At 67.9% G+C, this 56674-nt stretch carries 57 protein-coding genes (1 of these 57 running past the window's edge); 44 read left to right on the top strand and 13 right to left on the bottom strand.

Annotated features, from left to right (window positions below; genetic code table 11):
• Window positions 1-14: 14 nt before the first annotated feature.
• Both ald and AC5RWX_RS15645 read right to left on the bottom strand, forming a co-directional pair.
• Window positions 15-1100, bottom strand: a complete 1086-nt coding sequence (ald, locus tag AC5RWX_RS15650) for an alanine dehydrogenase (protein WP_493939699.1) — start codon at window positions 1098-1100, stop codon at window positions 15-17.
• A gap of 95 nt (window positions 1101-1195) precedes the next feature.
• A complete protein-coding gene (locus AC5RWX_RS15645) occupies window positions 1196-1672 on the bottom strand; it encodes an Lrp/AsnC family transcriptional regulator (protein WP_493939700.1) in 477 nt (158 codons plus the stop codon).
• Window positions 1673-1854: 182 nt separating this feature from the next.
• Here AC5RWX_RS15645 and pdhA point away from each other — a divergent pair, with 182 nt between their 5' ends.
• The 3 genes from pdhA to AC5RWX_RS15630 are packed head-to-tail and all read left to right on the top strand — an operon-like array spanning window position 1855 to window position 5418.
• Window positions 1855-2988, top strand: coding sequence for a pyruvate dehydrogenase (acetyl-transferring) E1 component subunit alpha (gene pdhA, locus AC5RWX_RS15640; RefSeq protein ID WP_493939701.1), 1134 nt, complete (start codon window positions 1855-1857; stop codon window positions 2986-2988).
• Window positions 2985-3992 carry an alpha-ketoacid dehydrogenase subunit beta gene (locus AC5RWX_RS15635; protein ID WP_493939702.1) on the top strand — a complete coding sequence of 336 codons (1008 nt, stop codon included), beginning with the start codon at window positions 2985-2987 and terminating at the stop codon, window positions 3990-3992. Before pdhA ends, AC5RWX_RS15635 begins: the two co-directional genes overlap by 4 nt.
• Before the next feature lie 4 nt (window positions 3993-3996).
• Window positions 3997-5418 (top strand): dihydrolipoamide acetyltransferase family protein, encoded by a 1422-nt coding sequence (locus tag AC5RWX_RS15630; protein ID WP_494097604.1) that lies wholly within the window; start codon window positions 3997-3999, stop codon window positions 5416-5418.
• A 106-nt stretch (window positions 5419-5524) separates the two neighbouring features.
• Here AC5RWX_RS15630 and AC5RWX_RS15625 read toward each other — a convergent pair whose 3' ends face one another.
• Both AC5RWX_RS15625 and AC5RWX_RS15620 read right to left on the bottom strand, forming a co-directional pair.
• A complete protein-coding gene (locus tag AC5RWX_RS15625; protein WP_493939704.1) occupies window positions 5525-5992 on the bottom strand; it encodes a GNAT family N-acetyltransferase in 468 nt (155 codons plus the stop codon).
• 35 nt (window positions 5993-6027) lie between these two features.
• Window positions 6028-6648 (bottom strand): SACE_7040 family transcriptional regulator, encoded by a 621-nt coding sequence (locus AC5RWX_RS15620; RefSeq protein WP_493939705.1) that lies wholly within the window; start codon window positions 6646-6648, stop codon window positions 6028-6030.
• Window positions 6649-6821: 173 nt separating this feature from the next.
• Between AC5RWX_RS15620 and AC5RWX_RS15615 the strand changes: the two genes are divergently transcribed.
• From AC5RWX_RS15615 to AC5RWX_RS15585, 7 genes are all read left to right on the top strand, one after another.
• Complete coding sequence (locus AC5RWX_RS15615) at window positions 6822-8426, top strand: carboxyl transferase domain-containing protein (RefSeq protein ID WP_493939706.1); 1605 nt, start codon at window positions 6822-6824, stop codon at window positions 8424-8426.
• A complete protein-coding gene (locus AC5RWX_RS15610; protein WP_494097603.1) occupies window positions 8423-10492 on the top strand; it encodes an acetyl/propionyl/methylcrotonyl-CoA carboxylase subunit alpha in 2070 nt (689 codons plus the stop codon). Before AC5RWX_RS15615 ends, AC5RWX_RS15610 begins: the two co-directional genes overlap by 4 nt.
• Window positions 10493-10494: 2 nt before the next feature.
• Complete coding sequence (locus AC5RWX_RS15605) at window positions 10495-11658, top strand: acyl-CoA dehydrogenase family protein (protein ID WP_494097602.1); 1164 nt, start codon at window positions 10495-10497, stop codon at window positions 11656-11658.
• Between the two features lie 158 nt (window positions 11659-11816).
• Entirely contained in the window at window positions 11817-12596 is a 780-nt protein-coding gene (locus tag AC5RWX_RS15600) for a CoA transferase subunit A (RefSeq protein WP_493939709.1), read from the top strand.
• 12 nt (window positions 12597-12608) lie between these two features.
• Complete coding sequence (locus AC5RWX_RS15595; protein ID WP_493939710.1) at window positions 12609-13262, top strand: CoA transferase subunit B; 654 nt, start codon at window positions 12609-12611, stop codon at window positions 13260-13262.
• Window positions 13259-13852 carry a MaoC family dehydratase gene (locus AC5RWX_RS15590; RefSeq protein WP_493939711.1) on the top strand — a complete coding sequence of 198 codons (594 nt, stop codon included), beginning with the start codon at window positions 13259-13261 and terminating at the stop codon, window positions 13850-13852. The genes AC5RWX_RS15595 and AC5RWX_RS15590 overlap by 4 nt, the downstream gene beginning before the upstream one ends.
• Window positions 13853-13863: 11 nt before the next feature.
• On the top strand, window positions 13864-14664 hold the full coding sequence (locus AC5RWX_RS15585; protein WP_493939801.1) for an HpcH/HpaI aldolase/citrate lyase family protein: 801 nt from the start codon (window positions 13864-13866) through the stop codon (window positions 14662-14664).
• Here AC5RWX_RS15585 and AC5RWX_RS15580 read toward each other — a convergent pair.
• The gene (locus AC5RWX_RS15580) at window positions 14661-15506 is read right to left on the bottom strand and encodes a response regulator (protein WP_493939712.1); all 846 of its coding nucleotides are present in this window, start codon (window positions 15504-15506) and stop codon (window positions 14661-14663) included. The genes AC5RWX_RS15585 and AC5RWX_RS15580 overlap by 4 nt on opposite strands.
• Window positions 15503-17098: an ATP-binding protein gene (locus AC5RWX_RS15575; RefSeq protein WP_493939713.1), complete on the bottom strand. Its 1596-nt coding sequence runs from the start codon at window positions 17096-17098 to the stop codon at window positions 15503-15505. The genes AC5RWX_RS15580 and AC5RWX_RS15575 overlap by 4 nt, the downstream gene beginning before the upstream one ends.
• A gap of 168 nt (window positions 17099-17266) precedes the next feature.
• Between AC5RWX_RS15575 and AC5RWX_RS15570 the strand changes: the two genes are divergently transcribed.
• The 9 genes from AC5RWX_RS15570 (at window position 17267) to ispG (ending at window position 26995) form a co-directional block, all read left to right on the top strand.
• Window positions 17267-18289, top strand: a complete 1023-nt coding sequence (locus AC5RWX_RS15570) for a Bug family tripartite tricarboxylate transporter substrate binding protein (protein ID WP_493939714.1) — start codon at window positions 17267-17269, stop codon at window positions 18287-18289.
• A gap of 2 nt (window positions 18290-18291) precedes the next feature.
• Window positions 18292-18834 carry a tripartite tricarboxylate transporter TctB family protein gene (locus AC5RWX_RS15565; RefSeq protein ID WP_493939715.1) on the top strand — a complete coding sequence of 181 codons (543 nt, stop codon included), beginning with the start codon at window positions 18292-18294 and terminating at the stop codon, window positions 18832-18834.
• Window positions 18827-20377, top strand: coding sequence for a tripartite tricarboxylate transporter permease (locus tag AC5RWX_RS15560; RefSeq protein ID WP_493944265.1), 1551 nt, complete (start codon window positions 18827-18829; stop codon window positions 20375-20377). Before AC5RWX_RS15565 ends, AC5RWX_RS15560 begins: the two co-directional genes overlap by 8 nt.
• Window positions 20374-20727 carry a universal stress protein gene (locus tag AC5RWX_RS15555; RefSeq protein WP_494097601.1) on the top strand — a complete coding sequence of 118 codons (354 nt, stop codon included), beginning with the start codon at window positions 20374-20376 and terminating at the stop codon, window positions 20725-20727. The genes AC5RWX_RS15560 and AC5RWX_RS15555 overlap by 4 nt, the downstream gene beginning before the upstream one ends.
• 184 nt (window positions 20728-20911) lie before the next feature.
• Window positions 20912-22126: a 1-deoxy-D-xylulose-5-phosphate reductoisomerase gene (dxr, locus tag AC5RWX_RS15550; protein WP_493939718.1), complete on the top strand. Its 1215-nt coding sequence runs from the start codon at window positions 20912-20914 to the stop codon at window positions 22124-22126.
• Window positions 22123-23475 carry a M50 family metallopeptidase gene (locus AC5RWX_RS15545; RefSeq protein ID WP_494097600.1) on the top strand — a complete coding sequence of 451 codons (1353 nt, stop codon included), beginning with the start codon at window positions 22123-22125 and terminating at the stop codon, window positions 23473-23475. Before dxr ends, AC5RWX_RS15545 begins: the two co-directional genes overlap by 4 nt.
• A gap of 175 nt (window positions 23476-23650) precedes the next feature.
• Window positions 23651-25366 carry a hypothetical protein gene (locus AC5RWX_RS15540; protein ID WP_494097599.1) on the top strand — a complete coding sequence of 572 codons (1716 nt, stop codon included), beginning with the start codon at window positions 23651-23653 and terminating at the stop codon, window positions 25364-25366.
• 78 nt (window positions 25367-25444) lie between these two features.
• Window positions 25445-25735 carry a YciI family protein gene (locus AC5RWX_RS15535; RefSeq protein WP_493939721.1) on the top strand — a complete coding sequence of 97 codons (291 nt, stop codon included), beginning with the start codon at window positions 25445-25447 and terminating at the stop codon, window positions 25733-25735.
• A gap of 93 nt (window positions 25736-25828) precedes the next feature.
• Window positions 25829-26995, top strand: coding sequence for a flavodoxin-dependent (E)-4-hydroxy-3-methylbut-2-enyl-diphosphate synthase (ispG, locus tag AC5RWX_RS15530; protein ID WP_493939802.1), 1167 nt, complete (start codon window positions 25829-25831; stop codon window positions 26993-26995).
• On the opposite strand, the gene AC5RWX_RS15525 is transcribed toward ispG, so the two are convergent.
• Entirely contained in the window at window positions 26988-27134 is a 147-nt protein-coding gene (locus tag AC5RWX_RS15525; RefSeq protein WP_493939722.1) for a hypothetical protein, read from the bottom strand. The two genes, ispG and AC5RWX_RS15525, sit on opposite strands and share 8 nt — an antisense overlap.
• Here AC5RWX_RS15525 and AC5RWX_RS15520 point away from each other — a divergent pair, their 5' ends adjacent.
• The 3 genes from AC5RWX_RS15520 to AC5RWX_RS15510 all read left to right on the top strand — a co-directional run bounded on the left by AC5RWX_RS15520 (window position 27135) and on the right by AC5RWX_RS15510 (window position 30661).
• Window positions 27135-27872 (top strand): GNAT family N-acetyltransferase, encoded by a 738-nt coding sequence (locus AC5RWX_RS15520; RefSeq protein WP_493939723.1) that lies wholly within the window; start codon window positions 27135-27137, stop codon window positions 27870-27872.
• Window positions 27873-28064: 192 nt separating this feature from the next.
• Window positions 28065-29864 (top strand): proline--tRNA ligase, encoded by a 1800-nt coding sequence (locus AC5RWX_RS15515; RefSeq protein WP_493939724.1) that lies wholly within the window; start codon window positions 28065-28067, stop codon window positions 29862-29864.
• On the top strand, window positions 29861-30661 hold the full coding sequence (locus AC5RWX_RS15510) for a sulfite exporter TauE/SafE family protein (protein WP_493939725.1): 801 nt from the start codon (window positions 29861-29863) through the stop codon (window positions 30659-30661). Before AC5RWX_RS15515 ends, AC5RWX_RS15510 begins: the two co-directional genes overlap by 4 nt.
• 59 nt (window positions 30662-30720) lie before the next feature.
• Here AC5RWX_RS15510 and AC5RWX_RS15505 read toward each other — a convergent pair whose 3' ends face one another.
• Together AC5RWX_RS15505 and AC5RWX_RS15500 are read right to left on the bottom strand one after the other, a co-directional pair.
• A complete protein-coding gene (locus tag AC5RWX_RS15505; protein WP_493939726.1) occupies window positions 30721-31698 on the bottom strand; it encodes an aminoglycoside phosphotransferase family protein in 978 nt (325 codons plus the stop codon).
• The gene (locus AC5RWX_RS15500) at window positions 31695-32744 is read right to left on the bottom strand and encodes a DUF4439 domain-containing protein (protein ID WP_493939727.1); all 1050 of its coding nucleotides are present in this window, start codon (window positions 32742-32744) and stop codon (window positions 31695-31697) included. The genes AC5RWX_RS15505 and AC5RWX_RS15500 overlap by 4 nt, the downstream gene beginning before the upstream one ends.
• A 128-nt stretch (window positions 32745-32872) precedes the next feature.
• On the opposite strand from AC5RWX_RS15500, the gene rimP reads away from it, so the two are divergent.
• From rimP to rbfA, 5 genes are all read left to right on the top strand, one after another.
• On the top strand, window positions 32873-33487 hold the full coding sequence (gene rimP / locus AC5RWX_RS15495; protein WP_493939728.1) for a ribosome maturation factor RimP: 615 nt from the start codon (window positions 32873-32875) through the stop codon (window positions 33485-33487).
• 1 nt (window position 33488) lies between these two features.
• Window positions 33489-34472 (top strand): transcription termination factor NusA, encoded by a 984-nt coding sequence (gene nusA / locus AC5RWX_RS15490; RefSeq protein WP_493939729.1) that lies wholly within the window; start codon window positions 33489-33491, stop codon window positions 34470-34472.
• Window positions 34473-34584: 112 nt separating this feature from the next.
• Window positions 34585-34905 carry a YlxR family protein gene (locus AC5RWX_RS15485; RefSeq protein WP_493957306.1) on the top strand — a complete coding sequence of 107 codons (321 nt, stop codon included), beginning with the start codon at window positions 34585-34587 and terminating at the stop codon, window positions 34903-34905.
• A gap of 162 nt (window positions 34906-35067) precedes the next feature.
• Window positions 35068-37932, top strand: a complete 2865-nt coding sequence (infB, locus tag AC5RWX_RS15480) for a translation initiation factor IF-2 (protein ID WP_493939731.1) — start codon at window positions 35068-35070, stop codon at window positions 37930-37932.
• Window positions 37933-38015: 83 nt separating this feature from the next.
• Complete coding sequence (gene rbfA / locus AC5RWX_RS15475) at window positions 38016-38477, top strand: 30S ribosome-binding factor RbfA (protein ID WP_493939732.1); 462 nt, start codon at window positions 38016-38018, stop codon at window positions 38475-38477.
• A gap of 81 nt (window positions 38478-38558) precedes the next feature.
• Here the strand turns inward: rbfA and AC5RWX_RS15470 are convergent, their stop codons facing one another.
• Complete coding sequence (locus tag AC5RWX_RS15470) at window positions 38559-39680, bottom strand: ScyD/ScyE family protein (RefSeq protein WP_494097598.1); 1122 nt, start codon at window positions 39678-39680, stop codon at window positions 38559-38561.
• Window positions 39681-39898: 218 nt separating this feature from the next.
• On the opposite strand from AC5RWX_RS15470, the gene truB reads away from it, so the two are divergent.
• The 7 genes from truB to AC5RWX_RS15435 all read left to right on the top strand — a co-directional run bounded on the left by truB (window position 39899) and on the right by AC5RWX_RS15435 (window position 47038).
• Window positions 39899-40807, top strand: coding sequence for a tRNA pseudouridine(55) synthase TruB (gene truB, locus AC5RWX_RS15465; protein WP_493939734.1), 909 nt, complete (start codon window positions 39899-39901; stop codon window positions 40805-40807).
• On the top strand, window positions 40807-41178 hold the full coding sequence (locus AC5RWX_RS15460; RefSeq protein WP_493939735.1) for a hypothetical protein: 372 nt from the start codon (window positions 40807-40809) through the stop codon (window positions 41176-41178). The genes truB and AC5RWX_RS15460 overlap by 1 nt, the downstream gene beginning before the upstream one ends.
• Window positions 41175-41648, top strand: coding sequence for a hypothetical protein (locus AC5RWX_RS15455; protein ID WP_493939736.1), 474 nt, complete (start codon window positions 41175-41177; stop codon window positions 41646-41648). Before AC5RWX_RS15460 ends, AC5RWX_RS15455 begins: the two co-directional genes overlap by 4 nt.
• Before the next feature lie 29 nt (window positions 41649-41677).
• Window positions 41678-42679: a bifunctional riboflavin kinase/FAD synthetase gene (locus tag AC5RWX_RS15450; RefSeq protein ID WP_493957307.1), complete on the top strand. Its 1002-nt coding sequence runs from the start codon at window positions 41678-41680 to the stop codon at window positions 42677-42679.
• 162 nt (window positions 42680-42841) lie between these two features.
• A complete protein-coding gene (rpsO, locus tag AC5RWX_RS15445; RefSeq protein WP_493939738.1) occupies window positions 42842-43111 on the top strand; it encodes a 30S ribosomal protein S15 in 270 nt (89 codons plus the stop codon).
• Window positions 43112-43421: 310 nt separating this feature from the next.
• A complete protein-coding gene (locus AC5RWX_RS15440; RefSeq protein ID WP_493939803.1) occupies window positions 43422-45662 on the top strand; it encodes a polyribonucleotide nucleotidyltransferase in 2241 nt (746 codons plus the stop codon).
• A gap of 2 nt (window positions 45663-45664) precedes the next feature.
• On the top strand, window positions 45665-47038 hold the full coding sequence (locus tag AC5RWX_RS15435; RefSeq protein WP_493939739.1) for a M16 family metallopeptidase: 1374 nt from the start codon (window positions 45665-45667) through the stop codon (window positions 47036-47038).
• An 81-nt stretch (window positions 47039-47119) separates the two neighbouring features.
• On the opposite strand, the gene AC5RWX_RS15430 is transcribed toward AC5RWX_RS15435, so the two are convergent.
• On the bottom strand, window positions 47120-47482 hold the full coding sequence (locus AC5RWX_RS15430) for a MoaD/ThiS family protein (RefSeq protein WP_493939740.1): 363 nt from the start codon (window positions 47480-47482) through the stop codon (window positions 47120-47122).
• Window positions 47483-48580 carry a GTP 3',8-cyclase MoaA gene (gene moaA, locus AC5RWX_RS15425; RefSeq protein ID WP_493939741.1) on the bottom strand — a complete coding sequence of 366 codons (1098 nt, stop codon included), beginning with the start codon at window positions 48578-48580 and terminating at the stop codon, window positions 47483-47485.
• A 112-nt stretch (window positions 48581-48692) separates the two neighbouring features.
• Here moaA and AC5RWX_RS15420 point away from each other — a divergent pair, with 112 nt between their 5' ends.
• The 10 genes from AC5RWX_RS15420 (at window position 48693) to AC5RWX_RS15375 (ending at window position 55895) form a co-directional block, all read left to right on the top strand.
• The gene (locus tag AC5RWX_RS15420; protein WP_493939742.1) at window positions 48693-49097 is read left to right on the top strand and encodes a TOBE domain-containing protein; all 405 of its coding nucleotides are present in this window, start codon (window positions 48693-48695) and stop codon (window positions 49095-49097) included.
• 1 nt (window position 49098) lies between these two features.
• Window positions 49099-49926: a molybdate ABC transporter substrate-binding protein gene (gene modA / locus AC5RWX_RS15415; protein ID WP_493939743.1), complete on the top strand. Its 828-nt coding sequence runs from the start codon at window positions 49099-49101 to the stop codon at window positions 49924-49926.
• Between the two features lie 65 nt (window positions 49927-49991).
• Window positions 49992-50825, top strand: a complete 834-nt coding sequence (locus AC5RWX_RS15410) for an ABC transporter permease (protein WP_493939804.1) — start codon at window positions 49992-49994, stop codon at window positions 50823-50825.
• On the top strand, window positions 50822-51874 hold the full coding sequence (locus tag AC5RWX_RS15405; protein ID WP_493939744.1) for a sulfate/molybdate ABC transporter ATP-binding protein: 1053 nt from the start codon (window positions 50822-50824) through the stop codon (window positions 51872-51874). Before AC5RWX_RS15410 ends, AC5RWX_RS15405 begins: the two co-directional genes overlap by 4 nt.
• Window positions 51875-51986: 112 nt before the next feature.
• Window positions 51987-53198, top strand: coding sequence for a molybdopterin molybdotransferase MoeA (locus AC5RWX_RS15400; RefSeq protein WP_493939745.1), 1212 nt, complete (start codon window positions 51987-51989; stop codon window positions 53196-53198).
• Entirely contained in the window at window positions 53195-53671 is a 477-nt protein-coding gene (moaC, locus tag AC5RWX_RS15395) for a cyclic pyranopterin monophosphate synthase MoaC (protein WP_493939746.1), read from the top strand. The genes AC5RWX_RS15400 and moaC overlap by 4 nt, the downstream gene beginning before the upstream one ends.
• On the top strand, window positions 53659-54201 hold the full coding sequence (locus tag AC5RWX_RS15390; protein ID WP_493939805.1) for a MogA/MoaB family molybdenum cofactor biosynthesis protein: 543 nt from the start codon (window positions 53659-53661) through the stop codon (window positions 54199-54201). The genes moaC and AC5RWX_RS15390 overlap by 13 nt, the downstream gene beginning before the upstream one ends.
• Window positions 54198-54626, top strand: a complete 429-nt coding sequence (locus AC5RWX_RS15385; RefSeq protein WP_493939747.1) for a molybdenum cofactor biosynthesis protein MoaE — start codon at window positions 54198-54200, stop codon at window positions 54624-54626. The genes AC5RWX_RS15390 and AC5RWX_RS15385 overlap by 4 nt, the downstream gene beginning before the upstream one ends.
• A 16-nt stretch (window positions 54627-54642) precedes the next feature.
• Window positions 54643-55398: a 4-hydroxy-tetrahydrodipicolinate reductase gene (gene dapB, locus AC5RWX_RS15380; RefSeq protein ID WP_493939748.1), complete on the top strand. Its 756-nt coding sequence runs from the start codon at window positions 54643-54645 to the stop codon at window positions 55396-55398.
• Window positions 55395-55895, top strand: coding sequence for a tetratricopeptide repeat protein (locus tag AC5RWX_RS15375; protein WP_493939749.1), 501 nt, complete (start codon window positions 55395-55397; stop codon window positions 55893-55895). The genes dapB and AC5RWX_RS15375 overlap by 4 nt, the downstream gene beginning before the upstream one ends.
• Window positions 55896-55939: 44 nt before the next feature.
• On the opposite strand, the gene AC5RWX_RS15370 is transcribed toward AC5RWX_RS15375, so the two are convergent.
• Window positions 55940-56674, bottom strand: the 3' portion of a protein-coding gene (locus AC5RWX_RS15370) for a heparan-alpha-glucosaminide N-acetyltransferase domain-containing protein (RefSeq protein ID WP_493939750.1). Its footprint extends 450 nt past the window's final position; only the last 735 of its 1185 coding nucleotides appear in the window; its start codon lies off the right edge, out of view; the stop codon is at window positions 55940-55942.

Genomic DNA, 56674 nt, shown 5'->3' with positions numbered 1-56674 from the left:
GGCTTTGTGCGGGATCAGCCCGCGTGCGCCAGCCGCACCGGTTCCGAAACGATTTTGCCTTCGCGGGTGCTGAGGCCGGGGAGCAGCTCCGGCCGGATCCGGGCTGCGGAGTCGAAGCCTTCGTCGGCGATCAGTTTGGCGTAGGGGAGCGTGGCGTTGGTCAAGGCATAGGTGGAGGTGCGCGGCACGGCGCCGGGCATGTTGGCCACGCAGTAGAAGACCGTGTCATGGACCTTAAATGTGGGCTCGGCGTGCGTGGTGGGCCTGGAGTCTTCGAAGCAGCCGCCCTGGTCGATGGCAATGTCCACCAGTACCGCCCCCGGCCGCATCTGGCTGACCATCTCGTTGGTCACCAGCTTCGGTGCTTTGGCGCCGGGGATCAGCACCGCTCCGATTACCAGGTCCGCGGCCAGCACGGCCTCCCGCAGCTCAAAGGCGTTGCTGGCCAGCGTCACTACCCGGCCCTGGTACTGGTCGTCGAGCTGCTGCAGCCGGCGGACATTGGTGTCCAGCACGGTGACGTTGGCCCGCATGCCCACCGCCACGGACACTGCATTGGCTCCAGCCACGCCGGCGCCGATCACCACGACGTCGGCATGCTGGGTGCCGGGGACACCGCCCATCAGCACGCCGCGGCCGCCCAGCGGCTGCATCAGCGAGTACGCGCCTACCTGGGTGGCGAGCCTGCCGGCGACTTCGGACATCGGCGCCAGCAACGGCAGCGATCGGTCGGGCAGCTGGACGGTTTCATAAGCGATCGCGGTGGTACCGCGGGAGCACAGCTCCGCGGTCAGTGCGGCATCGGCAGCCAGATGCAGATAGGTGAACAGCGTCAGGTCGCTGCGGAGCCGGTGGTATTCCTCCGCCACCGGTTCCTTCACCTTCAGCACCAGCTCCGCTTCCTCCCAGACGGCGTCGGCCGAATCGATGATGGTGGCGCCAGCCGAGGCGTAGTCCTCGTCGGTAATGGAGGAGCCTCGGCCCGCCCCTGCCTCCACCAGCACCTGGTGGCCGGCGATGCTCAGCTCCTGGACTCCGGGCGGTGTGATCGCCACCCGGAATTCATTGTTCTTGACCTCGCGTGGCACTCCAATGCGCATGGGCGCCGTCCCTTCTGTTCGGGTCCCCGGCCGGTGCGGTGGGCCTCAAGGACACCGCCGGCGGTAGGGGCTTGCTCGATGGACCGAGCTTACAGCTAGCCGGCCGGCCGGACTCCGCGGGCCAGCAGTGGCTCGATCCGAAACGGGATCAGTTCGTGCATGGCCAGCGATGTGTCGGTGCGCTCAACGCCGTCGATGGCCAGGATGGTGCCGTTGATCCGGAACAGGTCCTCGGCGCCCTCCGAGACCACGCGGGCCAGGATGTCCGCCTGCCCGGTCACGCCGTAGGCCTCCAGTACCTCCGGAATGCGGGCCAGGTCATCGGTGATCTGCTGCAGTTTCGGCTGGTGCACATGGATGTGGATAAAGGCGGCCAACGGGTAGCCCAGCGCGGCCGGATTAATTCGCCGGTCGAAGGAGAGGAACACCTCCTCCTGCTCCAGACGGGACAGGCGTGCCTGCACCGTGTTGCGGGAGAGGCCGAGCTTCTGCGCCAGCGCCACCACGGTCCGCCGGGGATCCTGCGCCAGGGCACCGAGCAGCCGCAGATCGGTGCCATCCAGATTCCGCATAGTGCGCAGGTTAGCACGCCTGATCCGGGGCGGGCAGGGCACAATGCTTAATCCTGCCGATGATCATTGCGCTACTTGGCGGATGTGAGTAGTGTCACAAACACCCGCGGGCAAAGGTGCCGGCGGGGCTGTCCGGTGCCGGGGGATCCACAAGATCGCCAGGCCCTGAAGAGGCAAAGGGAGTGTCGCAAGTGTCCTTACCAGGCACGGACCCGACCGGTCCGCTCAACGATGAAAGCTATATCCAACTGCTCGCGCCGGACGGAACGCGGACAGCCAGCAAGGAGCTCGACCCTTGGCTGGAGGATATCGACGGCGACCGGCTCGCCGGTCTGTACCAGGACATGGTGGTGGTCCGCCGGCTGGACCAGGAAGCCACTGCCCTGCAGCGGCAGGGAGAGCTGGCCTTGTGGCCGCCGCTGCTGGGACAGGAGGCCGCCCAGATCGGTTCCGGCCGAGCCTTGCGCAAGGATGACTTCGTCTTCTCCAGTTACCGGGAGAACGGCGTGGCCTACTGCCGCGGCGTGGACCTGACGGACATGATCCGGGTGTGGCGCGGCAACAGGCCATCCGGCTGGGATCCGTATGAGATCAACATGGCCGCCCCACAGGTCATCATCGGGGCGCAGACACTGCATGCCACCGGCTATGCCATGGCAGCCAAATTCGACGGCGACGACGCCGTGGCCGTCACCTACTTCGGCGACGGCGCCACCAGCCAAGGCGACGTGAACGAGGCCATGGTCTTCGCGGCGAGCTTCCAGGCCCCGGTCATCTTCTTCTGCCAGAACAACCAGTGGGCGATCTCCGAACCGGTCAGTCTGCAGGCTCAGGGCAAACTGTCCGACCGCGCGCCGGGATTCGGCATTCCGAGTTACCGGGTGGACGGCAACGACGTGCTTGCCTGTCTGGCCGTGACCCGCAAGGCGCTCGACCACGCACGCATTGGCGGCGGACCGTCCTTCATCGAGGCGGTCACCTACCGCATGGGGCCGCATACGACGGCGGACGACCCCACGCGCTACCGTGATGCCAACGAGCTCGAGGACTGGAAGAGCCGTGATCCGATCGACCGGCTGGCCGCCCTGCTGAGCGCCGAAGGGCTGCTCGACGAAGGGCTGCGGCAACGGGTCCAGAACGCCGCCGACGAGGCCGCCGCCGAGATGCGCGCCGGCTGCATCAACATGGCCGAACCTGGCGACCTTGAACTTTTCGACAACGTTTATGCCGCGCCGCACCCGGTGCTGGCCCGCCAGCGTCAGCATTATGAGCGCTATCTTGATTCATTCGAAGCTGCCGAAGGGGGCCACCGATGACCACCATGACGTTCGGGCGGGCCATCAACACCGGGCTGCGCAAGGCCATGGAGAACGACCCCAAAGTGGTGATCCTCGGCGAGGACATCGGCGCCCTTGGCGGGGTCTTCCGCATCACGGACGAACTGCAGAAGGACTTCGGGGCGCACCGGGTGATCGACACTCCGCTGGCCGAATCAGCCATCCTGGGCACCGCCGTCGGAATGGCCTACCGCGGCTACCGGCCGGTCTGCGAAATCCAGTTCGACGGGTTCATCTACCCGGCGTTCGACCAGATCGTCAGCCAGGTGGCCAAACTGCACTACCGAACCCGCGGTCGGGTCAAGATGCCGTTGACCATCAGGGTGCCCTTCGGCGGCGGCATCGGCGCGGCCGAACACCACTCCGAATCGCCGGAAGCGTATTTCACCCACACCTCCGGACTGCGTGTGGTGGCGGTATCGAATCCACAGGACGCCTGCACCATGATCCAGCAGGCCATCGCCAGCGATGATCCGGTGCTTTATTTCGAGCCGAAGCGTCGGTACCACACCAAGGGCGAGGTGGACGAGATCGCGTTGGAGGACGCACTGCCGATGGACAGGGCACGGGTGGAGGTGCCCGGAACCGACGTGACGCTGGTGACCTACGGCGCGCTGGTCCAGATCGCCCGCGAGGCCGCACAGGCCGCCGAAGATGACGGCGTATCGGTGGAAGTCATTGACCTGCGCTCGCTGTCGCCGCTGGACTTTCCCACCGTGGAGGCCTCCGTGCGGAAAACGGGCCGCCTGGTGGTGACGCACGAGGCGTCCAGGACCGGCGGGCTCGGCGCGGAAATCGCGGCCAGCCTGACCGAACGCTGCTTCTACTACCTGGAACACGCGCCGGTGCGGGTCACCGGGATGGACATTCCGTACCCGCCGGCCAAGATGGAGCGGCATCATCAGCCGGACCTGGACCGCATCCTTGACGGCGTGGACCGGGTGCTCGGCCGGCCCAACTCGCTGACCGGACTGGAGGACTGAACCCGTGGGGATCAAGGTATTCAAACTGCCGGATTTGGGCGAAGGGCTCACCGAGTCGGAGATCGTCAGTTGGCGTGTGGCCGAAGGCGATGCGGTGAAACTGAACCAGATCCTCGGCGAGGTCGAAACCGCCAAGGCGGTGGTGGAGTTGCCCTCGCCGTTCACCGGCGTGGTTCGGACGCTGCACGAAGGTCCGGGGACCACGGTCAGCGTCGGTGAACCGATCGTTTCCATTGAAGTGGAAGACCAAGGACAACCCGACGACGGCGGGAAGGCGCCGGGGGAGCCGGCGTCTCAGCGCCAGCCGAACCTGGTGGGCTACGGCGCTGCCGCCGAAAGGAACGGTCGACCGGCCCGACGCCCGCGCCGAACGGCTGTCGCAGCGGGCCCCACCTTGGCGCCGTCCGCTGCCGTCGGGACCGAACCGCAGGGAGCCGCCGCCGCGGCACAAGCGGGAACTGCGCGGATGTCCGCTGCCAGCGGGATCCAGGGCTTACTGACTGCGGCGCCGGCTGCGGAGCGGCCTCGCTCCACCCCACCGGTGCGGAAGCTGGCCAAGGATCTAGGCGTCGATCTGGCGAAGGTCGTGGGAACCGGCGAACGAGGGCTGATTACCCGGGACGATGTGCAGAATTTCCACGCCGTCGGCCGAGGGGCCCCGGCGCAGGCGCCGGCGGAGGCGTCGGCCCCCGCAGCAGCCGGCGGCTGGCTGGCCGGCGCGGCCGAGGTAGAGACGCGCATCCCGATTAAGGGAGTGCGCAAGCTGACGGCCGCGGCCATGGTGGCCAGTGCGTTCACCGCACCCCAGGCATCGGCGTTTCTGACCGTCGATGCCACGGCCAGCATGGAACTGATCCAACGGCTCAAAGGGCACAAGGCGTTCGCCGGGCTGAAGCTCACGCCGCTGACCATCGCGGCCAAGGCGGTGTGCCTGGCGTTGGCGCGCCATCCGGAACTGAATGCCCGCTGGGATGAGGCAGCCGGTGAGATCGTGCAGCAGAACTACGTGAACCTGGGCATCGCCGCGGCCACCCCGCGCGGGCTGACAGTGCCTAACATCAAGGGCGCGCACCGGCTGGATCTGCGCCGGCTGGCGGAGGCGCTGGGGGAGTTGGCCGAGACCGCCCGGGCCGGCAAAACCGCCCCGTCCGACCTGCGCGGCGGGACCATCTCGATTACCAACATCGGCGTCTTTGGCATCGATGCTGGCACGCCCATCCTCAACCCGGGGGAGTCCGCCATTCTGGCCGTCGGCGCCGTGCGCCGGCAACCGTGGGAGTACCGGGGTGAGGTGGCGCTGCGCGAGGTGGTGACGCTGAGCCTGTCCTTCGACCACCGGGTAGTGGACGGTGAGCAGGCAGGGCGCTTCCTTGCCGACGTCGGCGCCCTCCTGTCGGATCCCGGGATGGCACTGACCATGGTGTGAGGCACTCGGAACGAGGTGATGCACCGGCTTGCAGCAGGCACGACCCGGCTTGCAGCAGGCACGACGCCGGCTTGCAGCAGGTATGCCGCTTCAAGCCGGCGTGCCATCAGGCCAGTTCGAGGATCTCCTCGGTGACCACGGCGCCGCGCGCATTGGCGAATCCCTGGGCTTCGCCGACGGTGCGGAATCCCAGCTTGTGCAGCACCTTGACCGAGCCCAGGTTGTCCTTGACCACCCGGGCGCGGATGGGACGCTCGGTGAATTCCTTCAAAAACGCCTCGACGGCCGCGGTGGTGACGCCCTTGCCCCACTGCGACTTGGCCGTCCAGTAGCTGAGTTCCGGGTACCCTTCGTTCGGATAGGCCAGCACGCTTCCCACCACTTCGCCGTCGACAGTGACGGTGCGAACGGTGATGGTCTCGTCGTCGAGCAGGCTTTGCCAGTGCAGGTTGAAGACGCCGCGGTCAGAGGGGTTCTTGGCCGCGAAGGCGGCCATATGGTTGGCGTCGGGATCCTGCTGGTACTCGAAAAACTCGTCGAGGTCGGCAGGTTCTACAGGACGAAGCTCAATCACAGTAGACCTTTCGGCTAGTTGGTATCTGATACACCCTACTCGGCTTTCAATGCCGCCCATGCCATTTGTTCCAGCAGATTGCGGCGCCAGGCTTCCCGCAGCGGCCTGCTCCGATGGGTCGAATGCGGGGTCGAGTTGATCAGCCCGAAAGCGGCGTGGGCGCGGACCCTTAGCTGTGCCGCATCCGCCTCGGGCAGCAGCCGTGCCAGCACCGAAACCCACACTTCCACGTAGGTGCGCTGCAGCGTCCGCACGATGGCCGAATCCTCGGCGGGCAGGCTGTCCAGGTCTCTGTCGTGGACGCGGATCACGTCGGGATTTTTCAAGGCAAAGTCCACATGGAAGGCGACCAGCCCGCGGAGGGCTTCCTCGGCGTCGTGCCGGCTGGCCGCCACTTCCTGGCCGCCGTCCAGCAGGTCCTGGCTGACGCCCGTGAGCAGGGCGGCCAGGACGGCATGCTTGCTGTTGAAATGCCGGTAGACGGCAGGGCCGCTGACGCCCACCGCCGAGCCCAGGTCCTCGATGGAGACCCCGTTGAAGCCGCGCTCGGCAAAGAGGCGGGCGGCGGCATCCAGCAGCGCGGCCCGGCGGGTCGCCTTGGCCCGGCTGCGCCCGGTCTGCCGTATCTCGGCGTCGGCATGCGGTGCTATCGGCATGGGTGGGCTCCCTCGAGCAAATGCTGGATGAGTGCTGGACAAGACTGTCAGCGGCTATTAGCCTGATTTCAGTTAGTACAGACTAACCAAAATGCGTCTTGCAGGCCAGTTGTTTCTGCCGCGGTCGGCGGCGGGCTGCGGGGTGCGCAACGGCTTCGGCCAGGAAGGTGTCGATGGAGACACTGGCTTCCCGGGTGGACACTACCAGCGAAAGCTTCCGGACCAACGACGCGGAGCAGCGCAAGCTGGCGGCGGAACTACACGACCGCTTGGCCTCGGCTGCGCTGGGCGGGCCGGAGAGTGCGCGCGCGCGTCACCTTGCCCGCGGCAAGCTGCTGCCGCGGGAGAGGGTGGACACCCTGCTGGATGACGGCAGCCCGTTTTTGGAGATCGCCCCGCTGGCCGCAGAAGGCATGTACGACGGCGATTCGCCCGGCGCCGGGATGATCGCCGGCATCGGCCTGGTCCATGGCCGCCACGTGCTGGTGGTCTGCAACGATGCGACCGTCAAGGGCGGCACCTACTATCCGATGACGGTTAAGAAACATCTGCGCGCCCAGGAAGTGGCGCTGGAGAACAACCTCCCCTGCATCTACTTGGTGGATTCCGGCGGTGCGTTCCTGCCCAAGCAGGACGACGTGTTCCCGGACCGCGAGCACTTCGGGCGCATTTTCTACAATCAAGCGCGGATGTCGGCAGCAAAGATCCCGCAGATTGCCGCGGTGCTGGGTTCCTGCACAGCCGGCGGTGCGTACGTGCCGGCGATGAGTGATGAGACAGTGATTGTCCGCAACCAAGGAACCATCTTCCTGGGCGGCCCGCCGCTGGTAAAGGCCGCCATCGGCGAAGTGGTCACAGCCGAGGAGCTGGGCGGCGGCCAACTGCATGCGCAGACGTCGGGAGTGACGGACCACCTGGCGGAGAACGATCTGCATGCGTTGCAGATCGTCCGCGACATTGTCTCTACGCTGCCGTCCCAGAGGCCGGCGTGGGAGACGGCGGCCGTCGAAGAACCGGCAGTCGAACCGCAGGAGATCTACGGCGCCGTTCCGGTGGACGTCAATGCCAGCTACGACGTCCGCGAGGTCATCGCCCGGCTGGTGGACGGCAGCCGCTTCCATGAGTTCAAACGGGAGTACGGCACCACCCTGGTCACCGGTTTCGCCCGCCTTCACGGGCACCAGGTGGGGATCGTGGCGAACAACGGCGTGCTCTTTTCCGAATCCGCGCTCAAGGGCGCGCATTTCATCGAACTGTGCGACCAGCGCGGCATCCCGCTGGTGTTCCTGCAGAACCTCTCCGGCTTCATGGTCGGCCGCGACTACGAGGCCGGCGGCATCGCCAAGCACGGCGCCAAGATGGTCACCGCCGTCGCCACGGCCCGCGTGCCGAAGCTGACCGTGGTGATCGGCGGATCCTTCGGGGCCGGCAACTATTCCATGTGCGGACGCGCCTACTCGCCGCGCTTCCTCTGGATGTGGCCGGCCGCGCGGATCTCGGTGATGGGCGGCAACCAGGCCTCCTCGGTCCTGGCCACCGTCAAGCGCGACCAGATGGAGGCCCGCGGGGAGCAATGGAGCGCCGAAGCCGAGGAAGCGTTCAAAGCCCCCATCCGGGAACAATACGAAGTCCAGGGGAACCCGTACTATTCCACCGCCCGGCTCTGGGACGACGGCATTATCGACCCGGCGCAGACCCGCACGGTGCTGGGCCTCGCCCTCGATGTTTGCGCCAACAGTCCGCTGCCGGAATCCGCTTTCGGCCTGTTCAGGATGTGAGAGACGTGTTCGAGACCGTCCTGGTAGCCAATCGCGGCGAAATTGCCTGCCGCGTGATCCGTACGCTGCGCAGCATGGGCATCCGTTCCGCTGCCGTCTATTCAGATGCCGACGCCGGTTCCCGGCACGTGCGCGAGGCGGACATTGCGGTGCGGATCGGGCCCGCGCCGGCTGCGGAGAGCTATCTGCGCATCGACGCAGTCATCGAGGCGTGCAAGGCCACCGGTGCCGAGGCGGTGCACCCCGGGTATGGCTTCCTCAGCGAGAACGTGAACTTCGCGCAGGCGCTGGAGTCGGCGGGCATTGTCTTCATCGGGCCGAACGTCGGGGCGATCGGGATCATGGGGGACAAGATCCGCTCCAAAAACCATGTGGCGTCGCACGGGGTTCCGGTGGTCCCCGGGATCGATGAGCCCGGGCTCGACGACGACCGCCTGGTCCTGGCCGCCGAGAAGGTCGGTTACCCGCTGCTGATCAAGCCGTCGGCCGGCGGCGGCGGCAAGGGCATGGTGGCCGTGCAGCGGCCCGACGAACTCTCCGCCGCGCTCGCCGCCGCGCGGCGCGTGGCCGCCTCAGCCTTCGGCGACGACACGTTGTTCCTGGAGCGGCTGATCGCCCGGCCCCGGCACATTGAAGTGCAGGTGCTCTGTGACCAATACGGCAACGCCATCCACTTGGGCGAACGCGAGTGCTCGCTGCAGCGCCGGCACCAGAAAGTCATCGAGGAGGCGCCGTCGTCGTTGTTGGACGAAGCCACCCGCGCCAGGATCGGCGAAGCCGCCTGCGAGGCCGCCCGATCGGTGGACTATACCGGGGCCGGAACCGTAGAGTTCCTGGTCTCCGACGACACACCGGGCGAGTTCTTCTTCATGGAGATGAACACCCGGCTACAGGTGGAACATCCGGTCACCGAAATGGTGACCGGGCTGGACCTGGTCGAATGGCAGGTGCGGATCGCGGCCGGCGAGGTGCTCACGCTGGCGCAATCCGACGTCGTGCTGGCGGGACACGCGGTGGAAGCCCGCGTCTATGCCGAAGACCCCGCCCAGCAGTTCCTGCCCTCAGCCGGCACGGTGCTGGACCTTGCCGAAGCGGCTGGCGAGGGCATCCGGGTGGACAGTTCGCTGCTGCCCGGCCTGGCCATCCCCTCCGACTACGACCCGTTGCTGTCCAAGGTGGTCGCGTGGGGAGTGGACCGGCAGCAGGCCCTGGCGCGGCTGGACGGCGCACTGGCCGATACCAGCGTGCTGGGCGTCCACACGAACATTGAACACCTTCGCAGCCTGCTGGCCGACGACGATGTGCACGCCGGCCGGCTCGACACCACGCTGATCGACCGGAAGATCATGCACCAGCAGTTCCGGCGGCCCGACGACGCGGAACTGGCCGTGGCCGCGGTGTACTGGCTGCTCCGTGAACAGCAGACGCGGAGCCAGACCGCGGCGGCGGGACGTGCCGGGTCCGCCTGGCGGAGCAACGGCTGGCGGTTGAGCGGGCCGCGCCCGCGCACCGTCAGCTTCGACTTGGGCGGCGGCGAGCACCGGGAGGTGGCCGTGGCCTGGGCCGGGGAAGCGGCAGCGGACCCGCCCGGCGGTGCGGTGGTCAGCACAGGCGGCGGCAGCTACGCCGTCGTGCCTTCCCCAGACGGGCAGGCCGTTGAAATCGACGGGGTCCGCCGGCCGCTGCGCCACGCCTTCGGCGAGGACGGCGTGGTGTGGCTGGGCGATGCAGGCTGGTCGGCCCGGTTGGCCGTCCGCAGCCGGGAGAGCCGGCTGGCGGACGCGTTGGCTGAGGTCCAGCGGGCCGAAGGGCAGGTGTCGCCCGAGGTGCGCTCGCCGATGCCGGGCACGGTGACCTCGGTGGCGGTGGTTAGCGGCGAACAGGTCTCGGCCGGCCAGCCGCTGCTCACGGTGGAAGCGATGAAGATGGAACACCAGCTGAGCGCCGGGATCGCCGGCGAAGTCAGCATCAGCCTGAAACCTGGCGATCTGGTCAAGGCAGACCAGATTGTCGCCGTCGTGCGGGCAGCAGATCCTGTCCCAGAACATGAGCAGAAAGGGGCATGACCATGCCTGATTTTTCCCTCAGCGAGGACCATCAGGACCTGGTGGAGACGGTCCGCGACTTCGCCCGCGAGGTGGTCGCACCGGTCTCCGCCAAGCACGACGAGGAGCACAGCTTCCCGTACAAGGTGGTGGAACAGATGGGCGAGATGGGTCTGTTCGGGCTCCCGTTCCCGGAGGAATACGGCGGGATGGGCGGCGACTATTTCGCGCTCGCGCTGGCGCTGGAGCAACTCGGAGCGGTGGACCAGTCGGTGGCGATCACCCTGGAGGCAGGGGTCTCACTGGGCGCGATGCCGATCTACCGCTTCGGCACCGAGGAACAAAAACAGCAGTGGCTGCCGATGCTGGCCAGCGGCGAAGCGCTCGCCGGCTTCGGGCTGACCGAACCCGAAGCCGGCTCGGACGCCGGCGGCACGAAGACACGGGCCGAGCTGGTCGACGGGCAATGGGTGCTCAACGGGCACAAGGAATTCATCACCAACTCCGGCACCGAAATCTCCAAGCTGGTCACCGTCACCGCCGTCACCGGCACCTCCGAGCGCGCAGACGGCTCGGTCAAGAAGGAAATCTCCACCATCCTGGTTCCCACCGACACCCCGGGTTTCACCGCCGAGAAGGCGTACAACAAGGTGGGCTGGAACGCCTCGGACACGCATCCGCTCACCCTGGACCACGTGCGCGTTCCGGAGGGGAACCTGCTGGGAGCGCGAGGCCGCGGTTACGCCAATTTCCTGCAAATCCTGGACGAGGGCCGGATCGCGATAGCGGCGCTGGCCACCGGGGCGGCGCAGGGCTGCGTGGATGAGGCAGTGCGCTATGCCAAGGAACGGCAGGCCTTCGGCACCAACATCGGCGCCTTCCAAGCCATCCAGTTCAAGATCGCCCGCATGCAGGCCCGCGCGCACACCGCCCGGTTGGCCTATTACGACGCGGCCGCCCGGATGCTGGCCGGTAAACACTTCAAAACCCAGTCCGCGATTGCCAAGATGGTGGCAGGCGAAGCCGCCATGGACAACGCCCGCGATGCCACCCAGATTTTCGGCGGCTTCGGATTCATCAACGAGTTCCGGGTGGCGCGCCACTACCGTGATTCGAAGATCCTGGAGGTCGGCGAGGGGACCACCGAAGTGCAGTTGATGCTGATCGCACGCGAGCTGGGCCTGTAAACCGGTGATCGACCAGGGGCCTAACCGGTGATCGACCGAGGGCCGCCAGGCCCGCCGGTGATCGACCAGGGGCCGTCACCACCCCCCGGTGATCGACCAAGGGCCGCCAGACCCGCGTGGAGATCAGGGGCCGTTTGCACAAGACCGAGGAGGACTCAGTGATCAACAAGGTAGTAGCAACCGCCGCGGAGGCAGTGGCGGACATCCCCGACGGCGCCTCGCTGGCCGTGGGCGGCTTCGGCTTGTGCGGCATTCCGGTGGCGCTCATCCAGGCGCTGCACGACGCGGGCACCACGGACCTGGAAACCATCAGCAACAACTGCGGCGTGGACGACTGGGGGCTCGGCGTGTTGCTGGCGGACGGCCGGATTCGGCGCACCATCAGCTCCTACGTGGGCGAGAACAAGGAATTTGCCCGGCAGTTCCTGGCCGGCGAACTGGAAGTGGAGCTGACTCCGCAGGGCACGCTGGCGGAAAAGCTGCGGGCCGGCGGTGCCGGCATCCCCGCCTTCTACACCGCCGCCGGCGTCGGCACCCAGATCAGCGAGGGCGGCCTGCCGCGCAAGTACGACGCCGATGGGTCGGTGGCCATCGCCTCGGAACCGAAGGAGGTGCGCAGCTTCGGCGGCGCCGACTACGTGCTGGAGGAATCGTTGCGTCCGGATTTCGGGCTGGTCCACGCGGCCAAGGGCGATCGGCTGGGCAACCTGGTTTTCCATGCCACGGCAATGAACTTCAATCCGCTCTGCGCGATGGCCGGCAAGGTCACCATCGCCGAGGTGGAGGAGTTGGTGGAGCCCGGCGAACTGGACCCGCAGCAAATCCACACCCCGGGTATCTTCGTCCAGCGCGTGGTGCTGACGCCGGACGTGGAAAAGCGGATCGAAAAACGCACGGTGCAGCTGGCCGGCCAGGCCGCCGGCGCCAACGGGAAGTAGAAGGAGCACGCCATGGCACTGACACGCAACGAATTGGCCGCACGCGTGGCCCAGGAGTTGGAAAACGGGCAGTACGTCAACCTCGGCATCGGGATGCCCACGCTGATTCCAAACTACATTCCCGACGGCGTGGAAGTCATCCTGCATTCGGAAAACGGCATCCTGGGCGTCGGACCCTATCCGACCGAAGACAAGCTCGATCCTGACTTGATCAATGCGGGCAAAGAAACCGTGACGCTCAACCGCGGAGCGGCGATCTTCGACTCGGCAGCCTCTTTCGGCATGGTCCGCGGCGGGCACGTCGACGTCGCCGTCCTCGGCGCCATGCAGGTGGCGCAGAACGGGGACCTGGCCAACTGGATGATCCCGGGGAAGATGGTCAAGGGCATGGGCGGGGCGATGGACCTGGTCTTCGGCGCCAAACAGCTGATCGTCATGATGGAGCACGTGGACAAGAACGGGAACCCCAAAATCCTCATCGAATGCACGCTGCCGCTCACCGGCAAGGCGTGCGTCGACAAGATCATTACCGATCTTGCCGTCATCGACGTCACGGAGCAGGGCCTGGTACTCCGCGAGACGGCCCCGGGCGTGGACGTCCAGGACGTGGTGGCCGCCACCGGCGCCGAACTGAAGGTTGACCAGTTCCAGGCAGGTGCCCGGTGAACACCGACGCCGGGGCAGCGGCTACCCCCTCCGAAGCAACCGGCGCCCAGAAGGTGGTCATCCAGCGCGGACTGTACTTCGAGGAGATCGAGGCGGATGTCATCTACGCCCACCGCCCGGGCCGGACCGTGACGGAGGCGGACAACGTGCTCTTCACCACCGCCACCATGAACACCCAGGCCCTGCACCTGGACGCGGCCTGGGCGGCCGAGCAACCGTTCGGGCAGCGGCTGATGAACTCCATGTTCACCCTCGCCACGGTGGTGGGCCAGTCGGTCGGCCAGCTGACCCAGTCCACCATCGTGGCGCAGTTGGGCCTCACGGACGTGACCTTCCCGCACCCGCTCTACCACGGAGACACGCTGTATACGGAGACGGTGGTCACCGACAAGCGGCTTTCCAAGTCCCGGCCCGGCACCGGCGTGGTGACCATGCACCACACCGGCCGGAACCAGCACGGGGATGTGGTGGCCACCGTGACGCGCAGCTGCCTGATGTGGACGGCGGACGGCCACGCCGCCTCGATCGCGGGCTCGGAAACCAGCGACGCGGAATTGTGGGACGGCCGGCCCGAAGGCAGGCGCCGGTGACCGGCTTCGAGATGGGACCGGCCATCCTGTTCTGTCCGGCAGACCGGCCGGACCGCTACCTGAAGGCTGCCGAACGCGCCGACGCGGTGATCCTCGACCTGGAGGATGCGGTGGCGCCGGCGGAACGGGCGGCGGCCCGGGAAGCCATCATCAGCCAGCCGCTGGATCCGGCACGCACCATGGTGCGGGTCAACGCGGTCGGCACCGCGGACCACGCCCTGGACCTGGAGGCCGTCGGCCGGTCCGGCTACCGGAGCATCATGCTGGCCAAGGCCGAGGACGCCCCGGCGGTCGCGCGGCTGGGGGAGTATTCGGTGGTGGCGCTCTGCGAGACGGCGCTCGGCGTGATGCATGCTGCCGAGCTGGCCGGCTGCCCGAATGTCACGGCGCTGATGTGGGGCGCGGAGGACCTGGTCGCCTCGCTGGGCGGCAGCTCCAGCCGGTTCGCGTCCGGGACCTACCGGGACGTCGCCCGGCAGGCGCGCTCGCAGGTGCTGCTGGCGGCAGGGGCCCACGGCAAAGCGGCGATCGACTCGGTCTACATCGACATCCCGGACCTGGACGGGCTGGCGGCGGAAGCCGAGGATGCGGCAGCGTCGGGTTTTGCGGCCAAGGCGATCATCCATCCGAGCCAAGCTGAGGTGGTCAGGGGCGCCTACCGCCCCGGCCAGGCGGAGGCGGACTACGCGGCCGCCCTGCTGGCTGCCGCGGCCAACGAACCGGGGGCGTTCCGCTTCCGCGGCAAGATGATCGACGGGCCCCTGCTCAAACACGCGGAGCTGACCCTGCGGCGGGCCAACATTCGTTCCTAGCCGGTCAGCAGATAGAATTTCTCCGGCCGGCCGGCGGCGCCGTACCGCGGCGTGATCCGGGCCTGGCCGCGCGACACCAAGTACTCCAGATAGCGCCGCGCACTCACCCGTGCCAGTCCCAGACGTCCGGCGACTTCGGAAGCCGACGACGCAGCCCCGGTAGCGTGCAGGTCGGCGATGACAGCCTCAAGCGTGGGCAGGGACAGACCCTTGGGCAGTGGGACCGGCACTAGGGGGCCGGGGATAGTCGCAGCCGGGGCCCCGGCGCGGTGGCGGTGCCCGCCGGCAGCTCCCGGCCGTGTCTGGCCAGCGGCCGGGTCGGAGGAGTGGCCGGGCGTCCGACCTCCGCCGGCGCTGTGCGGCGACTCTCGGGCGGAGGCGCTGCCGGCGTCGCGCGCGGGGGCCAGCAGCCGGTCGATGCCGTCCTGGTCCAGTACGGCGGCCTGGCCGCTGCCGCTGATCTGCCGGCGGTGCTCCACGTAGGCATCCAGCCGGTCCATCAACACCCGGGCGGTGAACGGTTTGACCAAATAGTGCATCACGCCGCCCGCGATGGCCGCCCGCACCGTGTCCAGTTCGCGCGCGGCAGTGATGGCGATGACGTCGACCGGTTCGCCCGGCAGGTTGCGGACTGACCGCAGTACCTCGATGCCGCTCAGATCCGGCAAATGGATGTCCAGCAGCACCAGCTCGGGCCGTAGGGCCGCAATCATGGCCAGCGCGTCGGTCCCGGAATAGGCGGTGCCCACCGCGTCGAAGGCGCCGTGGGCCAGCAGGAAACCGGTGTGCACGCCGGCGACTTCCTTGTCGTCGTCGACAACGACGGTGCGGATCTGGTTCATGGGACCGCGATTCCTTGCGGGCGGGCGTTCGACGGGGTCGGCGAGAAGCTTACCGTGAACTCGGCGCCGCCGGAGGCCGACGGCGCAACCCGGGCCGTGCCGCCGCGGCGGGCAGCCACCCGGCTCACCAGGGCAAGGCCGAAGCCGCGGCTGCCCGGCAGCGCCGCTTCCTTGCTGGAGACGCCCGGTTCGAAGATGCGCCTCCGTTCCTCCGGCGGGATGCCGGGACCGTCGTCGGCGACCGTGATGGTGCACCCGTCGGCGCCCTCCGTGATGGACACGGCGATGGTTCCCCGCGGCCCCACGGCTTCCATCGCGTTGTCCACCAGGTTGCCCAGCACGGTGACCGCATCCGTTGTGCCGTCCGGCGCAAGCACGGATGCAGGATCAATCACCAACTGGATGCCCTTTTCGTCGCAAATGGTTGTCTTGGCCATCAGCAGGCTGGCGGCATCAGGATTGGTGATCCCCGGAGCCAATTCACCGGCCACCACGGAACCGCCGTGCCCGGACCGGGAGATGAAATCCACCGCTTGCTGCGTGCGTCCCAGCTCCAGCAGGCCGGAAATCACATGCATCTTGTTGGAGAATTCGTGCGCCTGCGCGCGCAGTGCCTGCGTGACGTCCCGCGCACCGTCAAGATCCTGCAGCAGCTGGTGCAGTTCGGTGCGGTCGCGCAGGATGAGCACACTGCCCACCCGGCGCGAGTCCACTGTGGCCGCGTTGGCCCGGGCCAGCAGCACGCGTTCGCCGGCGAGTACCGTTTCGTCGGCCCCGCCGTTGGCGGCCAGCATGGCAGCCAGCACTGGTTCCAGGATGGAGGTGGCCGGACGGCCCAGCGCGGCGTCGGAAACATCCAGCAGCCGTTTTGCCTCGTCGTTGAGCAGGGCGATGCGCCCGCGGTCGTCGACGGCCACCACGCCTTCGCCTATGCCGTGCAGCATGGCGTCGCGGGTTTCGAGCAGCGCGGCGATCTCTTCCGGCTCCAGCTGGTAAATCCGCCGCCAAACCAAACGCGAGATGTAGATGGCGCCCGCAGAGCCAACCAGGGCGGCGGCGATCAGCCACGCCAGCAGGACCGGCAGGTCGTCGTTCAGGTCGTCGCGCAGCGTGGACTCCAACGTTCCCACCGAGGCGGTGCCGATCACCGTGGCACCCGACCGGTCATAGATCGGCACCTTCACACGCCACGATTCGCCCAGCGTGCCGGTCTGCCGGCCAATGAAGGTCTCGCCGGACAGCGGGATCGACGGATCGGTGGAGACCATCTGCCCGATCAACGCCTGGTTCGGGTGCGAGTAGCGGATGCCGCGGTGATCCGTGACCACCACATACGTCACCCCGGTCGATTGCGCGATCAGCTCGGCGATCGGCTGGATGGTCTGGCTGGGGTTGGCGTCGTCGAAAGCCTCCACGATGGAGGGCAACTGCGCCACCGAGCGGGCCACGCCGACCATGCGCCCTTCGTAGGCATCCCGGATCTGCTGTTCCTGCATGGAAATGGCGACCGAACCTGCCACCAGCACGACGACGAGCAGGATGGACAGCTGCAGCACGAACAGCTGGGAGCGCAGGGACAAGGATCGGAACACCCCGCCATCTTCGCATGCTGTTACCTGCGCCACAGCGGTTTGCGCCTGAGACCACAATGACCAATACGGCCACAATGACCGCATTCTTCCGGTCTGCCGCACCGCTCCCTACGCTGGGGCGACGGCGTGGTGATGCCCATCACGCCGGTTGGAGGAGGAAGAACCCACATGAAGCTCGACCGTACGATGAGACGCCGTTCGGCCCTGATGGTCGCCGCGGCAGCATCCGCCCTGGTGTTGGCAGCCTGCGGCTCCACCGGCTCGACCGGCTCCACCGGTGCCGGCAACAGCTCCGAGGAAACCGGCATCGACAAACTCAACATCATTGTCCCGGCGGATCCGGGCGGCGGCTGGGACCAGACCGGCCGTTCCATGCAGAAGGACCTGCAGGAGAACGATCTGGTCTCCAGCGCCTCGGTGGTCAACATCGGCGGCGCGGGCGGCACCAATGGACTGGCGAAGCTGGCCACGGAACAGGACCCGAACACCCTGATGGTGATGGGGTATGTGATGGTGGGCGCAGTGGAGACCAACAAGTCCGCAAACCGGATCGAAGACACCACGCCGATCGCCCGGCTCACCGAAGAGCCGCTCGTCGTCGTGGTGCCGGCGGATTCGCCCTACCAGACCATTGATGACCTGATCGCCGACGTCAAGGCCAAGGGCAAGGGCGTCTCCATCACCGGCGGCTCGGCCGGCGGCGCCGACCACATCCTGGCCGGCATGATGCTCAAGGAAGCCGGCATCGGTGCCGACAGCCTGAACTACATTCCGTACTCCGGCGGCGGCGAATCCCTGGCAGCGCTGCTGGGCAACAAGGTTTCCGCCGGCATTTCCGGGGTGGGCGAGTACGCCGAGCAGGTCAAGGCCGGCAAGCTGCGTGCGCTGGCCGTCTCCGGACCGGAAAACGCCCCGCAGCTGCCCGAAGTCAAGCCGTTGAAGGAACAGGGCCTCGATCTGGTGCTGACCAACTGGCGCGGCGTGGTGGCTCCCGGCTCGATCGACGAGGCGCAGGCAGAAAAGCTCACCGCACTGGTGACCGAACTGCACGGCACCGACGCCTGGCAGAAGACGCTGACCACTAACAACTGGGCAGACGCCTTCTTGGCCGGCGAGGAGTTCGCCAGCTTCCTGACCGAGGACATCAAGACGGTCACCGCAACCCTGACGGATATCGGCCTGCTGAAGTAACCATGGGTTCTTCCACTACTGGAGCGGCCCGGGGCGGCAGCGATGCCGCCCCGGCCAAGCCGCTCGGAGAAATATTCTTCGCCGCAGTGATCCTGAGCATCGGGATCGTCGGCTTCGTCGCCGGGGCAGGGATCCAGACGCCCGACTCGGCCAGCGACATTGGTCCCCGGGCGCTTCCCTACCTGGTCTCCGGATTGCTGGTGATCGTCGGCGCCGGGCTGATCGTGCAGTTGCTGCGCGGCAAGACCGGCGAGGCGGATGAGGGCGAGGACATTGACCCTGACGTCCGGACGGACTGGTTGACCGTCGCCAAGATGGCGGGCACCGTCGTCGTGCATATTTTCCTGATTATTCCGCTGGGCTGGCCGATTGCCGCCGCGGTGCTGTTCTTCGGCGCCGCGTGGGCGCTGGGGGCCAAGCCGCTGTGGCGGGCAGCCGTGGTCGGCGTCGTCATGGCGCTGCTGCTGCAGTTCGCCTTCGGCGGGCTGCTCGGCGTCTCACTGCCCGCCGGTGTGCTCGAAGGGGTGCCGTTTCTGAATGGATAACTTCTACGCCCTCCTGGAGGGCTTTTCCGTGGCGATGCAGCCGATCTACCTGCTCTACGCTTTGGGCGGCGTGCTGGTCGGAACGGCAGTGGGCGTGCTGCCGGGCATCGGGCCGGCCATGACCGTTGCCTTGCTGATGCCCATTACGTACAGCTTGGAGCCGACGGCGGCGATCATCGTCTTCGCGGGCATCTACTACGGTGGTATGTACGGCGGGTCAACCACCTCGATCCTGCTGAACACGCCGGGCGAATCCGCTTCCATCGTCACGGCGCTGGAGGGCAACCGGATGGCGAAAGCCGGCCGTGGAGCCGCGGCGCTGGCGACGGCGGCGATCGGCTCGTTCATCGCCGGCACCGTTGCCACCGTGCTGCTGAGCTTCGTGGCACCCTATGTGGCAGCGTTCGCGGTGCAGATCGGCCCGGTGGAGTACGTGGCCCTGATGGTGGTGGCGTTCCTGACCGTGGGTGCCTTGCTGGGCGCCTCGGTGCTGCGCGGTCTCGCGTCCCTTGGCTTGGGGTTGTTCCTGGCATTCATGGGCGTCGACCTGATGACCGGGCAGCAGCGCTACACGTTCGGCAGCCCGTTCCTGGCGGACGGCATCGACGTGGTGCTGGTCGCCGTCGGGCTCTTCGCTCTGGGCGAGGCGCTGTACGTGGCCTCCCGCCTGCGGCATGGGCCGGTGAAGGTCATCCCGGTGACCGGTGGCTGGACGTCGTGGATGAAGAAGGAGGACTGGAGGCGGTCCTGGAAGCCCTGGCTGCGCGGAACCTTTATTGGTTTCCCGATCGGCACCATGCCGGCCGGCGGCGCCGACGTGGCCACCTTCCTGTCCTACGCGGCAGAGAAAAAACTGGCCAAGGGTACGCGCAAAAAGCAGTTCGGCCGCGGCGCGATCGAGGGCGTGGCCGGGCCTGAATCGGCCAACAACGCAGCCGCGGCCGGCGTGCTGGTACCGCTGCTGACGCTGGGCATCCCCACGACGGCGACGGCGGCCATGATGCTGGTGGCGTTCCAGCGCTACAACATCCAGCCTGGTCCGCTGCTGTTCGAGGTGGAGGGTGCCCTGGTCTGGGCGCTGATTGCCAGCCTGTACGTGGGCAACCTGATGCTGCTGGTGCTGAACCTGCCGCTGGTGGGCATGTGGGTGAAGATCCTGCAGATCCCGCGGCCGTACCTCTACGCGGGCATCCTGGTCTTCGCCGCCTTGGGCGCGTTCTCGGTGAACTTCACGCCGGTGGATGTGTTCGTACTGCTGGTGATCGGCGTGCTTGGCTTCTTCATGCGCCGCTATGGCTATCCGATCGCTCCGCTGGTGGTGGGCATGATCCTGGGCCCGATTTTCGAGAGCCAGCTGCGGCGTTCGCTGGCCATCTCGCAAGGCGACCCGCTGGCTTTGGTATCCACGCCGATCGCGGCCGGAATCTACATCTCGCTGGTGGTCATCTTTGTGCTGTCCTTCTGGATGAAGAAGCGCCAACGGCTGATGGAATCGGCAGTGCTCGACGACGAAAGCCCCCAGGGCAAGGAGGTCAGCGCATGAGCACGATCGTGGTGGGATATGTCCCCAACGCTCTGGGCGATGCGGCGCTGGCAGCCGCCATCGACGAGGCCGGCCGCCGGGCGGCCAAGCTGCTGGTGGTCAACGCCACCCGGGCAGACCGCTTGGTGGATCCCGGCTACGCCGACGCCGCGGACGTCACGCGACTGGAAGCTGTGTTGCGCGGGGCAGGAGTGGGCTTCAGCATTCGGCACGGAATTTCGGACGGACTGCCTGCCGAGGAAGTGCTGGACGCCGCCGAAGAGTCCGGGGCTGAGCTGATTGTCATACGGTTACAGGGGATAGCTTCGAGATCACCCCCTGTAACCGGTGATCTCGCGGCCAGAGGGTGATCTCGGTGCTACGTGGTGGTCCGGGCGCTACCGCGCGAAAGGCGCAAAAGAGTTCCTCGAAGCCAAGGGGAGATCCCGGCCCACCGGTGATCTTGCAGCCACGAACTTTTCGCAACAACGGGACGTCACCCGCGCCGACGGCCGGGCTCACTTGAGGGCGGCGCGGTGCTGGATAATTGACCGCATGGAGTTCCGCGATCCGCCCCAGGCCAACCCGCACCCCGCCCGACGCAAGGTGGTGCTGCTTGGCTCCACCGGCTCGATCGGTACGCAGGGCATCGACGTGGTGGACGCCGCCCCGGAACGCTTCGAAGTCACGGCGCTCGCCGCCGGCGGCAATCTGGAACTGGTGGCCCGGCAGGCGGTGCACACCCGGGCGCAGGCCGTCGGCGCCGCCGCCGGAACGGTGGACGACCTGGCGACGGCGATCAAGACGGCAGCGGCGGATGCCGGAGTGTCCGGCTACTTGCCGGAGCTCTTTGCCGGCCCCGACGCCGCGGCGAGGATCGCCGCCTGGCCGGACGCCGACGTCGTGCTCAACGGCATTACCGGGTCCATTGGGCTGGCGCCGACGCTGGCGGCGCTCGGAGCAGGGCACGTACTTGCCCTGGCCAACAAGGAGTCGCTGATCGCCGGCGGTCCGCTGGTCAAAGAGGCGGCCCGGCCGGGGCAGATCGTGCCGGTGGATTCGGAACACTCCGCGCTTGCCCAGGCGTTGCGCTCGGGCACGGCCGGCGAGGTGGACCGGCTGATCGTGACCGCTTCCGGTGGCCCGTTCCGCGGCTTCAGCAAGGAGCAGTTGCGCGGCGTTACTCCGGCGCAGGCACTGGCCCACCCCACCTGGGACATGGGCCGGATGGTGACCACCAACTCGGCGACCATGGTCAACAAGGCGCTGGAAGTCATCGAAGCGCATCTGCTCTTCGACGTTCCGCTGGACAGGATTGATGTGGTGGTGCACCCGCAGTCGGTGGTGCACTCGATGGTGCAGTTCACCGACGGCTCCACCATTGCGCAGGCCTCGCCGCCGGACATGCGCCTGCCGATCGCCCTTGGCATGGGCTGGCCGGAGCGCGTGCCCGGCGCCGCACAGCCCTGCGACTGGAGCCGGGCCACTAGTTGGACCTTCGAGCCGCTGGACGAGGAAGTGTTCGGCGCCGTGCGGCTGGCCAAGCAGGCGGCAGCCGGCGGCGGGACCTTCATGGCCGTCTACAACGCGGCCAATGAAGAGGCTGTGGACGCCTTCCATGAGGGCCGGATCCGCTTTGACCAGATTGTCGAGACGGTGGCGGCCGTGGTGGAAGAGCATGCGCCGTCCGGCGAACCGACAGTGGCTACGGTGCTGGCCGCAGAAGATTGGGCACGCTCGCGCGCCCACGAACGTTTGGCTATGTTGTGACCATTCTGCTTTTCCTTTTCGGCGTCCTCTTCGTGGCCGTCGGCATCGCCGTGTCCATCGCCCTGCACGAGGTGGGCCATCTGCTGCCCGCCAAGCTGTTCAAGGTGCGGGTCACCCAGTACATGGTGGGCTTCGGCAAGACCCTTTTCTCCCGACGGCGGGGCGAGACCGAGTACGGGGTCAAGGCCATCCCGCTGGGCGGCTACGTCTCGATGATCGGCATGTACCCGCCGGCCAAAGACGGCCATGACGGCGTCGGCGCGGTCCGGCGGTCCAGCACCGGAATGTTCCAGCAACTGGCCAACGATGCCCGGCAGGCGGAAGCGGAGCGGCTGCAGCCTGGGGACGACCACCGGGTGTTCTACAAGCTGCCGGTCTACAAACGCATCATCATCATGCTCGGCGGCCCGTTCGTGAACCTGGTTATCGGCACGGTGCTGATCGGCGTTGTGCTGGTGGGCTTCGGCACCGCGCAGGCCACCACCACCATTTCGCAGGTCAACAAATGCGTGGTCCCGGCGGCGCAAGCGGCCGAGACGGGGCAGACCGATTGCCTGCCCAGCGACCCCGAAGCCCCGGCGACGGCGGCCGGCATCCGGCCCGGCGACACGGTCACCGCCTTCGACGGCAAACCGGTCACCGACTGGTCCCAGCTGACCACCTGGATCCGCGAGGCCGCGGGGGAGAAGACACCGATCACGCTGCTGCGCGACGGTCAGGAAATCCGCACGAGCATCACTCCGATCCTCACCGAACGCCCGGTGTTCGACGACGCCGGACAGCCGCTGGTGGACAGCAGCGGCAAGGCGGTGACGGAGCAGGCCGGCTTCGTCGGCATGGGCGCCACCACGGCATTGGTGCCGCGGCCGGCCACCGAGGTGCTCCCGGCGGTGGGGGAGAACCTGCAGGCGATCACCGGCGTCGTGCTGCATCTTCCGCAGCGGCTGGCCGATGTGGCGGAAGCCGCCTTCAGCGACGCTCCGCGCGACCCGAACGGGCCGATGAGCGTGGTGGGCGTGGGCCGGATCGCCGGCGAAATCAGCGCGATGGACGAGATCCCCTTCCAGGCGCGGGCCGCCACGTTGATTGGGCTGGTCGGCTCGGTCAACCTGGCCCTGTTCGTGTTCAACCTGATCCCGCTGCTGCCGCTGGACGGCGGGCACGTGGCCGGCGCGCTCTGGGAAGCCATCCGGCGTGGCTTCGCCAAGCTGTTCCGCCGGCCGGACCCGGGACCGGTGGACATCGCTAAGCTGCTGCCGCTGACCTACGTGGTGGCGGTGGTGCTGATGGGCATGGGCGCGCTGCTGATCTACGCGGACATCGTCAAACCGGTCAACATCTTCGGGTGACGCCCTCACCGCGACAACCCCGCTGAACGCGGCGTCGCCGGATGCTGCTCCACCAAGTGCTGCCCTGCCAAAGAGCGACGGCGATTGCCGCCCCGGCATGGCGCGCCGCCAGGGGCTGGGGTGGCCGCGCGGCCGTGGTTAGACTGGCCCGAACCGGCGAAGGGAGCCACCTACCGTGAGTGCAGCACTGCGGAGAGTCCGTACCGAAGCGAGCATCCGGGCCGCCAGCCGGCCAGTGAAGGTGCGCGTCCGAGCGAGGGTTGGAGCCGGCATCGCCGGAGCACTGGCCGTGGCCCTGGCCTTGGCTGGCTGCACCGTTCCGGACGAAGGCCGCGGGCCCGGCTCTACGGCTGCGTCCAGTGCTGCGGCTCCGGAAGGGGTGCAGCTGAAGACGGGAGCGGCCCAGCCGCAGGTCATGCGCGGCTCCGATGCGGAAGCATCGCTGGCCGCCAGCCAGGCGTTGTTCGCATCCAGCCCGGTGGCGTTCGTGGCAGCGGCGGACGATGCGAAGGCTATTGCGGCAGCAGAAGCGGAGTCGGTGCCGCTGGGCGTGCCGCTGCTGCTGGCCGGCGAAGGCCTGGAAAGCGAGTTGGAGCGGCTCGGCGTGCGACAGGTGAAGGCCTTCGGCCAGCCGCCGGTCGAGTCCGGCGGTAGCCCCAGCAGCACGCCGGACGCAGTATCCATCAGTTCGCCCGACGGCGGTTCCGCCGCCGTCCCCACCGCCTCCGCTGCGGCTGCCGGGACCGGTTCCGGCGCAGATGCTGCCGCCGGCACCACGGGATGGGCCGCACTGCTGCCGCGGGTGGAGGTCCTGCCGCCGGACGGAGAACTTAATTTGCCCGACGCTGCGGCGGAGCCGGCGCGTGCCTCCGTGTTGATCGATCAGGACGGCGAGCAGGACTATCCCGCAACGCTGGCGGTGGCAGAGGCGGCTGGCGCACGTGTCTTCCAGGACCCGAAGGCGGATCCGCGGCAGAGCAGCGCAACCATCGGTTTCCTCCGCGAAGAGCCTGAGGCGCGGGTGCTCGGCATTGGCAAGGCGTTCGGCAACAATAAGACCTTCGGCCGCCGGGTCCAGGCGGCGTTGGAAGTGCCCGAACTACCCGGCGGGGGCCAACTGGCCTTCCCGTCCCGGAGGATGGTGGCGTTGTACGGACATCCTGCGGGACCCGCTCTCGGCGTCCTCGGCGAACAAGGCATTAAGGAGTCCATCCAGCGCGCCAAAAAACTGGCGAAGCGCTACCAGCCGCACAGCAAGGAACCGGTGGTTCCTGCGTTCGAAATCATCGCCACGATCGCCTCGTCCTCGGCCGGGAAGGACGGCGACTATTCGGCGGAGACGGATGTGGATGAGCTGCGACCCTGGGTCGATGCCGCCGGGAAAGCAGGCGTGTACGTGGTGCTGGACCTGCAGCCCGGGCGCTCGGACTTCCTGACCCAGGCCAAGATGTACGCGGACCTGCTCAAGGAGCCGCATGTGGGACTGGCGCTGGATCCGGAATGGCGGCTGCGCAAGGGGGAGCGGCACATGGAGCAGATCGGGTCGGTCAACGCCGCGGAGATCAACAAGGTCAGCGACTGGCTGGCGGCCCTGACGCGGAAGAACTCGCTGCCGCAGAAGGTGCTGATCCTGCACCAGTTCCAGTACCAGATGATTACGGACCGCCATAAGCTGGAGACCGGACACCCTGAGCTGGCCATGGTGCTGCACGCCGACGGCCACGGGAACCCCGGCCAGAAGATGGAGACGTGGCGGGCGCTCCGGCATGACCTGCCGAAAAATATCCGGATGGGCTGGAAGAACTTCTACGACGAGGACACCCCGACGTTCAGCCCCGAGCGCACCTACACCGAGGTGAAGCCGGCGCCCTGGTTCGTTTCCTACCAGTAACGTCCGCCATCCGGTTCAGTAACGTCCGCCATCCGGTTCAGTAACGTCTGCCAACCGGGGCCGGGTAAGGTGAAGGCCATGAGTGTTTTCGCCGTTGAGTACGTGTATGCCCCCGATACCGAGGCCGGCCGGGACGAGCACCGTCCGGCCCACCGCGCCTGGCTGGGAAGCTTCGTGGAACAGGGCCGACTGCTGGCCTCGGGACCGTACGCGGACGGCACCGGCGCGCTGCTGATCTTCACAGCTGAGAGCGAAAACAGCCTGCTGGATGAACTGAAGCAGGATCCGTTCAACGTCAACAACTTTGTCTCCGCGCTGAAAACCACCGAATGGGCGCCGGTGACCGGAGCCTTCGCCGCCTACGCATGATCCACACCACTCCCGCAGCATGTGCCATGGCCGTGCCGGCAGGGGGATAATGAAATCTGTTCAGCAACTGCCGACCGGCACATGGAGGACGTTTTGACCTCGGTCAATCTTGGAATGCCAGCTTCACCACCGCCTGTCCTGGCGCCGCGCCGGAAGACCCGGCAGATCAAGGTCGGGTCGGTCGGGGTCGGCTCGGACTCGCCGATCAGCGTGCAGTCGATGACCACCACGCCGACGACGGACATCAACGCCACCCTGCAGCAGATCGCCGAACTGACGGCGTCCGGCTGCGACATTGTCCGGGTCGCCTGCCCCAGCGCCGATGACGCCGAAGCGCTGCCGATCATCGCGAAAAAGTCCCAAATCCCGGTGATCGCGGACATCCACTTCCAGCCCAAGTACGTCTTCGCCGCCATTGACGCCGGCTGCGCCGCGGTCCGGGTGAACCCGGGCAACATCCGCAAGTTCGATGACCAGGTCAAGGAAATCGCCGCCGCAGCCAAGGCCGCCGGCACCTCGATCCGGATCGGCGTCAACGCCGGCTCACTGGACCCGCGGCTGATGGAGAAGTACGGCAAGGCCACCCCGGAGGCCCTGGTCGAATCCGCCGTCTGGGAAGCCTCGCTGTTCGAAGAACACGACTTCCACGATTTCAAAATCTCGGTCAAACACAACGACCCCGTGGTCATGGTCCGCGCCTACGAACTGCTGGCGGAACGCGGCGACTGGCCGCTGCACCTCGGCGTCACCGAGGCCGGCCCCGCGTTCCAGGGAACCATCAAGTCCGCCACCGCCTTCGGCGCGCTGCTCTCGCAGGGCATCGGCGACACCATCCGCGTGTCGCTGTCCGCCCCGCCGGTCGAAGAGATCAAGGTGGGCCTGCAGATCCTGCAGTCGCTGAACCTGCGTGAGCGTAAACTCGAAATTGTTTCCTGCCCGTCCTGCGGCCGCGCACAGGTGGACGTGTACAAGCTGGCCGACGAAGTCACTGCCGGACTCGAGGGCATGGAAGTGCCGTTGCGGGTGGCCGTGATGGGTTGCGTGGTCAACGGACCGGGTGAAGCCCGCGAGGCCGACCTGGGCGTAGCTTCCGGAAACGGGAAAGGTCAGATTTTCGTGAAGGGCCAGGTCATTAAGACTGTTCCGGAAGACCAGATTGTTGAGACACTCATTGAAGAAGCAATGAGGATTGCCGAGGAAATGGGTGACTCCGATGGCGAGAATGCTGTCAAGGGTAGCCCCGTGGTTAACGTCAGCTAGCCGAGAGCCAGCGGGTACGGCCGGTGCCGTACCCGCCGATCCGTATGCCGGGATCCGGCCGCTGGAAGATGCGGACACCGAGGCGCTCTGGGAACTGGTAGGCGCTGATCCGGTAGCCAATGTTTTTCTTGCTGCCCACTTGGAGTCCGCCGGTACCGCCGGACCCACCCCGTCCGGGGCCCAGATTTTGGGCATCTACGACGACGGTGCCCTCACCGGAGCCTGCTGGGCCGGGGTGAACGTGGTCCCGGTCGGGCTGGACGCCGAACAAGGCGCGCGGCTGGGCGCCCACTTGGCCGCCGGCAACCGCCGCATGTCCTCGATTTTCGGTCCGGCTGAAGGCGTGCTGGGCATCTGGTCGTCGTACCGGCACGCGCATCCGCGGGCCTTCGACGTCCGGCCCAACCAACCGTTGCTGGAGCTGCGGGGAACCCCGGCCGTGGCGGCCGATCCGCAGGTGCGGTATTCCACCGAGGACGATTTCGACGTGCTGGTGCCCGCCTGCGTGGCGATGTTCGAGGAAGAGGTTGGATACTCGCCGCTGGCCGGAGGGGGCCAGCACTACCGGCAGCGCGTGGCCACCCTGATCCGGAAGGGCCACTCGCTGATCCGGCGGGACAGCCACGGGCAGGTGGTCTTCAAGGCAGAACTGGGCAACGTCAGCGCCGCCGCCGTGCAGATCCAAGGCGTATGGGTGAACCCTGCCTACCGTGGCCAGGGCCTGGCCGCCGGGTGCATGGCCGCCGTCGTCGAGCTGTCGCGGAAACATGCCCCGGTGGCCAGCCTGTACGTCAACGACTACAACCACCGGGCGATGGCTGCCTATGCCTCGGTCGGTTTCCGGCAGGTCGGCACGTTCGCCACCGTGTTGTTCTAGATCCGCTCCAGCGGGCCGACAGGTCCTATCGGCTCCGCGTCGACGACATGCCGCGCGGTCACGCAGCCCACCAGGGCCAGCGCCACCAGGGACCGGCGGTTGTCGAAAGCAGGTCCGCGGAACCAGTAGATTAGAAGGCAGTTGTTTTCGCGGGCCGGTGCTGGCCCAAGCCTTGAGAAACGGATACTTGCAGTGGTTCTTCGCCTGTCCAGCTTGTTCCTGCGCACCCTGCGCGATGACCCGGTCGACGCCGAGGTGGCCAGCCATAAGCTGCTGGTGCGCGCCGGTTACATCCGCCGTGCTGCCCCCGGCATCTATTCCTGGCTGCCGCTGGGGTTGAAAGTGCTGGCCAAGGTGGAGGCCGTCGTCCGCGAGGAAATGAACGCCATCGGCGCCCAAGAGGTGCACTTCCCGGCGTTGCTGCCGCGCGAACCGTATGAGGCGACGAACCGCTGGACCGAATACGGCGAGGGGCTGTTCCGGCTGCAGGACCGCAAGGGTGCCGACTACCTGCTGGCCCCCACGCACGAGGAAATGTTCACCCTGTTGGTCAAGGACCTGTACTCCTCGTACAAGGACCTGCCCGTCACGCTGTACCAAATCCAGAACAAGTACCGGGACGAGGCCCGCCCACGCGCCGGACTGCTGCGCGGCCGTGAGTTCATCATGAAGGACTCCTATTCCTTCGACATTGACGACGAGGGCCTGGACGCCAGCTACGACGCGCACCGCCGCGCCTACCTCAGGATCTTCGAGCGCCTGGGCCTGGAAGTCGTGACGGTCAAGGCAACGTCCGGCGCCATGGGCGGGTCCAAGAGCGAGGAGTTCCTGCATCCCACCGAGGTCGGCGAGGACACGTTCGTCCGTTCCCCCGGCGGTTACGCAGCGAACGTGGAGGCCGTCGCCACCGTAGCGCCGGAGCCGATCGACTACGCAGATGCACCGGCCGCCGAGGTCAAGGACACTCCGGACACTCCGACCATCGAAACCCTCGTGGCCGCGGCCAACCAGCTGGCACCCCGCGCGGAGGGGGAGTGGACTGCCGCCGATACGTTGAAGAACGTGGTTTTGGTGGTCAAACTGCCCACCGGCGAGCGGACCATCGTGGTGATCGGGGTGCCCGGCGACCGCGCCGTCGATCTGAAGCGCGTCGAGGCGAACATCGGCGCCTTCCTGCCGATGGGTGGCGAAGTCGAGGTTGAGGCTGCCTCGGAGGACGACCTGAAGCAGCACCCCGGCTTGGTCAAGGGCTACATCGGTCCGGGCAACAGCCTGGACGCCGCGGTGCTGGGAACCGAGTCAGCCACCGGACTGCTGTACCTGGTGGATCCCCGGGTGGTGCCGGGCTCCCGCTGGATCACCGGCGCGAACCAGGACGGCAAACACGTGTTCGGGCTGGTTGCCCGCCGCGATTTCGGTTGGGACGGCGTCATCGAGTCCGTCGAGGTCCGTGAAGGCGATCCGGCTCCCGACGGTTCCGGTCCGCTGGAGGCGGCCCGCGGCATCGAAATGGGCCACATCTTCCAGCTCGGCCGCAAGTACGCCGAAGCGCTGGGGCTGCAGGTGCTGGACCGGAACGGCAAACTCGCCACTGTCACGATGGGTTCCTACGGCGTCGGTGTCACCCGCGCGGTGGCGGCACTTGCCGAGGCGAACCACGACGACAAGGGCTTGGTCTGGCCCCGCAACGTGGCCCCGGCCCACGTGCATATTGTCGCCACCGGCAAGGGCGAGGACATCTTCGAGGCGGCCAACAAGCTGGCCGAGGAGCTGTCCAGCGCCGGCGTCGAGGTCATCTACGACGACCGGCCCAAGGTGTCCCCGGGCGTGAAGTTCTCTGATGCCGAACTGATCGGCGTGCCCACCATCGTGGTGGTCGGCCGGGGCCTGGCTGACGGCGTGGTCGAGGTGAAGGACCGGGCCACCGGCCAGGCCGAAAACGTGCCGGTGGGCATGGCGGCTGCGCACTTGGCCGCCCTCGCCGGGAAGTGATCTCAGGACTCGAAGAACTGCAGTTTGCCACCCTCGCCCTCGTGGTGGTGGCTGGCTTTGCTGCGGGCTGGGTGGACGCGGTGGTGGGAGGCGGCGGCCTGATCCAGCTGCCGGTCCTGCTGCTGGTCCCCGGAATCAGCCCCGTCCAGGCGCTGGCCACCAACAAAATGGGGTCCATTTTCGGCACCACCACCAGCGCGGTGACCTATTACCGCAGGGCGCATCCCGACCTGAAAACCGCCCTGCCGATGGCCGGCATCGCGCTGGCGGGCAGTTTCGGCGGCGCCATCGTGGCCACCGTCCTGCCGGCCGAGGTCTTCAAGCCGATCATCGTGGTGGCGCTGATTGCGGTGGCAGTGTTTACCGCGCTGCGGCCGACGGCCGGGACCTTGACGCAACTGCGGTACAAGGGCGTCCGGCATCTGGGTGCCGCGGCGGGGATCGGCCTGGTCATCGGTTTCTATGACGGGCTGATCGGGCCCGGCACCGGCTCGTTCCTGATCATCGCGATGGTGGCGGTGCTGGGCTACAACTTCTTGGCCTCCAGTGCCAAGGCCAAGATCGTCAACATGGCCACCAACCTCGGCGCCCTGGCCTTTTTCCTGCCCAGCGGCGCGCTGCTGTGGGGGCTTGGGTTGGTCTTGGGCCTGGTGAACATGGCCGGCGGCTACGTCGGCGCCCGGATGGCCGTCTCGCAGGGCAGCAAGTTCATCAGGGTGGTCTTTTTGTTCGTCGTCGCCGCGTTGATCCTCAAGCTTGGCTATGACGTGCTGCAGGAGAACGTGCTCGGCCGTTGAGCAGCGGCAACCGGCGGCGCCAGCCGGGCAGCGCCAGCCGGGCCGCTCAGCCCTACCGCTCAGGCAGGTGCCGCCAGGGCGTGCGCCGCCGGAAGCTCCGGCAGCGTCCTGCCGGCCAGCGTGGAGGCGACCCAGAGCGAGCGCTCGGCGTCGCCGGTCGCGCGGTGCAGCAGGTAATCCAACGCGTTATCCACTTCGCGCACCACGGCCCATTCGCGGGCGGTGTCCGGGTCCAGTCCAGCCGCCTCGGCCAGCTCCAGGCAGCGGGCGTGGAGATGCCGCCCGGCGTCGGCGGCAGCCAAATCTGCGATCCGGTTCCACAGCATCGGCGCGACGGCGAATTCGGCGTCGCCGATCAGCGGCTTGGGGTCGATGGCGGCAAAACGGTCCGGGGCGTCAAGCCGGGCCAGAATGTTCCCATAGTGCAGGTCGCTGTGCAGAAGCACGTCGCGGTCCTCGCGCCGGCCGACGCTGCCACGGACTTGGCAGACCTCCAAGGCACACTCCAGCAGCCAGGCCGGGAACGGCTTGCCCAGTTCAAGCCAACGGGCCGGCAGGGTGTCCGTCCATTCTTCCGCCAAGGCCGACACCTGGTCGAAACTGCCGGCCGTGCGGGGCACCCGGGGCCGCTGCAACTGCCGGACCAGACCGCCCCAGATGCCGGTGGTCTCATCCAGTGCCACTGCGGAGAGCGGGCGGGCTGCATCCAGGCGTTCCAGCAACAGCACGAAGGGACCGCGTTCGGCCAGCAAACGGACGGCGCCGCGGCCGTCCCAGAGTTTGAGGGCCCGGGCTTCGCCGTCGGCCTCTGGATGTGGGAAAGTCAGCTTCAGCGCTGCCGGCGAACCATCGGACGCCAGCACGGGGAAGACCGCCGCAGTCTGGCCAAACCACGGCCCGCCGGGCACAGCCCGCAGGTTCCAGTCCAGCATGGTCTGGGCATAGAGGCTGTTGAAGCCCCGCAGCCACTCCCGGCCGGCAGCGGAACCGGCTGCGCTGCGGCGCAGTCCCGGGGGCAGGTCAACGTCGGCGGTCACGGGGCGGTGGACGGAGCAGCCAGCAACTCGTCGTCCAGGCCCGGCGCCGGCAGCACCACTCCGGTTGAGGCTGCGAGTTCGGACGTCGCCTCCGCGAGTCCGGCCACCGCATGTTCCCGGATTGTCCCGTCGCTCAAAGCGACCACATCGGCCAGTGGGGCGAGGGCAGCGTCTTCCGCGTCCTCAAGGGCCGGCAGCGGATCGCCGGCGAACTCGTCACCCAGGACGTAGACCGGTTCGGGCAACGGCAGCTCAAGGCACTCGGCCGCCGCCAGCGACCGCCAGTGCGCCGCGGAGTTCGCGTGGGCGGCCAGCCGTGCCGCGGCTGCCGCCCGCTCCGCGCCGGCGAGGCGCGGCAGCACCGTTTCGTAGGCGTAGGCCAAGCGTTCCTGGCTGAGTACGACGACGGCGATGGCCTCCGCCGCCGTCGGCGGAGCGGGCGTTGCCGACCCGCTTCCATCGTGCTCAGGGTCCGCGGCAGGACAACCGGCCGGTTCCAGCGGCATTTCCGGATCCTTCCAGGGCTGAGCCACGTCGGTTCCGCCGGGCAGTGTCTGGGCCTGGGCGTAGAGGGCAGAACCGATCGACGCGAGCAGCCGGGCGAGTCCCGGATCGGTTGTTCGGGCGTCCGCGAGCAGACCGTCGGCCAGTTCGGCCAGGTCCTCGGCTCCGGGCTGTTGCGCCGCAGACGGTGCGCCGGAGTCCGCGGCGGAAGGAACTGCGGTGGTCGCAGCGGCTGCCGGGGAGCCCGAGGGCCACGACGTGGTCAATGTCAGCAGGTCCGCCTGGCTCCGGAGCAGGTCAGCGGTGCGGGAGCCGCCGTCGTCGTGCTCCTCAAAGGCGGCCGCCAGGCCCTCAAGCCCTGCCAAGGCGTCCAGGCGCGCCTGCTCCGTGCTGCTCGGCGGTGGCGCGGAAGCGGTGATGCTCGCCACCACGGTCCCGGTGCTGACCACGATCGCCGCGGTGAGCAACAGCAGCGGCACCCGGCGCCAGGCCCGGGATGGCGTGGTTGGTCCGCTGTCCCGGCGCCTTGAAGTAGATCCCACAACTGATGATGATGTCACGGGTTCGGCGTCCGCTGCACGGCCGGGCGGCAGCTGCTGGCGGCGGGAAGCCACCAGTCACGGTAAAGTCGCTAGTCTAGAAGTCAGACTCACCAGAACAGGGAGACAGCATGGCCCAGCGGCGCAACCACGGCGGCGTGCCCACTACCGGAGGGAAATCCGGTACCGACACGTTCGCGGAGGCCGCACGCCTGAAAGAGCTGCTGGAACAAGCCGTGGCATCCCACGGACTGTTCCTCGAGGACGTGGAGATCCGGGTTGCCGGGGCCCTCCGCACCCTCCACGTCATCGTTGACCTGCCTGAAGACCAGACCGGTGGCGTGGGGCTGGACGCCATCGCCGAGGTTTCGCAGACTCTCTCCAAGACTTTGGATGAGGACCCGCAGGACGACGGCCGGCCGTACAGCCTGGAGGTCTCTTCGCCGGGCCTTAGCCGGCCGCTGACGCAGCCGCGCCATTGGCGCCGGAACGTGGGCAGACTGGTCAAGGTCAAGCTGGTGGCCGGCGACGACATCACCGGGCGCGTCCTGGAAGTTGGCACCGACGGCGTGACCGTGCGGCCGGAAGAAGCATCGAAAAAGGGGATGAAGCCCCGCCCCGGCGAACCGGTCCAGGTGAAATTTGCGAACATCCGCTCCGGCAAGGTGGAAGTCGAGTTTGCACGGTTGGACGAAGATTTGGCTGCCGAGGCGAACGGCGAGCCGGCGAATGAGGAGGAGGCCTGAGATGGATATCGATATGAGCGCCCTGCGGCTGCTTGAGCGCGAACGCGAAATTCCGCTGGACCTGCTGATCCCGACGATCGAGCAGGCCCTGCTGGTGGCCTACCACAAGTCCCCGGGCTCGATCGAGCGGGCCCGCGCCGAGCTGGACCGCAAGAGCGGCCACGTCACCATCTGGGCCGCAGAGCTCGACGACGACGGCACCGTGGTCGGCGAGTTCGACGACACGCCCAGCGGCTTCGGCCGGATCGCCGCGAGCACGGCACGCCAGATCATCCTGCAGCGTCTGCGCGACGCCGAGGACGACAACGTGCTGGGCGCTTTCCGCGGCAAGGAGGGCGAACTGGTCTCCGGCTTGATCCAGCAGGGCCACAACCCGCATATGGTCCAGGTGGATCTGGGCACCGTGGAAGCACTGCTGCCGCCGCCCGAACAGGTGCCGGGGGAGAGCTACCTGCACGGCACCCGCCTGCGTGCCTACGTGGTGGACGTCCACCGCGGCATGAAGGGTCCGTCGATCACGCTGTCCCGTTCGCACCCCGGGTTGGTCCGCAAGCTCTTCGAACTTGAAGTACCCGAGATCGCGGACAAGAGCGTGGAGATTGTTGCCCTCGCCCGCGAGGCCGGACACCGGACCAAGATCGCGGTCAAGGCCAATGTGCCAGGGCTGAATGCCAAGGGCGCTTGCATCGGCGAAATGGGTTCGCGCGTGCGGGCAGTGATGACCGAACTGCACGACGAGAAGATCGACATCGTCGACTTCAGCGAGGATCCCGCGACGTTCATCGCCAGCGCGCTGTCGCCCTCGCGGGTCAGCTCGGTGACCATTACGGACGCCGAGAGCCGTTCCGCACGCGTCGTGGTGCCCGATTACCAACTCTCCCTGGCCATCGGCAAGGAAGGGCAGAACGCCCGGCTTGCCGCTAAACTGACGGGTTGGCGGATCGATATCGTGTCGGACGCTGCCACCGCCGAACAGCGGCGGTAGAAGCGAAGACCAACCAGGCCACACGCCTGAAACACGCCCGGTTCGTTGGCCGGGCACTGGAAGCGGTAGAATATCCATGGCCGGGTTTCCCGACAGTCACAAACCCCTGCAGATGCGCGCCCACAAGGCCGCGCCGCCACAGCGGACCTGCATAGGCTGCCGGCGCCGGGAAGACCAGGCCGTTCTGCTGCGGCTGGCAGTCGAGGAAATCGGTGGCGTTGCCACCGTGGTCGTCGATCCTGTCCGCCGCAGACCCGGACGCGGTGCCTGGATGCACCGCGAACCGGAATGTGTGGAGCTGGCAGTCAAGCGGCATGCCTTCGGCAGGGCCTTCCGGGCCAAGGTCGACAGCACTGCTGTGGTAGACCAGCTCCGTGCTCACGACGAGGCCGCCATCACGGCCGGCCCTCGTCACCCCAACCGTCCAACCTGAAAGCGGGTCAGAAAACTGATGGAAACCCGATGAGTGCCAAGTGATGAGTACTTCATTGTGCTCCGCCCGCGGTATTTCAGCCGATTCTGCTGAAAGCCGCAGCAAGAAATAGACGGTTCGTGCCCGGCAGCCCTGCCTCGTGCGGACCGAGACAGGAGAAATGTGGCCAAGGTCCGCGTACACGAGCTGGCAAAAGAGCTCGGTATTACCTCGAAAGACGCAGTGTCCAAACTGCAGGAACTGGGCGAATTCGTCCGTTCCGCCTCATCCACCATTGAGGCCCCCGTCGTGAAAAAACTTCGCGACGCCTTCCCCGCTGCCGCTCCGAAGAGTGAGCCGGCGGCCCCCAAGACAGCACCCAAGCCCGGCGCCAAGCCCGCTGCGAAGGCAGCTCCGGAAACCCCGGCGGCGGCACCGGCTCCGGCAGCGCCCGCTGCACCGGCACCCGCTGCACCGGCTCCGGCAGCACCGGCTCCGGCAGCTCCGGCGCCAGCACCGGCCAAACCGGCTCCGGCTCCAGCAGCTCCTGCTGCCGAAGCGGCCCAGGCTCCGGCACCGGCTGAGGCTCCGGCCGCCAAGCCCGCCTCTGCAGCTCCGCGTCCCGGCAGCCCCGCCGCCGCACGTCCGGGTGCTCCGCGCCCCGGTGGACCGCGTCCGGGCAACAACCCGTTCGCCACGTCGCAGGGCATGCCCCGCGGCCGTGGCGGCGACCGCGATGCCGAGCGTGCACCGCGTCCGGGCAACAACCCGTTTGCAACCTCGCAGGGCATGCCCCGTCCGGGTGGCCCGCGTCCTGCTGCCGGCCAGGGCGGTCCGCGTCCGGCGGCACCCCGTCCCGGTGCCGCGGCACCTCGTCCGGGTGCACCGCGTCCGGGCGCACCTCGCCCGGGTGCTCCGCGTCCCGGTGGTGGACCCGGTGGAGCCCGTCCGACTCCCGGCATGATGCCCAACCGTACCGAGCGCCCGGCCCCGGCCGGTCGCGGTGGTGCTCCGGGCCGTCCGGGAGCCCCGGGCAGCGCCCCGGGCCGTCCCGGTGCCGGCGGAGCGCCGGCCGGCGGTGGCTTCGGCAAGGGAGGCCGCGGTCGCGGCGGTACCCAGGGCGCCTTCGGCAAGGGAGGCGCCGGCCGCGGCAAGCAGCGCAAGTCGAAGCGCGCCAAGCGCCAGGAACTGGAGCAGATGAGTGCTCCGTCGCTGGGCGGTGTCTCGGTACCCCGCGGCGACGGCAACACCGTTGTCCGGCTGCGCCGCGGCTCCTCCATCACCGATTTCGCCGACAAGATCGAGGCGAACCCGGCCGCGCTGGTCACCGTCCTGTTCCACCTTGGCGAGATGGCCACGGCCACGCAGTCACTGGACGAAGACACCTTCGAACTGCTGGGCGTTGAACTGGGCTACAAGATCCAGGTTGTCTCGCCGGAAGACGAAGAGCGCGAACTGCTTGACTCGTTCGACATCGACCTCGACGCAGAGCTTGAGGCCGAGGGCGAAGACGACCTGGAGAAGCGCCCGGCCGTTGTCACGGTCATGGGCCACGTCGACCACGGTAAGACCCGCCTGCTGGACGCCATCCGCAACACCCAGGTGGGCGAAGGCGAGCACGGCGGCATCACCCAGCACATCGGTGCCTACCAGATCGACTTCCAGCACGATGACCGCGATCGCAAGATCACCTTCATCGACACCCCGGGCCACGAGGCGTTCACCGCCATGCGTGCCCGCGGCGCGAAGGTCACCGACATCGCCATCCTGGTGGTGGCCGCGGACGACGGCGTCATGCCGCAGACCGTGGAAGCCCTGAACCACGCGCAGGCGGCCGGCGTGCCGATCGTCGTCGCGGTGAACAAGATCGACAAGGACGGCGCCAACCCGGAGAAGATCCGTGGCCAGCTGACCGAGTACGGCCTGGTTCCGGAGGAATACGGTGGCGACACCATGTTCGTTGACGTGTCGGCCCGCGAGAGCCTGCACATCGACGACCTGCTCTCCGCCGTGCTGCTGACCGCGGATGCTGCCCTGGACCTGCGGGCCAACCCGAACAAGGACGCCCGCGGTATCGCGATCGAGGCGAACCTGGACAAGGGCCGCGGCGCGGTGGCAACCGTGCTGGTCCAGTCCGGAACACTGCGGGTGGGCGACGCGATCGTCGCCGGCAGCGCCCACGGCCGCGTGCGCGCCATGTTCGACGAGGACGGCGCCTCGGTCACCGAGGCCGAACCGTCGCGTCCGGTCCAGGTGCTGGGCCTGTCCACGGTGCCGCGCGCCGGCGACACCTTCCTGGTGACCGACGACGAGCGCACCGCCCGCCAGATCGCCGAGAAGCGCGAGGCTGCGGACCGCAACGCCGCGCTGGCCAAGCGCCGCAAGCGCATCAGCCTGGAGGACTTCGACAAGGCTGTGGCAGAGGGCAAGGTCGACACGCTCAACCTCATCCTCAAGGGCGACGTGTCCGGTGCCGTGGAGGCCCTGGAAGACTCGCTGCTCAAGATCGATGTGGGCGAGGACGTCCAGCTGCGGGTTATCCACCGCGGCGTCGGCGCGATCACGCAGAACGACGTCAACCTGGCCACTGTGGACAACGCCATCATCATCGGCTTCAACGTCAAGCCCGCCGAGCGGGTGGCGGAACTGGCCGAGCGCGAAGGCGTGGACATGCGCTTCTACTCGGTCATCTACTCGGCCATCGATGACATTGAGCTGGCGCTCAAGGGCATGCTCAAGCCGGAGTACGAAGAGGCGCAGCTCGGCACCGCCGAGATCCGCGAGATCTTCCGCTCGTCCAAGTTCGGAAATATCGCCGGCTCCATCGTCCGCTCGGGCACCATCCGCCGTAATTCCAAGGCGCGAGTCACCCGCGACGGCAAGGTCATCGGTGACAACCTCACCGTCGATTCGCTCAAGCGGTTCAAGGACGACGCGACCGAGGTCCGCGAAGGATTCGAATGTGGTATCGGACTTGGGTCGTTCAACGACCTCAAGGAAGGCGACATCATCGAAACCTTCGAAATGCGCGAAAAGCCGCGCGTCTAGCAGTCGGCTTGCAGCGGGCGTCTGGTGGCATCGCCACTGGGCGCCCGTTGTGCCGCCATCATCACGAGAATTGAGGAGGGGTCATGGCAGACCCAGCACGCGCCGCCAAGATGGCCGACCGGATCAAGGTTGTGGTGGCCCAGGCGCTCGAGCGCCGGGTCAAGGATCCACGCCTCGGGTTTGTGACCATCACCGACGCCCGGGTGACCAACGACCTGCAGCACGCCACCGTCTACTACACGGTCTTCGGCAACGACGAAGAGCAGGACGGCACCCGCAAGGCACTTGAATCCGCCAAGGGCATCCTGCGGGCAGAAGTAGGCCGGAACATCACGGCGCGGCTGACGCCCACGCTGGAATTCGTCCCGGACGAAATCCCGGTGAACGCCAGCCACCTGGAGGAACTGTTGCGGACCGCGAAGGCCAAGGACGCCGAGGTGGCAGCCATGGCCGAAGGAGCCGCCTTCGCCGGGGGAGAAGATCCCTACCGCAAGCCCGGTGACGAGGACGAGGACGAATCCGGCAACGGATCGCGCCCGGCGTAACCATCCACCGCACGACGACGGTGGGCCACCTGCAGAGCGCGGGCGGCCCACCGTTGTTGGTTGTACCGGCTCTCTGAAGCGTCAGCGCAGCCTGATCCGGATGACCTTGCCTGCCGGGGGTGTTCCCCCGGCGAAGTCAGGCAGGGCATGCGTCGTGGCGTAGAGCCGGTTGTCGTGAATCTCCACGGCAGCCGGGGCAGTCGTCTCGAGGAAAGTCCGCGCCTTGTGGTGCCCCTTCTGCACCACGGAGATCTTGTTGCCAAACATCTCGGCAACGTAGATGTCGCCGCGTGAACTCACGGCCAGGTTCGTGGCACCGGAGAAGCCGCTGGCCAGCTGCACCGCTTTGCCCGTTTTCGAATGGACCTTAAACACCCGCCCCTGCGAGCCAAGGCTCCCGTCTTCCGGACCCCCCGGCAACGCCGTGACGTACAGCCAGCCCCGCTGGCCAAACTCCACATCTGTAGGCACCGGCTCCAGATAGTATTTCTCGCCCACCACGCAGTCCGGCAGGCCCATGCCCGCCGCCAGCACTGCGCTGACCCGAATGGCTACCGCCGGCAACACTGCCACGGTGCTGACCCGCTTGCTGCGCTTGTCCACTTTCAGGATCGTATTGGCACCGGCATCGGCAACGTAGATGCTGTGCTTGTCGGCGGCGGTTGCGTAGGCATGGGAGTCAACCTGCCCTTTGTACTTGGCTTGGATCCCCGCGGGTATCTGGTCCAGGCAGCGTTGGTCCCGCACATTGCGGAATCCGTACGTGACACGGCCGTCGGGATTCCGTTTGGCCTCATAGGCGGCAACATCCGCGATCTTCTGCGGAGTGGCTTTGCGGTGGTTGCCCAGGGACTTGACCCACTGCTCGTTCGGTGCCCCGTCCATGCCGCCGGCGGCTTCGGAGAAGTAGACGGTGTCCCGGTAGAGGGAGACGGATCCAACCTCGGGGCCGCCGGACCTGTGCAGCACCTTGGGGCCGGCGTGGGACTGAACCTTGTTCAGGATGCCGGCGAAATTCTGGCTGACAAAGAGCCCATGCCGTCCGGCAGCAAGGCTCAGCGGGGAAAGCAGGCCGTCGGACAGCGTGCTGGTTGCCGGTGGTCTATGACTGTTGCGGGCGGCGGATGATGCCGGCGGCAAACCGGTGCTGAGCGATAAGCCAAGCACCAAGGGCAGGGCAAAATAGAGTTTTGGTATCTTCACGGAGCACCTCAGAAGTCTCGCAGGCCGATGAAATGACTGGAGGTAGAGCGCAAGTGATGCCGAAAAGGCGACCGTGCCGTAGGCCCTTTGACATTCCCCTCGGGCCCGAGTGCGGCACGCAGTGAGCTCAAGCTAGTGGGGCCCACCGGGGCTGTCAACGATTCATGCTTTAAGCCCGGAGGGCAGACCCGCATCCGGGACGCCATATACTGAAAGGCGTGACTTCTGGCCTGCTCCGCTCTGGACTCATCCTCGTCGACAAGCCGCAGGGGTGGACCAGCCATGACGTGGTTGGACGCATGCGCCGACTGGCCGGAACACGGAAAGTCGGCCATGCCGGCACGCTGGACCCGATGGCCACCGGCGTCCTGGTTGTGGGCGTCAACAAAGCAACCCGGCTGCTGACCTACATCGTCGGTGCCACCAAGACCTATGACGCGACCATCCGGTTGGGCCAGTCCACCGTGACCGACGACGCCGAGGGCGACGTGACGGCGGAAACCATCGCCGCGGCCGTGACCGAACAACAGATCCGTGAGGGCGTCGCTGCACTGACCGGAGAGATCCAGCAGGTGCCCAGCAGCGTCTCGGCCATCAAGGTCAACGGCCAGCGGTCCTATGCCCGCGTCCGTTCCGGCCAGGACGTGTCGCTGCCGGCCCGGCCGGTCACCATCCACCGGTTCGACATCCACGGCATCCGGCGCGAGCGCGGCGGGAAGGTGCAGGACGTGGACGTGACCGTTGAATGTTCGTCGGGGACCTACATCCGTGCCCTGGCGCGCGACCTGGGGCAGCGACTGGGCGTCGGCGGGCATTTGACCGCCCTGCGCCGGACCCGAGTGGGGCCGTTCCGAATCGAAGACGCCTCGACGCTGGAACAACTAGCGGAAAACCTTCAGCTCACGGCTCTGGACGAAGCAGCCAGAGTGTTGTTCCCGGCCCGCGAACTCAGCGCGGCGGAAGCCGACAATGTCTCCCACGGTCGGCGGATTCCGGCTGGGGGAGAGGCGGGCGCCACCGCGGCGTTCGCCCCGGACGGGTCACTGGTGGCGCTGTTGGAAGACACCGACGCGCAAGCCAAGCCGCTGCTGGTGTTCGCACCGGGAAACGAGGCGGCAGACAAGTGATGGTCGACGGATTCTTCATTGCTGGCGCGGTAGTCACGCTGCTGGCTGCCATCATCTGCGTGGTAGCGGCCATCCTGAAGCACGGGCCGAACGATATTACGATCCTCTCGCTGGCAGCCGTGGAGCTGTTTCTGCTGGTCTATGCCGTGGCCGGGATCATCCGGCAGTTGACCGGTGAGCCCGTCGCCGGGGAGAGCTGGGAATTCTGGGGTTATCTGATCACCGCGCTGCTGGTGCCGGTGGCGGCCTTTTGGTGGTCCATCACCGACCGCAGCCGGTGGAGCAACCTGGTACTGGGCGCCGCCGCCGTGACTGTCTTCGTGATGCTGGTAAGGATGGAACAGATTTGGGACGGACCGATCGTCGTATGAAAACCGATGGGGAGCAGCAGCCGGCCCAGCGGGCCCAGGACACCACGGAGGTAGCACGCCGGGCCACCGGGTTCGGCCGCCTGCTGGTGGCGGTCTACGGAGTCTTTGCGTTGTCCGCCACGGCCCGGGCGGGCTACCAGATCGCCACCAAGTTCGACGAAGCACCGGTGGCCTACCTGCTCTCCGCCTTCGCCGCCGTCGTCTATATCCTGGCGACCATCACGCTGGCCAAGTCCGGCCTCCGCTCCTACTGGCTGTCCGTGGCCGCCGTGGGCATCGAGTTGCTGGGCGTCGTCGCCGTCGGGCTCCTCAGCCTGCTGGACCCGGAACTGCTGCCGCAGGACACGGTGTGGTCCGGCTTCGGCCAAGGCTACGGTTACGTTCCGTTGGTGCTTCCCGTGGTCGGTCTCTGGTGGCTGTGGCGGCACCGGCCGGGTGCCGGGCAGACGCCGTCGGAAGATCGTCCATAATGGAAGGGGCCCGGGGCGGGGCCGCAACCATGCAAGGCCCAACCGACGAGGAGTTCACTGTGCACTACTGGAAAGACCTGGCCGACGTACCCCGTGGCTTTGGTCCATCAGTGGTGACACTGGGCAACTTCGACGGCGTGCACCGCGGCCACCAGCAGGTGCTGCGCCGGCTGGTGGAGACGGCTGCCGCCCGTGGGGCGCACGCCGTGGCCATTTCCTTTGATCCGCATCCCTCCCAGGTGCACCGGCCGGACGCAGCCCCGCAGCTGATCATGGGGCTGGAAGATCGGGTCGAGGCGTTGGCGGCCAGCGGACTGGATGGCCTCCTGATGATGACCTACACGCTGGAGCTGGCCGGCGAAACACCCGAGCAGTTCGTCCGCAACGTCTTCGTGGAGACGCTGGGCGCAACGGCCGTCGTGATCGGACACGATACGCGCTTCGGCAAGGACAACGCCGGCGATGTGACCACGATGCAGGAACTCGGGCGCCAGTTCGGCTTCGCCGTCGAGGTCGTCGAGGAATACGAAGCCGACGCGGACGGCGGCGCGGACGGCAGCCGGCGCTGCTCGTCGTCCTGGGTGCGTGAGGCACTGGCAGCCGGTGATGTGGCGGTGGCGGCGGAAGTGCTCGGACGGACCCACCGGATGCGCGGCGAAGTGGTGCACGGCGACGCCCGCGGCCGCGAACTGGGCTTTCCCACCGCGAACCTCTCCAAGCATTCATCCGGGCTGATCCCGGCCGACGGCGTGTACGCCGGCTGGCTGGTGGACCAGGGCGGTACCAGGTGGCCCGCCGCCATCTCGGTCGGCTCCAACCCCACCTTCGAGGGCGCCAGCCGACGGGTCGAGGCGCATGTCATCGACCGGCCGCAGGAGAGCACCGACGACTTCAATCTCTACGGCCAGCAGGTGGTGGTCGAATTCGTGCAGCGGCTGCGCGGCATGGTGGCCTACACCGGACCCGAGGCGCTGATCGCCCAAATGCACGACGACGTAGCGCGTACCCGCAGCCTGCTTTCGACAGACTGAGTCCGCAACAGGTAAACTTGCCGGTGGATTCGGCTGCGGTCCGTGGCGGCTGTATCCCTCTGTGCTCGGCATCCGGCAGTCTCTGGTTGCCGGCCGACGGTACGGAGCCCCCGGCAGCGAAGTGCTGACTCGGGCCTCACGGCACAACTTCTAGGAGTTACTGTGGCATTAGACGCCGCGCTGAAGCAGGAAATCATCAAGGAATACGCCACGCACGAGGGCGACACGGGTTCCCCCGAGGTACAGATCGCTGTTCTGTCCCGTCGCATCTCCGACCTGACCGAACACCTGAAGATGCACAAGCACGACCACCACACCCGCCGCGGCCTGATGGCCTTGGTCGGCCGTCGCCGTCGTATGCTCACCTACCTGCGTGAAACCGACATCACGCGCTACCGTGCGCTCATCGAGCGCCTCGGCCTGCGCCGCTAGTCAGTGAAGGAGGCGGCTCTTCCGCTCATCGCAACAGGGACAGAAGAGCCGCTTTTTTCCTACCTCGTCCATTCGGGCGTGGCGGGAGACGGCCAGCGGGAAACCGCTGGGCGATAACTACATCAACTGGAGACTTCCGGTATCGCGGCATTCGCGGTCCTCGGTAGTGGCTTCCGGGACGCCCCTCGGGCAGCCCGTAGGTCTCGATCGAAGACCGGGTGGCGTACAGGCAGGCTGGCCGTCAAGCGGCCTGCTGGTCTGGGCAGATACCGGCAGCCTCCGCACACTCGAAGAAACGGAGGTGACTCTCTTGGAGGGTCCCGAAATTCAATTCTCAGAAGCAGTCATTGATAACGGCCGCTTCGGCCAGCGCGTCATCCGGTTTGAAACCGGCCGCGTGGCCCAGCAGGCGGCCGGCTCGGCGATGGTCTACATCGACGAAGACACCGCCCTGCTCTCCGCCACCACGGCGGGCAAGTCTCCGCGCGAAGGCTTCGACTTCTTCCCGCTGACCGTCGATGTGGAAGAGCGCATGTACGCCGCCGGCCGCATCCCGGGCTCGTTCTTCCGCCGCGAAGGCCGTCCGTCCACGGAAGCGATCCTGGCTTGCCGCCTGATGGACCGCCCGCTGCGTCCGGCCTTCGTCAAGGGGCTGCGCAACGAGGTCCAGATCGTGGTCACCGTGCTGGCGATCAACCCCGACGTGCTGTACGACGTCGTGGCCATCAACGCCTCGTCCATGTCCACCCAGCTGTCCGGCCTGCCGTTCTCCGGTCCGATCGGCGGCGTCCGCGTGGCGCTGGTGGACGGCCAGTGGGTGGCCTTCCCGAAGCACTCCGAGCTGGAACGTGCCGTGTTCAGCATGGTGGTGGCCGGCCGCATCGCCGGGGACGACGTGGCGATCATGATGGTCGAGGCCGAGGCAACCGACAACGCCTGGAACCTGATCAAGGAAGAGGGCGCCACCGCCCCCACCGAAGAGGTTGTGGCCGAGGGCCTGGAAGCGGCCAAGCCGTTCATCCGCGCGCTCTGCGACGCACAGGCCGACCTGGCTGCTCGGGCCGCCAAGCCGACCGTCGAGTTCCCGATCTTCCGGGACTACGAGGACGACGCCTTCGCCGCCGTCGAAACCGCCGCCGCTGCCAGGCTGACCGAGATCTTCTCGATCGCCGACAAGCAGGAGCGCAACGACGCCGCCGACGCCTTCAAGGCCGAGGTCGTGGCGCAGCTCGCCGGCACCGAAACCGCCGAATTCGCCGGCCGGGAGAAGGAAATCTCCGCAGCCTTCAACTCGGTGACCAAGAAGGTAGTGCGCCAGCGCATCCTCACCGAGCAGGTCCGCATCGACGGCCGCGGCCTCAGCGACATCCGCAAGCTCACCGCTGAAGTGGAAGTCCTGCCCCGCGTCCACGGTTCGGCCATCTTCGAGCGCGGCGAAACCCAGATCCTGGGTGTCACCACGCTGAACATGCTGAAGATGGAACAGCAGATCGATTCGCTGTCGCCGGTCACCCGCAAGCGCTACATGCACAACTACAACTTCCCGCCGTACTCGACCGGTGAAACCGGCCGGGTGGGATCGCCCAAGCGCCGCGAAATCGGCCACGGCGCGCTGGCCGAGCGGGCACTCGTGCCGGTGCTGCCCTCGCGTGAAGAGTTCCCGTACGCCATCCGCCAGGTTTCGGAAGCGCTCAGCTCCAACGGCTCCACCTCGATGGGCTCGGTCTGCGCCTCCACGCTGTCCATGCTCAACGCCGGTGTGCCGCTGAAGGCCCCGGTGGCCGGTATCGCCATGGGCCTGGTCTCCGACCAGGTGGACGGCGAGACGCGCTACGCGGCGCTGACCGACATCCTGGGCGCAGAGGACGCGTTCGGCGACATGGACTTCAAGGTCGCCGGTACCGCGGAGTTCGTCACGGCCATCCAGCTGGACACCAAGCTCGACGGCATCCCGGCCTCCGTGCTGGCCGCCGCGCTGAAGCAGGCCCGCGAGGCCCGGCTGCACATCCTCGGCGTGATCAATGCCGCGATCGACCAGCCGGACGAAATGAGCGAGTTCGCCCCGCGGATCATCTCGGTCAAGATCCCCGTGGACAAGATCGGCGAGGTCATCGGCCCCAAGGGCAAGATGATCAACCAGATCCAGGAGGACACCGGCGCGGACATCTCCATCGAAGATGACGGCACGGTGCTGATCGGCGCTACCGACGGTACGGCCGCCGAAGCCGCCCGCGCGGCGGTCAACGCGATCGCCAACCCGCAGATCCCCGAGGTGGGCGAGCGGTACCTGGGCACGGTCGTGAAGACCACCACCTTCGGTGCCTTCGTGTCGCTGACCCCGGGCAAGGACGGGCTGCTGCACATCTCCGAGCTGCGCAAGCTGGCCGGCGGGAAGCGCGTGGACAACGTCGACGACGTGGTGTCGGTGGGCCAGAAGGTCCAGGTCGAGATCACCAAGATCGACGACCGCGGCAAGCTGTCGCTCGCTCCGGTGGTCGCCGAGGAGGCTGCAGCTGACGAAGCAGTAGCCGAAGAGGCCGCGGCCGAGTAAGAATGGCCGTTGTCGCCCTGCCGCTGGCCGGCAGCATGCAGCATGTCGATGCCACCGAGCTCGGCGGGTCCGACCCCACGCTGATCCACGGCGAACCGGGCGGCGCCATCGTGCGCCGCTCGGTGCTGCCCGGGGGAGTGCGGGTCCTGACCGAAGCAATGCCCGGCCAGCGGTCGGCGACGATCGGCTTCTGGGTCGGTGTGGGCTCGCGGGATGAAGCCGCGGGCCAGCACGGCTCGACCCACTTCCTGGAACACCTGCTCTTCAAGGGCACCAAACGCCGCACCGCACTGGACATCGCCTCCGCTTTCGACGAGGTCGGGGGCGAATCGAATGCGGCCACGGCCAAGGAAAGCACCTGCTATTACGCCCGGGTCCTCGATTCGGACCTGCCGATGGCGATAGACGTGATCGCGGACATGATCACTTCCGCGGTGCTGGACCCGCAGGAACTCGAGCAGGAACGCGGAGTCATCCTCGAAGAGATCGCCATGGACAATGACGATCCCGCGGATGTCAGCCACGAAAAGTTCGTTGAGGCAGTGCTGGGCGATCATCCGCTGGGCCGGCCGATCGGCGGCACCCCCGAGGCGATCAAGGCCGTGGCCCGCGACTCGGTCTGGTCCCATTACCAGCGCTACTACCGGCCCGACGAGCTGGTGGTGACCGCCGCCGGCGGGCTGGACCACGACACGGTGTGCACCCAGGTGCTCGCCGCGTTGGAAACTGCCGGCTGGCACCTGGAGGACGGCGCAGTGCCGGCGCCGCGGCGGGAGACGGCCACGGCGGCGGTTACCCCGGTCTCCGGTACCTATGTGCACCGCCGTCCGGTGGAACAGGCGAACATCGTGATGGGCTGCCCGTCCATCAACGCCACCGATGAGCGGCGCTTCGTCATGAGCGTGCTGAACGCGGTGCTGGGCGGCGGCATGTCCTCCCGGCTGTTCCAGGAAATCCGGGAAAAACGCGGCCTGGCCTACGCCACCTATTCCTTCTCCGGCGCGTACGCCGACGCCGGCTACTTCGGCATGTATGCCGGATGTTCACCGGCGAAAACCGGCAAGGTCATCGACCTGCTCGGTGCCGAACTGGACCGGCTTGCGGCTGACGGCATCACCGCGGACGAACTGCGCCGTGCCGTCGGACAGCTATCCGGAGGCATTGTGATGGCGCTGGAAGACAGCGGCTCCAGGATGTCCCGGTTGGGCCGTGCCGAACTGGTGACCGGGGAGTTCCTGGACATTGACGAGTCGCTGGCCCGGATCAAGGCGGTCACCGTCGAGCAGGTCCGCGAGCTCGCCGTCGAATTGGCAGCGGCACCCCGCATCGTCACCGTCGTCGGGCCGTTCGACTCGGCGGCAGACTTCGGCAGATAGGCCCCGACAGGCGGGGCCGCGGCCCCAACCCTGCGGTTAGGCCGCGGCCCCGGACAGCGCGGTTAGGCCGGGCGCTGCTGCCTAGCCGCCAGCAAACGGCGGCAGGATGTCAATCACGTCGGTTGCCTGCAGCGGCGCCTGCCGGTCCTTCCACGCCACCTCGTTGCGCAGGAAGCTGCTGCGGGCGATCACGGACTCCATGGACGGGGCGGACGAGCGGGCAGGCGTAGCCGCGGCCGCCGTGCCTCGGGCAGATGCTCCGCCACCGGACCCGGCTGCCGCCAGGACCCGTTCCTGGCTCGCCACCTGGTCCTGGCTCGCCGGACTATGGCGTGCCACGACTTCGCGCAGCAGCATTTCCAAGGTGGTGCCGTCGGGCAGCTCCAGGTTTTCCTCCTCGAGGCCCGCCGCGGCCTGGGCCGCGCCGAAATACCGGACGATCATCTATCCGCCTATCGCACTCATGGTCCGGTCCGGCTGGACGAAGTCCGCGCCGCCCAGACCTGCATGGTCCATACCGTGGGCCTTGGGTTTGGCCCACATTGCCCCCCGCCAGTGTTCCGCCACGGCCTCATCGCCCGCATCGCTGCGCAGCAGGGCCAGCAGGTCCGTTTCCTCGTGCGAGAACAGGCAGGAACGCACCTTGCCCTCGGCGGTGACCCGGGTGCGCCGGCAGTCGGCGCAGAACGGCTCCGTCACGGAGGCAATGATCCCCACCGTGCCGGCGACGACGTCGGGGGAGCGCCGCCGTCGTACTTCCCACCGCTGGGCCGGTGCCCCGTCGCGTTCGCGCGGGTCCGGAGAGAGCAGGAAATCCGTTTCCAGCAGCGCGCGGATCTCCGCCGCCGCCAGCATGTTCTGCCTGGTCCAGCCGTGATCGGCGTCGAGCGGCATCTGTTCGATGAACCGCAGCTCGTAGCCGCGCTCCACCGTCCAGTCCAGCAGCGCAGGAGCCTCGGCATCGTTGATGCCGCGCATCAGCACCGCGTTGATTTTCACCAAGCCCAGGCCGGCGGCGTCGGCGGCCTCGATGCCGGCGAGCACCCGGTCCAGGAACGGACGTCGTGTCAGTTGGGCGAAGGTCTCCGGGTGCAGCGAGTCCAGCGAGACATTGATCCGGGTCAGGCCGGCCGCCTTCAGCGCGGCGGCCTTCTTCTCCAACCCCAGGGCATTGGTGGTCAGCGACACCGGCAGATCCGGGTGGTTGTTCCGGATGGCGGCGATGATGTCCACCAGTCCGGCGCGGACCAGCGGCTCGCCGCCGGTGAGGCGCAGCTCGCGCACGCCCAGTCGTTCGACGGCGATCCGCACCAGCCGGACCACCTCCTCGTCGCGGAGGATCTGCTCCTTGGACAGCCAATCCAGCCCTTCGGCCGGCATGCAGTAGGTACAGCGGAGGTTGCACTTGTCCGTCAGCGAGATCCGCAGGTCGGTCGCCACCCGGCCGAAGCGGTCCACCAGCGACGTACCGGCGTCCGCGGGGCGCGCAGGTCCCGCCGCCGCGGCCCCGGGAATCCGCGGCATGCCCAAGTCAACGCTCATACCACGAGGGTACGCGAGGAAGCCGCTCGGTGCAGGGCCGTCCCGCCTGCTGAAAGGGCCAGCAGCTCGGCAACCTACCGCATGCCGCATTTGAGGAACTAAACTGCTGTCCGTGACGCAAATACGAATCTCTGACGCTGCGCGTTTTATGGGGGTCAGCGACGATACCGTCCGGCGCTGGATCGAGGCCGGCACCTTGGCCAAGCACAAGGATGCCTCCGGCCGGGCCACGGTGGACGGTGCGCAGTTGGCTGCCCTGGCCCGCGAGCAAGCGGCCCTGCCGCAGGACCCCACCGGCATCGGCAGTTCGGCCCGCAACCGCTTTGTCGGCATCGTGACGGAGATCCGGCAGGACACGGTCATGGCGCAGGTGGAGATGCAGTGCGGTCCGCACCGCGTGGTGTCGCTGATGAGTTCCGAAGCCGTGCGCGATCTGGGGATCGAGCCCGGCTCCGTTGCCGTCGCCGTCGTGAAGGCCACGATGGTGGCCGTCGAGACGCCGTTGGGAAAGGACTGACGTGGGACGCGGCGAGCTTCCGCCCGGCCCGGTCAAGCGGACCGGACGCAGCCGCCTGCTGGCCGTCTTGATGGGCGGGGCGCTCCTGATGGCCACGGCCTGTTCGGCTGCAGGGCAGGGGCCGCGTCAGACACCGGCGTCAGGGTCCGCACGCTCCGGCGAGGTCATTGTCTTCGCCGCCGCGTCGCTGAACGGGGTGCTGACGGATCTCGCCGCCGACTTCGAGGACGACCATCCGGACGTGACCGTCCGGCTCAATTTTGCCGGTTCCTCCGATCTGGCCACCCAGATCCTCTCCGGCGCACCCGCGGATGTGTTCGCCTCGGCTAACCCGGAGAACATGGACAAGGTCACCGCCGCCGGCCTGGCTGCCGGGCAACCGGTCACCTTCGCCACGAATCGGCTCCAGATCGTTGTTCCGGACGGGAATCCGCAGGGCATCAGGTCGCTCGCAGATCTCGCTGACAAGCGGATCAAGACCGTGGTCTGCGCCCCGCAGGTGCCGTGCGGCGCGGCCACGCAAAAGGTTTCCCGACAGGCCGGAACAGAGATCCCGGCGGTGAGCGAGGAATCATCCGTCACCGATGTGCTGGGCAAGGTGGTGTCCGGTGAAGCCGACGCCGGCCTGGTTTACGTCACCGATGTGAAGAACGCGCAGGGCGACGTCGAGGGTATCGACTTCGCCGAAGCCGGTGCCGCGGTCAATGACTACCCGATGGTGCGGCTGGCCGAGGGCGCCAACCCGGCCGCCGCCGAGGCGTTCGTGGCGCTCGTGACGGGACCGGAAGGGCGCAGGGCGCTGGCCGACTACGGTTTCGGAGCGCCGTGACCACAACGCCCGAAGGCACGACGCCGGTGCAGGCCAACCACCGCGGACCAGCAAAGGACGGGACGATGGACACAACGACGGCGGTGCAGGACACGACGACGGCGGTGCGGGCCCCGGTGCCGTACTGGCTGTATCCGCTGGCCGCAGCCGGCGCCATCTTCGTCCTGCTGCCGCTGGTCGGGATGGCTGCCCGGGTGAATTGGCAGGAGTTCCCGCAGCTGGTCACGTCGGAGGCGTCGCTGGCCGCGCTCGGCCTCAGCCTGCGGACGGCCACCGCCAGCACCGCGTTGTGCATCGTGCTGGGCGTCCCGATGGCGCTGGTGCTGGCGCGCAGCAGGTTCCCGGGCCAGCAGGTGGTCCGCTCGCTGGTGCTGTTGCCGCTGGTGCTGCCGCCGGTGGTCGGCGGGCTGGCCCTGCTGTACACCTTCGGCCGGCGCGGGTTGCTCGGCGGGACCTTCGAGGCCTTCGGGCTCGAGATTGCCTTCTCCACCACCGCCGTGGTGCTGGCGCAGACGTTCGTGGCGCTTCCGTTCCTGGTGTTGAGCCTGGAGGGTGCGCTGCGCACGGCGGGCACCCGGTATGAAGCGGCCGCGGCAACCTTGGGCGCCCGGCCGTCCCGCGTTCTTCGCACCGTCACGCTGCCGCTGGTGCTGCCGGGGCTGCTCTCCGGCGCGGTGTTGTCCTTCGCCCGGTGCCTCGGCGAATTCGGGGCCACGCTGACGTTTGCCGGCAGCCTGCAGGGAGTCACCCGCACGCTGCCGCTGGAGATCTACCTTCAGCGGGAGACCGATGCCGATGCGGCGGTGGCGCTGTCGCTGGTTCTGGTGGTGGTCGCCGTCGTGGTGGTCACGCTGGTCCACCGCAGGTCCGGGCTGCCCCTGGCGATGGGCGTCCGGTGAGGCTGGAACTGACCGCCCGGCTCCCGGGCCGCGGCTTCGAGGCGGACTTCAGCGTTGCCGACGGGGAAACGGTGGCCGTGCTCGGCCCGAACGGCGCCGGCAAATCGACGCTGCTCGGCCTGATATCCGGGCTGTTGCGCCCGGCCTGGGGCCGCGCGCAGCTGGACGGCACGGTGCTCTTCAGCACCGGGCAGCAGCAACCTGACCGCTGGGTGCCCGCCCACGCGCGGGGCATTGGACTGATGGCGCAGGACCCGCTGCTGTTTCCGCACCTGAGTGTCAGAGCCAATGTTGCCTACGGACCGCGCAGCCGCGGAGCATCCCGGGCCGAGGCCGACAAGACCGCGCGGCATTGGCTGGCCGAACTTGACGCCTCCGAACTCGCGGACCGCCGTCCGGCTGAACTCTCCGGCGGCCAGGCGCAGCGCGTGGCGGTGGCCCGTGCCCTGGCCGCCGAACCGTCACTGCTGCTCTTCGATGAGCCGATGTCCGCCCTGGACATCACCGCGGCGCCGGCGCTGCGCAGGCTGCTCCGCCGGGTATTGGCAGGACGCAGCGCCGTGATCGTCACGCATGAACCGCTGGACGCACTGCTGCTGGCCGACCGGGTGGTGGTGATGGAGGACGGGCGGATCGTCGAGCAAGGGCCGGTGCGCGAGGTGTTCGCCCGGCCGCGCAGCTCCTTCGCGGCGGGGATGACGGGCCTTAACCTGGTCACCGGCACCGCCACCGAAAACGGGTTGACGGACGCCAACGGGGTGCACTGGAGCGGCGAGGCCGAGGCCGGCCTGCGTCCCGGCGAGGCGGCTGCGGCCGCGTTCCGTCCCGCCTCGGTGGCGCTGTTCACCGATCTTCCGGCCGGCAGCCCGCGCAACGCCGTGGCCGCCACGGTGACCGAACTGGTGCCGCACGGCGGCCTGGTCACGGTCCGGGCCGGCTGGCTGGCCGCCGAGGTCACGCCGGCCGCGGCGTCCGAGTTATCGCTGGCGCCGGGGGAGCGCGTGCACTTTGTGGTCAAGGCGGCCGAGGTCTCGATCTACCGCCGGTGAGCCGCGCAGGCGTCGCCTAGGATGGCAGCAGACCCTGCACCGCGGCGGTCCGGGCCTGGCGGTATTGCATGGCCGCCAGCCGCCAGTCCCGTCTGCACACCAAGGAGGGCCCGTGGTAAAGACCGTAGCCGAGCACCGCGCCGAGGTTGAGGAACTGCTCCGCTACGCTGCGCGGGCCTGCCTGGCCGGCAGCGAGGCGGTGGCACTCGAATCAGCCTACGGCCGTGTCCTGGCCGCCGACGTCGCGGCGCCGATGAGCCTGCCGCCGTTCGCCAACTCGCAGATGGACGGTTATGCGGTCCGCAGCGCGGAGACCTCCGGCGGGGCGGACCTCGCGGTGGCGGCGACGATTCCCGCCGGCTATGCGGCGCCGGCGCTGCCGCCGGGCTCGGCCGCGCCGATCATGACCGGGGCCATGCTGCCCGAGGGGGCGGACGCCGTCGTGCCGATCGAGGAAGCGGTGCCGGACAGGTTCCTCACCGAACGCGACGGACAAACGGTCAGGCTCCCGGAGACACCGGCCGGGCGGTATATTCGTGCCGTCGGCAACGACATTGCCGCCGGCAGCCTCGCGCTGACCGCCGGAACGGTGCTGAAAGCGCCGCAGCTTGGACTGCTGGCGGCCCTGGGCCTGGCCTCCGCCGAGGTGCGGCCGCAGCTGCGGGTGCTGCTGCTGAGCACCGGGGACGAGGTGGTGGCCGCCGGTGGACGGTTGAACGCCGGCCAGATCTACGACGCCAACAACGCCATGCTGGCCGCCTCGCTCCGGGAAGCCGGCTGCGAGGTGGTGGAGAGCCGGATCCTGGCCGACGCGGCACCGGAATTCCGGCGCCTGCTGGACGCCGAGCTGAGCCGCCAGCGGGCGGATCTGGTGCTGACCTCCGGCGGCATCTCCAAGGGAGCCTTCGAAGTGGTCCGGTTGGCGCTCGAACCCGAAGGCGTGGCGTTTTCCCCGGTGGCGATGCAACCGGGCGGCCCGCAGGGCGCCGGCCGGATCGGCGGAGCCGTCTTCCTCGGCTTCCCCGGCAACCCGGTCAGCTGCCTGGTCTCCTTCGAGATGTTCCTGCGCCCGGCACTGAGCAGCGTGCTGGGCACCCCGGCGCCGCGCACCGTGCTGCGGGTCCCGCTGGCCGAAGCCGCCGAATCGCCCGCGGCCAAGCACCAGGTGCGGCGCGGCCATTACGACGGCGGACGGGTGCGGTTGGTGGGCGGAGCCGAGTCCCATCTGGTGCACGCGATGGCGCAATCCAACGCGCTGGTCCACCTGCCCGTGGGGATCGAGCACGCGGAAGCCGGCCAGGACGTGGAAATATGGCTGCTATGAGCGATGCAGAACGACTGACCCATGTCCGCGAGGATGGCACGGCCCATATGGTCGATGTCAGCGGCAAGGACGAAACCACCCGGCAGGCCACCGCACAGGCCGTGCTCTCCACCCGGACGGACGTGGTGGAACTGCTGGCCGCCGGCTCGCTGCCGAAGGGCGACGCGCTGGCTGTCAGCCGGGTAGCCGGCATCATGGCGGCCAAGCAGACACCGCAACTGATCCCGCTGTGCCACCCGCTGCCGATCAGCAAGGTCACCGTGGACTTCTTCCCCGCCGCGGACTCGGTGCGGATCGAAGCGACGGTGAAAACCCGGTCCGTCACCGGCGTCGAAATGGAGGCGCTGACGGCCGCCTCGGTGGCGGCGCTCAGCCTGTACGACATGGTTAAGGCGGTGGACAAGCACGCGGTGATCTCCGACATCAAGGTGCTGGCCAAATCCGGAGGCAAGAGCGGGGACTGGGTCCTGTGAGCGCCAGGACCGCCGGCATCATCATCGCCTCCACCCGCGCCGCCGCCGGGGCCTACGAGGACGAATGTGCGCCGTTGATTTCCGCGTGGCTGGCCGGCCACGGCCTGGCCGCCGGAGTGCCGCAGATCGTCGCCGACGGCGAGCCGGTCCGCCGCGCGCTGCGCAAGATGCTGGCCGCCGGCCCCCGCGTCATCGTCACCAGCGGAGGAACCGGGCTGGCTGCCGACGACCGCACCCCGGAAATCACCGCCGTCGCACTGGACCGCGAACTGCCGGGCGTGATGGAAGCCATCCGCGCCTACGGGCGCAGCAAGACGCCGCTGGCGGCGCTGAGCAGGGGGGTGGCCGGGACCGCCGGATCCACCTTTGTGGTCAACCTGCCCGGATCTCCCGGGGGTGTGCGCGACGGGCTGGCCGCCCTGGATCCGCTGATCGGCCACATTTGCGCCCAGCTGGAAGGGGATACCGACGCCGGCCACCCGGGTCCGGGGGATACTGGAAGCACCCAGCAGACGGAAGGACAACCATGACCAGCACGGTGTTGTATGCGGCGGTGACGGGCGACCCGATCGACGCCGCCGACGCGGCTGCCGCAGTGGACTCAGCCGAGTGCGGCGCCGTGGTCAGCTTCAGCGGCGTGGTCCGCAACCACGACGGCGGCCAGGCCGTGGCTGCGCTGTCCTACTCGGCCCACCCGAGCGCGCAACGCGTCATCGCCGAAGTGGCCGGCCGGATTGCCGCGGAACACGACGGCGTCCGGATCTGGGTGGCGCACCGCACCGGCCCGCTGGCGATCGGTGACCCTGCCCTCGTCGCCGCCGTCGCGTCGGCACACCGCGCCGCTGCCTTTGCCGCCTGCTCGGACCTGGTGGACCGGATCAAGGAAGAGGTGCCGGTGTGGAAGGAACAACACTTCGCCGACGGCAGCACCGAATGGGTCGGGATCGGCCAGTAGCGATACGCTGGAGGGCATGACTGAGCAACTTGCGGTGGCCGTGCTGGGCGCCGGCGGACGGATGGGCAGCGAGGCCGTCACGGCCGTCGAGTCCGCCCCGGATCTGGAACTGGTGGCCGCGCTGAAGCGCGGCGATTCCCTCGACGAACTGGTCTCCGCCGGAGCCCAGGTGGTGATCGATCTGACAACGCCGGAGAACACCGAGGCCAACGTCCGGTTCGCTGTCGAGCACGACATGCACGCGGTGGTAGGCACCACCGGCTGGGACGAGGCCAGGCGCGCCTCGCTGGCGGTGCTGCTGGAGCAGCACCCCGGAACGGGCGTCCTGATCGCACCCAACTTCGCGCTCGGTTCAGTGCTCGCATCGTCGTTCGCCGCAACGGCTGCCAAGTACTTTGAATCGGTGGAAATCATCGAACTGCACCACCCGGACAAGGTGGATGCCCCCTCCGGCACGGCCATCCGCACCGCACAACTGGTGGCTGCCGCCCGCGAAACGGCCGGCGTTCCCGCCGGCCCGGACGCCACCACCAAGGCGTTGGACGGCGCCCGCGGGGCGGAGGTGGACGGCGTGCACGTGCACAGCGTGCGGCTGCGCGGTCTGGTGGCGCACCAGGAGGTGCTGCTCGGCGGGCCGGGTGAACAGCTCACCATCCGGCACGACTCGTTCGACCGCGCCTCTTTCATGCCCGGCGTGCTGCTGGGCGTCCGGACCGTCACAGGGCGGCCCGGACTGACCTACGGACTGGACGGGTACCTGGAACTTTCATGAGCAACACTGAAGACACGGCCGCCGAGCCCGACGGCGGCGGCGTCGGCTGGTACGCCCGGCACGGGGCCAAGACCTGGGTCGGCGTGATCATCGTCCTGCTGGTGGGCTATCTGCTGGCCACCCTGCAGCGGGCCTGGCTGATGCTCAGCGAACCGGATCTGGTGGCCAAAGGACTGGGCGTGGCCCTGGTGATCCTGCCCATCGTCGGTGCCTGGGCGCTGAGCCGGGAATTGCTCTTCGGCTCCAGGATGTCCAAGCTGGCCCGGACGCTGGAAGCCGAAGGCGGCCTGCCGGTGGACAATCTGCCGCGCACGCCCGGCGGGCGGATTGTCCGGGAAGCGGCTGACCAGGAGTTCCTCAAATACAAGGCCGAGGCCGAAGCAGCGCCGGACGACTGGCGCAGTTGGTTCCGCCTCTCCTGTGCCTACGACGCGGCCGGGGACCGCAAGCGGGCCCGCGAGTCGATGCGGCACGCGATTGGACTCAGCCGCTCCTGACCGGAGGGCTGCTGCCTGCCTGCACCGGCTGCCGGTACGTCCGCTCAGCGGGACCGACTGCCGGCAGGCCGCAGCGCGTCGCGGGTGAGCCTGGACGCGGTGGAAGTCACCAGTTCGAACGGTCCGCGCCAGCCCAGGGCATGGAAGACCATCCCGATGGCTATCGCCGCGACCGCCTGCCACAGGTACACCGGCAGATCCGGAGTGTCCGGGGGCAGCGCGCTGAGGACCCAGACATGGGCGGAGTAGAGCGTCAGGGTCATGGCGCCGGCGCCCGAGAGCGGCAGCAGCAGCCACGGCAGCCGCGAGGTCAGCAGCAGGCATACCGCCAGGACCACGGCCGAGGTGCCCACCGTGTGCAGGAGATCGAAGCTCGTTCCGGAGTGCGGCGACGCACCGCCCAGCCACCACCACGAGCCGCGCTGCTCGACCCAGCTCATGTTCACCTGGTACACCAGGTCGAAGTCCGCCCGTTGTGCCGGCTCGGTGGCCGCTACTTCGGCATAACCCCCCAGCCGGTCCATCACCAGCCAGGAACCGGCTTTGGCTGCCACCGCCAGCACTGCGCCCACGGCCAGCAGCCCCAGCTGCACGCCGGTGCGCTGCAGGCCCAGCCGGCCGATCAGCAAGCCGGCGAGGAGGTAGCCGAGCCATTGCAGCACCGGGTAATAGCCGGTCAGGAAAAGGTCGCTGAGCAGCGTAGCGGGCATCAGCAGGTCGTAGACCATGGGATTGTGGCCCAGTTCAGCCGGGTCCACGGCAGCCTCCGCCACCGGGCG

The organism is Arthrobacter sp. SPT-J7 (genome assembly GCF_059089965.1).
The sequence above is the reverse complement of the archived record's forward strand: the minus strand, read 5'-3'. Positions and strand labels throughout refer to the sequence as shown.

Excerpts from the sequence above, each read along its gene's own strand:
- AC5RWX_RS15635 (WP_493939702.1), top strand. The coding sequence starts at position 2,985 with ATGACCACCATGACGTTCGGGCGGGCCATCAACACCGGGCTGCGCAAG.
- rimP (WP_493939728.1), top strand. The coding sequence starts at position 32,873 with ATGGCCCAGCGGCGCAACCACGGCGGCGTGCCCACTACCGGAGGGAAA.
- AC5RWX_RS15585 (WP_493939801.1), top strand. The coding sequence starts at position 13,864 with ATGGGACCGGCCATCCTGTTCTGTCCGGCAGACCGGCCGGACCGCTAC.
- AC5RWX_RS15410 (WP_493939804.1), top strand. The coding sequence starts at position 49,992 with ATGGACACAACGACGGCGGTGCAGGACACGACGACGGCGGTGCGGGCC.
- AC5RWX_RS15565 (WP_493939715.1), top strand. The coding sequence starts at position 18,292 with ATGGGTTCTTCCACTACTGGAGCGGCCCGGGGCGGCAGCGATGCCGCC.
- moaC (WP_493939746.1), top strand. The coding sequence starts at position 53,195 with ATGAGCGATGCAGAACGACTGACCCATGTCCGCGAGGATGGCACGGCC.
- AC5RWX_RS15430 (WP_493939740.1), bottom strand. The coding sequence starts at position 47,482 with ATGATCGTCCGGTATTTCGGCGCGGCCCAGGCCGCGGCGGGCCTCGAG.
- AC5RWX_RS15455 (WP_493939736.1), top strand. The coding sequence starts at position 41,175 with ATGAAAACCGATGGGGAGCAGCAGCCGGCCCAGCGGGCCCAGGACACC.
- rbfA (WP_493939732.1), top strand. The coding sequence starts at position 38,016 with ATGGCAGACCCAGCACGCGCCGCCAAGATGGCCGACCGGATCAAGGTT.
- AC5RWX_RS15615 (WP_493939706.1), top strand. The coding sequence starts at position 6,822 with ATGGAGACACTGGCTTCCCGGGTGGACACTACCAGCGAAAGCTTCCGG.
- AC5RWX_RS15645 (WP_493939700.1), bottom strand. The coding sequence starts at position 1,672 with ATGCGGAATCTGGATGGCACCGATCTGCGGCTGCTCGGTGCCCTGGCG.
- dapB (WP_493939748.1), top strand. The coding sequence starts at position 54,643 with ATGACTGAGCAACTTGCGGTGGCCGTGCTGGGCGCCGGCGGACGGATG.
- AC5RWX_RS15485 (WP_493957306.1), top strand. The coding sequence starts at position 34,585 with ATGCGCGCCCACAAGGCCGCGCCGCCACAGCGGACCTGCATAGGCTGC.
- AC5RWX_RS15605 (WP_494097602.1), top strand. The coding sequence starts at position 10,495 with ATGCCTGATTTTTCCCTCAGCGAGGACCATCAGGACCTGGTGGAGACG.
- AC5RWX_RS15435 (WP_493939739.1), top strand. The coding sequence starts at position 45,665 with ATGGCCGTTGTCGCCCTGCCGCTGGCCGGCAGCATGCAGCATGTCGAT.
- dxr (WP_493939718.1), top strand. The coding sequence starts at position 20,912 with ATGGAGTTCCGCGATCCGCCCCAGGCCAACCCGCACCCCGCCCGACGC.
- AC5RWX_RS15385 (WP_493939747.1), top strand. The coding sequence starts at position 54,198 with ATGACCAGCACGGTGTTGTATGCGGCGGTGACGGGCGACCCGATCGAC.
- AC5RWX_RS15375 (WP_493939749.1), top strand. The coding sequence starts at position 55,395 with ATGAGCAACACTGAAGACACGGCCGCCGAGCCCGACGGCGGCGGCGTC.
- AC5RWX_RS15570 (WP_493939714.1), top strand. The coding sequence starts at position 17,267 with ATGAAGCTCGACCGTACGATGAGACGCCGTTCGGCCCTGATGGTCGCC.
- ald (WP_493939699.1), bottom strand. The coding sequence starts at position 1,100 with ATGCGCATTGGAGTGCCACGCGAGGTCAAGAACAATGAATTCCGGGTG.
- AC5RWX_RS15460 (WP_493939735.1), top strand. The coding sequence starts at position 40,807 with ATGGTCGACGGATTCTTCATTGCTGGCGCGGTAGTCACGCTGCTGGCT.
- AC5RWX_RS15580 (WP_493939712.1), bottom strand. The coding sequence starts at position 15,506 with ATGAACCAGATCCGCACCGTCGTTGTCGACGACGACAAGGAAGTCGCC.
- AC5RWX_RS15595 (WP_493939710.1), top strand. The coding sequence starts at position 12,609 with ATGGCACTGACACGCAACGAATTGGCCGCACGCGTGGCCCAGGAGTTG.
- AC5RWX_RS15535 (WP_493939721.1), top strand. The coding sequence starts at position 25,445 with ATGAGTGTTTTCGCCGTTGAGTACGTGTATGCCCCCGATACCGAGGCC.
- moaA (WP_493939741.1), bottom strand. The coding sequence starts at position 48,580 with ATGAGCGTTGACTTGGGCATGCCGCGGATTCCCGGGGCCGCGGCGGCG.
- AC5RWX_RS15555 (WP_494097601.1), top strand. The coding sequence starts at position 20,374 with ATGAGCACGATCGTGGTGGGATATGTCCCCAACGCTCTGGGCGATGCG.
- AC5RWX_RS15560 (WP_493944265.1), top strand. The coding sequence starts at position 18,827 with ATGGATAACTTCTACGCCCTCCTGGAGGGCTTTTCCGTGGCGATGCAG.
- nusA (WP_493939729.1), top strand. The coding sequence starts at position 33,489 with ATGGATATCGATATGAGCGCCCTGCGGCTGCTTGAGCGCGAACGCGAA.
- AC5RWX_RS15450 (WP_493957307.1), top strand. The coding sequence starts at position 41,678 with ATGCAAGGCCCAACCGACGAGGAGTTCACTGTGCACTACTGGAAAGAC.
- AC5RWX_RS15620 (WP_493939705.1), bottom strand. The coding sequence starts at position 6,648 with ATGCCGATAGCACCGCATGCCGACGCCGAGATACGGCAGACCGGGCGC.